Source organism: Hoyosella levis (assembly GCF_026008515.1).
Lineage (GTDB): Bacteria > Actinomycetota > Actinomycetes > Mycobacteriales > Mycobacteriaceae > Lolliginicoccus > Lolliginicoccus levis.
In genome coordinates this window covers 171,563-228,828 of sequence record NZ_BQYM01000006.1, presented here as the reverse complement: position 1 = coordinate 228,828, position 57,266 = coordinate 171,563, and the positions used below count along the sequence as shown (strand labels likewise).

Annotated in this window: 53 protein-coding genes and 1 riboswitch (2 of these 54 running past the window's edge); of the genes, 27 read left to right on the top strand and 26 right to left on the bottom strand. The window is 68.2% G+C overall.

Annotation, left to right across the window (positions count from 1 at the left end):
* From QC765_RS08725 to QC765_RS08715, 3 genes are all read left to right on the top strand, one after another.
* Window positions 1-734, top strand: part of the annotated coding region (locus tag QC765_RS08725; RefSeq protein ID WP_278314047.1) for an arabinosyltransferase C-terminal domain-containing protein (this coding region is incomplete at its 5' end). Its footprint begins 1,102 nt before the window's first position; 734 of its 1,836 annotated nt are in view.
* A gap of 221 nt (window positions 735-955) precedes the next feature.
* A complete protein-coding gene (locus tag QC765_RS08720; RefSeq protein ID WP_278314046.1) occupies window positions 956-1,321 on the top strand; it encodes a metalloregulator ArsR/SmtB family transcription factor in 366 nt (121 codons plus the stop codon).
* Window positions 1,318-1,821 carry an SRPBCC family protein gene (locus tag QC765_RS08715; protein WP_278314045.1) on the top strand — a complete coding sequence of 168 codons (504 nt, stop codon included), beginning with the start codon at window positions 1,318-1,320 and terminating at the stop codon, window positions 1,819-1,821. Before QC765_RS08720 ends, QC765_RS08715 begins: the two co-directional genes overlap by 4 nt.
* Window positions 1,822-2,041: 220 nt before the next feature.
* On the opposite strand, the gene QC765_RS08710 is transcribed toward QC765_RS08715, so the two are convergent.
* The 12 genes from QC765_RS08710 to glf all read right to left on the bottom strand — a co-directional run bounded on the left by QC765_RS08710 (window position 2,042) and on the right by glf (window position 22,662).
* A complete protein-coding gene (locus QC765_RS08710; RefSeq protein WP_278314044.1) occupies window positions 2,042-3,586 on the bottom strand; it encodes an acyl-CoA carboxylase subunit beta in 1,545 nt (514 codons plus the stop codon).
* A gap of 13 nt (window positions 3,587-3,599) precedes the next feature.
* A complete protein-coding gene (pks13, locus tag QC765_RS08705) occupies window positions 3,600-8,480 on the bottom strand; it encodes a polyketide synthase Pks13 (protein ID WP_278314064.1) in 4,881 nt (1,626 codons plus the stop codon).
* Between the two features lie 17 nt (window positions 8,481-8,497).
* The gene (fadD32, locus tag QC765_RS08700) at window positions 8,498-10,381 is read right to left on the bottom strand and encodes a long-chain-fatty-acid--AMP ligase FadD32 (RefSeq protein ID WP_278314043.1); all 1,884 of its coding nucleotides are present in this window, start codon (window positions 10,379-10,381) and stop codon (window positions 8,498-8,500) included.
* A 390-nt stretch (window positions 10,382-10,771) separates the two neighbouring features.
* Window positions 10,772-11,749 (bottom strand): cutinase family protein, encoded by a 978-nt coding sequence (locus QC765_RS08695; protein WP_278314063.1) that lies wholly within the window; start codon window positions 11,747-11,749, stop codon window positions 10,772-10,774.
* Between the two features lie 9 nt (window positions 11,750-11,758).
* Window positions 11,759-12,265 (bottom strand): hypothetical protein, encoded by a 507-nt coding sequence (locus QC765_RS08690; protein WP_278314042.1) that lies wholly within the window; start codon window positions 12,263-12,265, stop codon window positions 11,759-11,761.
* A 167-nt stretch (window positions 12,266-12,432) separates the two neighbouring features.
* Window positions 12,433-14,376, bottom strand: coding sequence for an alpha/beta hydrolase-fold protein (locus tag QC765_RS08685; protein WP_278314041.1), 1,944 nt, complete (start codon window positions 14,374-14,376; stop codon window positions 12,433-12,435).
* A 284-nt stretch (window positions 14,377-14,660) separates the two neighbouring features.
* Window positions 14,661-15,692 (bottom strand): alpha/beta hydrolase, encoded by a 1,032-nt coding sequence (locus QC765_RS08680; RefSeq protein ID WP_278314040.1) that lies wholly within the window; start codon window positions 15,690-15,692, stop codon window positions 14,661-14,663.
* A gap of 313 nt (window positions 15,693-16,005) precedes the next feature.
* Window positions 16,006-17,931 (bottom strand): arabinofuranosyltransferase AftB family protein, encoded by a 1,926-nt coding sequence (locus tag QC765_RS08675; RefSeq protein WP_373876710.1) that lies wholly within the window; start codon window positions 17,929-17,931, stop codon window positions 16,006-16,008.
* Entirely contained in the window at window positions 17,909-18,862 is a 954-nt protein-coding gene (locus QC765_RS08670; RefSeq protein ID WP_278314038.1) for a decaprenyl-phosphate phosphoribosyltransferase, read from the bottom strand. Before QC765_RS08670 ends, QC765_RS08675 begins: the two co-directional genes overlap by 23 nt.
* Window positions 18,863-18,923: 61 nt before the next feature.
* On the bottom strand, window positions 18,924-19,463 hold the full coding sequence (locus QC765_RS08665; protein WP_373876709.1) for a phosphatase PAP2 family protein: 540 nt from the start codon (window positions 19,461-19,463) through the stop codon (window positions 18,924-18,926).
* Between the two features lie 14 nt (window positions 19,464-19,477).
* Window positions 19,478-21,352 carry a glycosyltransferase gene (locus tag QC765_RS08660; protein WP_278314037.1) on the bottom strand — a complete coding sequence of 625 codons (1,875 nt, stop codon included), beginning with the start codon at window positions 21,350-21,352 and terminating at the stop codon, window positions 19,478-19,480.
* Between the two features lie 86 nt (window positions 21,353-21,438).
* Complete coding sequence (gene glf / locus QC765_RS08655) at window positions 21,439-22,662, bottom strand: UDP-galactopyranose mutase (protein ID WP_278314061.1); 1,224 nt, start codon at window positions 22,660-22,662, stop codon at window positions 21,439-21,441.
* Window positions 22,663-22,953: 291 nt separating this feature from the next.
* Between glf and QC765_RS08650 the strand changes: the two genes are divergently transcribed.
* The gene (locus QC765_RS08650; protein WP_278314036.1) at window positions 22,954-24,915 is read left to right on the top strand and encodes an N-acetylmuramoyl-L-alanine amidase; all 1,962 of its coding nucleotides are present in this window, start codon (window positions 22,954-22,956) and stop codon (window positions 24,913-24,915) included.
* Between the two features lie 85 nt (window positions 24,916-25,000).
* Here the strand turns inward: QC765_RS08650 and QC765_RS08645 are convergent, their stop codons facing one another.
* Genes QC765_RS08645 through QC765_RS08635 form a run of 3 tightly spaced genes read right to left on the bottom strand, consistent with a single transcriptional unit; the run spans window position 25,001 to window position 27,427 of the window.
* Window positions 25,001-25,840: an HAD family hydrolase gene (locus tag QC765_RS08645; protein WP_278314035.1), complete on the bottom strand. Its 840-nt coding sequence runs from the start codon at window positions 25,838-25,840 to the stop codon at window positions 25,001-25,003.
* 37 nt (window positions 25,841-25,877) lie between these two features.
* Window positions 25,878-26,666: a lysophospholipid acyltransferase family protein gene (locus tag QC765_RS08640; RefSeq protein WP_278314034.1), complete on the bottom strand. Its 789-nt coding sequence runs from the start codon at window positions 26,664-26,666 to the stop codon at window positions 25,878-25,880.
* Entirely contained in the window at window positions 26,663-27,427 is a 765-nt protein-coding gene (locus QC765_RS08635) for a lysophospholipid acyltransferase family protein (RefSeq protein WP_278314033.1), read from the bottom strand. Before QC765_RS08635 ends, QC765_RS08640 begins: the two co-directional genes overlap by 4 nt.
* Window positions 27,428-27,481: 54 nt before the next feature.
* Here QC765_RS08635 and QC765_RS08630 point away from each other — a divergent pair, with 54 nt between their 5' ends.
* Entirely contained in the window at window positions 27,482-27,988 is a 507-nt protein-coding gene (locus QC765_RS08630) for a PaaI family thioesterase (protein ID WP_278314032.1), read from the top strand.
* A gap of 29 nt (window positions 27,989-28,017) precedes the next feature.
* Here QC765_RS08630 and serS read toward each other — a convergent pair whose 3' ends face one another.
* Together serS and QC765_RS08620 are read right to left on the bottom strand one after the other, a co-directional pair.
* Window positions 28,018-29,277: a serine--tRNA ligase gene (gene serS, locus QC765_RS08625; protein WP_278314031.1), complete on the bottom strand. Its 1,260-nt coding sequence runs from the start codon at window positions 29,275-29,277 to the stop codon at window positions 28,018-28,020.
* A gap of 74 nt (window positions 29,278-29,351) precedes the next feature.
* Window positions 29,352-29,786, bottom strand: a complete 435-nt coding sequence (locus tag QC765_RS08620; protein ID WP_278314030.1) for an ankyrin repeat domain-containing protein — start codon at window positions 29,784-29,786, stop codon at window positions 29,352-29,354.
* 122 nt (window positions 29,787-29,908) lie between these two features.
* Here QC765_RS08620 and QC765_RS08615 point away from each other — a divergent pair, with 122 nt between their 5' ends.
* From QC765_RS08615 to QC765_RS08595, 5 genes are all read left to right on the top strand, one after another.
* Window positions 29,909-30,955 (top strand): septum formation family protein, encoded by a 1,047-nt coding sequence (locus QC765_RS08615; protein WP_278314029.1) that lies wholly within the window; start codon window positions 29,909-29,911, stop codon window positions 30,953-30,955.
* A 19-nt stretch (window positions 30,956-30,974) separates the two neighbouring features.
* Entirely contained in the window at window positions 30,975-31,325 is a 351-nt protein-coding gene (locus QC765_RS08610; RefSeq protein ID WP_278314028.1) for a metallopeptidase family protein, read from the top strand.
* A 160-nt stretch (window positions 31,326-31,485) separates the two neighbouring features.
* On the top strand, window positions 31,486-31,794 hold the full coding sequence (locus QC765_RS08605; RefSeq protein WP_278314027.1) for a PE domain-containing protein: 309 nt from the start codon (window positions 31,486-31,488) through the stop codon (window positions 31,792-31,794).
* Window positions 31,795-31,825: 31 nt separating this feature from the next.
* Window positions 31,826-33,109, top strand: coding sequence for a PPE domain-containing protein (locus QC765_RS08600; protein WP_278314026.1), 1,284 nt, complete (start codon window positions 31,826-31,828; stop codon window positions 33,107-33,109).
* 1 nt (window position 33,110) lies between these two features.
* Window positions 33,111-33,887, top strand: a complete 777-nt coding sequence (locus tag QC765_RS08595) for an ESX secretion-associated protein EspG (protein ID WP_278314025.1) — start codon at window positions 33,111-33,113, stop codon at window positions 33,885-33,887.
* On the opposite strand, the gene QC765_RS08590 is transcribed toward QC765_RS08595, so the two are convergent.
* Window positions 33,846-34,505 carry a histidine phosphatase family protein gene (locus QC765_RS08590; RefSeq protein WP_278314024.1) on the bottom strand — a complete coding sequence of 220 codons (660 nt, stop codon included), beginning with the start codon at window positions 34,503-34,505 and terminating at the stop codon, window positions 33,846-33,848. The genes QC765_RS08595 and QC765_RS08590 overlap by 42 nt on opposite strands.
* Window positions 34,502-35,416: a prephenate dehydratase gene (gene pheA, locus QC765_RS08585; protein WP_278314023.1), complete on the bottom strand. Its 915-nt coding sequence runs from the start codon at window positions 35,414-35,416 to the stop codon at window positions 34,502-34,504. The genes QC765_RS08590 and pheA overlap by 4 nt, the downstream gene beginning before the upstream one ends.
* Before the next feature lie 121 nt (window positions 35,417-35,537).
* On the opposite strand from pheA, the gene QC765_RS08580 reads away from it, so the two are divergent.
* The 6 genes from QC765_RS08580 (at window position 35,538) to QC765_RS08555 (ending at window position 39,924) form a co-directional block, all read left to right on the top strand.
* Complete coding sequence (locus QC765_RS08580) at window positions 35,538-36,323, top strand: DUF2470 domain-containing protein (RefSeq protein WP_278314022.1); 786 nt, start codon at window positions 35,538-35,540, stop codon at window positions 36,321-36,323.
* Between the two features lie 29 nt (window positions 36,324-36,352).
* Window positions 36,353-37,135 (top strand): CPBP family intramembrane glutamic endopeptidase, encoded by a 783-nt coding sequence (locus QC765_RS08575; RefSeq protein ID WP_278314021.1) that lies wholly within the window; start codon window positions 36,353-36,355, stop codon window positions 37,133-37,135.
* A 46-nt stretch (window positions 37,136-37,181) separates the two neighbouring features.
* Entirely contained in the window at window positions 37,182-37,469 is a 288-nt protein-coding gene (locus QC765_RS08570; protein WP_278314020.1) for an Rdx family protein, read from the top strand.
* On the top strand, window positions 37,466-38,203 hold the full coding sequence (locus QC765_RS08565) for a LysR family substrate-binding domain-containing protein (RefSeq protein WP_278314019.1): 738 nt from the start codon (window positions 37,466-37,468) through the stop codon (window positions 38,201-38,203). The genes QC765_RS08570 and QC765_RS08565 overlap by 4 nt, the downstream gene beginning before the upstream one ends.
* 45 nt (window positions 38,204-38,248) lie before the next feature.
* Window positions 38,249-39,265, top strand: a complete 1,017-nt coding sequence (locus QC765_RS08560; protein WP_278314018.1) for an LCP family protein — start codon at window positions 38,249-38,251, stop codon at window positions 39,263-39,265.
* A gap of 113 nt (window positions 39,266-39,378) precedes the next feature.
* The gene (locus QC765_RS08555) at window positions 39,379-39,924 is read left to right on the top strand and encodes a ferritin (protein ID WP_278314017.1); all 546 of its coding nucleotides are present in this window, start codon (window positions 39,379-39,381) and stop codon (window positions 39,922-39,924) included.
* A 128-nt stretch (window positions 39,925-40,052) separates the two neighbouring features.
* On the opposite strand, the gene QC765_RS08550 is transcribed toward QC765_RS08555, so the two are convergent.
* The 4 genes from QC765_RS08550 to QC765_RS08535 all read right to left on the bottom strand — a co-directional run bounded on the left by QC765_RS08550 (window position 40,053) and on the right by QC765_RS08535 (window position 43,263).
* Window positions 40,053-40,973 carry a DUF5926 family protein gene (locus tag QC765_RS08550; RefSeq protein ID WP_278314016.1) on the bottom strand — a complete coding sequence of 307 codons (921 nt, stop codon included), beginning with the start codon at window positions 40,971-40,973 and terminating at the stop codon, window positions 40,053-40,055.
* A 68-nt stretch (window positions 40,974-41,041) separates the two neighbouring features.
* Window positions 41,042-41,860, bottom strand: coding sequence for a glycerophosphodiester phosphodiesterase (locus tag QC765_RS08545; RefSeq protein ID WP_278314015.1), 819 nt, complete (start codon window positions 41,858-41,860; stop codon window positions 41,042-41,044).
* 130 nt (window positions 41,861-41,990) lie between these two features.
* On the bottom strand, window positions 41,991-42,866 hold the full coding sequence (locus tag QC765_RS08540; protein WP_278314014.1) for a DUF4328 domain-containing protein: 876 nt from the start codon (window positions 42,864-42,866) through the stop codon (window positions 41,991-41,993).
* A gap of 55 nt (window positions 42,867-42,921) precedes the next feature.
* A complete protein-coding gene (locus QC765_RS08535; protein WP_278314013.1) occupies window positions 42,922-43,263 on the bottom strand; it encodes a rhodanese-like domain-containing protein in 342 nt (113 codons plus the stop codon).
* Between the two features lie 367 nt (window positions 43,264-43,630).
* On the opposite strand from QC765_RS08535, the gene QC765_RS08530 reads away from it, so the two are divergent.
* Window positions 43,631-44,506, top strand: a complete 876-nt coding sequence (locus QC765_RS08530; protein ID WP_278314012.1) for a DUF4429 domain-containing protein — start codon at window positions 43,631-43,633, stop codon at window positions 44,504-44,506.
* Window positions 44,507-44,509: 3 nt separating this feature from the next.
* Here the strand turns inward: QC765_RS08530 and msrA are convergent, their stop codons facing one another.
* Window positions 44,510-45,172, bottom strand: coding sequence for a peptide-methionine (S)-S-oxide reductase MsrA (gene msrA, locus QC765_RS08525; RefSeq protein ID WP_278314011.1), 663 nt, complete (start codon window positions 45,170-45,172; stop codon window positions 44,510-44,512).
* Window positions 45,173-45,410: 238 nt separating this feature from the next.
* Here msrA and QC765_RS08520 point away from each other — a divergent pair, with 238 nt between their 5' ends.
* Window positions 45,411-46,034, top strand: coding sequence for a superoxide dismutase (locus QC765_RS08520; RefSeq protein ID WP_278314010.1), 624 nt, complete (start codon window positions 45,411-45,413; stop codon window positions 46,032-46,034).
* Between the two features lie 77 nt (window positions 46,035-46,111).
* Here QC765_RS08520 and mgtE read toward each other — a convergent pair whose 3' ends face one another.
* Window positions 46,112-47,479 carry a magnesium transporter gene (mgtE, locus tag QC765_RS08515; protein ID WP_278314009.1) on the bottom strand — a complete coding sequence of 456 codons (1,368 nt, stop codon included), beginning with the start codon at window positions 47,477-47,479 and terminating at the stop codon, window positions 46,112-46,114.
* A 265-nt stretch (window positions 47,480-47,744) separates the two neighbouring features.
* On the opposite strand from mgtE, the gene QC765_RS08510 reads away from it, so the two are divergent.
* The 6 genes from QC765_RS08510 (at window position 47,745) to QC765_RS08485 (ending at window position 53,121) form a co-directional block, all read left to right on the top strand.
* Window positions 47,745-48,248: a peptidase gene (locus tag QC765_RS08510; RefSeq protein ID WP_278314060.1), complete on the top strand. Its 504-nt coding sequence runs from the start codon at window positions 47,745-47,747 to the stop codon at window positions 48,246-48,248.
* Window positions 48,249-48,327: 79 nt separating this feature from the next.
* Entirely contained in the window at window positions 48,328-49,092 is a 765-nt protein-coding gene (locus QC765_RS08505; protein WP_278314008.1) for an SDR family NAD(P)-dependent oxidoreductase, read from the top strand.
* Between the two features lie 140 nt (window positions 49,093-49,232).
* Window positions 49,233-50,939, top strand: coding sequence for a dihydroxy-acid dehydratase (ilvD, locus tag QC765_RS08500; RefSeq protein ID WP_278314007.1), 1,707 nt, complete (start codon window positions 49,233-49,235; stop codon window positions 50,937-50,939).
* 30 nt (window positions 50,940-50,969) lie between these two features.
* Window positions 50,970-51,051, top strand: a riboswitch (cobalamin riboswitch).
* A 55-nt stretch (window positions 51,052-51,106) separates the two neighbouring features.
* Entirely contained in the window at window positions 51,107-51,301 is a 195-nt protein-coding gene (locus QC765_RS08495) for a CbtB domain-containing protein (protein WP_278314006.1), read from the top strand.
* The gene (locus tag QC765_RS08490) at window positions 51,292-52,077 is read left to right on the top strand and encodes a CbtA family protein (protein ID WP_278314005.1); all 786 of its coding nucleotides are present in this window, start codon (window positions 51,292-51,294) and stop codon (window positions 52,075-52,077) included. Before QC765_RS08495 ends, QC765_RS08490 begins: the two co-directional genes overlap by 10 nt.
* A gap of 234 nt (window positions 52,078-52,311) precedes the next feature.
* On the top strand, window positions 52,312-53,121 hold the full coding sequence (locus QC765_RS08485) for an alpha/beta fold hydrolase (protein WP_278314004.1): 810 nt from the start codon (window positions 52,312-52,314) through the stop codon (window positions 53,119-53,121).
* 199 nt (window positions 53,122-53,320) lie between these two features.
* Here the strand turns inward: QC765_RS08485 and QC765_RS08480 are convergent, their stop codons facing one another.
* Window positions 53,321-54,970 carry a TM0106 family RecB-like putative nuclease gene (locus tag QC765_RS08480; RefSeq protein ID WP_278314059.1) on the bottom strand — a complete coding sequence of 550 codons (1,650 nt, stop codon included), beginning with the start codon at window positions 54,968-54,970 and terminating at the stop codon, window positions 53,321-53,323.
* 130 nt (window positions 54,971-55,100) lie between these two features.
* Between QC765_RS08480 and QC765_RS08475 the strand changes: the two genes are divergently transcribed.
* From QC765_RS08475 to QC765_RS08465, 3 genes are all read left to right on the top strand, one after another.
* Entirely contained in the window at window positions 55,101-55,775 is a 675-nt protein-coding gene (locus tag QC765_RS08475) for a DUF6474 family protein (RefSeq protein WP_278314003.1), read from the top strand.
* A 143-nt stretch (window positions 55,776-55,918) separates the two neighbouring features.
* Window positions 55,919-56,545, top strand: coding sequence for a copper resistance protein CopC (locus QC765_RS08470; protein WP_278314002.1), 627 nt, complete (start codon window positions 55,919-55,921; stop codon window positions 56,543-56,545).
* A gap of 17 nt (window positions 56,546-56,562) precedes the next feature.
* Window positions 56,563-57,266, top strand: the 5' portion of a protein-coding gene (locus QC765_RS08465; protein WP_278314001.1) for a CopD family protein. The gene runs 289 nt beyond the window's last position; 704 of the gene's 993 nt are visible here — the first part of the coding sequence; it begins with the start codon at window positions 56,563-56,565; its stop codon lies beyond the right edge, outside the window.

The window sequence follows — 57,266 nt, the reverse complement described above, 5'->3', positions numbered from 1 at the left end:
CGCAGACCGAGGTCATCGAACTGCTCACCGGGTGGTACGAGCTGCCCGAGCGGTCACCCGACTCGCCCCTCCTCGTCGTCACGGCCGCCGGCCTGATCGACTCCACCGATGCTGATGGCATCCGGGACTATGGCCAGACGCTCGAGGTCGAGTACGGGCGACGTGATGGCGACTCCTTTGATCCGATGGGGCGCATCCAGCCGATCGACCCCGGCCCCTCCCCCATGTGGCGCAACCTGCGCGTGCCCATGAGCGAGATCCCGGCCGAGGCCGACGTGGTGCGCGTTGTCGCCCGTGACCAGGACTTCGAGCCACGCCAATGGCTCGCGCTGACACCGCCGCGCGTCCCCGAGGTCAATACGCTGCAGGAGGTCGTGGGCAGCGAGCAGCCAGTGCTGCTCGACTGGACCGTCGGCCTGCACTTCCCCTGCCAGCAGCCCTACCTGCACATCAATGGTGTCGCGCAGCCCGCCGAGTACCGCATCACCCCGGACCGAGGCGTCATCGCTGGCGCGAACTCCTGGGAGAGCCCCTTCGCCGGTGGCTCGCTCGGCCTGACCAACACCCTCAACGATGGCACCACCATGGCGACCTATCTCCGCGATGACTGGCGCCGCGACTGGGGCGAGCTCATCGACTACGACCGGTTCGTGCCCGAGGCCGTGCCCGCCGAGATCGAGCATGACACAGTGACACGCTCCGGGCTCTGGTCGCCTGGCCCGATCGTGCCGTAGCCCGCTGGTGGCTGGCGGCCGCCCGCTTGGGAGCCGACCGCGAGCCTGCCGCAACGCGCCAAACGCGATAGAAACCTCCGGGAATCCCAGGAGTTTTCTATCGCGTTTGGCAGTTTCCCGTGCTTTTGGTCGACAGACCCCACCAGGCGCCACCATCACCGACGGCGATGCCGGGCGGCCACCCATCGACATATGAGTAACCATGTGGTTACATTAATGGGGTGAAGGTAGCCCACGCGGTCGCGGACCCGGTTCGCCGGGAGATCCTGGAGATGCTCCGGGAGGCATCCCTGACAGCGGGCGAGATCGCCGACCAGTTTCCCATCAGCAGGCCCGCCGTCAGCCGGCATCTCCGCATCCTGCGCGAGTGCGGGCTTGTATCCGAAGCCCCCAGCACCAACGACGGCCGCTCCCGGGTCTACCACCTGGACGCTCGTCCGCTGCAGGAACTGGATCGCTGGCTCGCCGGCTTCCGGTTCAGCTGGTCACAGGCGCTGGATGCCCTGGGGACAGAGGTCTACCGGACCCAGCGTGACCGACGAAGCGCGAGGATCGACAACCATCAGGAGAAGAGGAGCTCAGCATGACGAAGACACCAACCGGGCGGGTGATCGCGACAGCACTCGGCCCTGACCTGGTTCTGACGCGCTCGTTCCGCGCGGACATCGACGATGTCTGGGCCAGCATCACTGAATCGGAACGGACAGGCCGTTGGTTCGGAACCTGGACAGGCGACGCAGCGCCGGGCAATACGATCTCCGTCACGATGACATTCGAGGACGAAGGCCCGCCGATCGGCATGCGGATCGACAAGTGCGAGCCACCGTACGTTCTCGCCGTATCCGCGGAGGACGAGTACGGGAGCTGGCGGCTCGAAGCTCGATTGTCGACCGAGACCGACGGAACGTTGCTGACCTTCACCCAGCATGTCGACGATCTCGACTCCGTCAGTGGAACCGGTCCTGGTTGGGAGTACTACCTCGACAACCTCGTCGCTGCCACTACGGGAGCCTCGGCGCCGAGCTTCGACGACTACTACCCCGCGCTCAAGGAGTACTACGCCCAAGCCGCGGATGCCTGCCGATAAGAGCTGATCGACAGAGCCTTCCGCTTGGCGTCCGCCCACCGCTGGGAGCTGGCCGCCAGCCACGAGCCCGCCCGCCCACCGCTGGGAGCTGGCCGCCCAACGCCAAACGCGATAGAAACCTCCGGAAATCCCAGGAGTTTTCTATCGCGTTTAGCAGTTTCCCGTGCTTTTGGCCCCGCTGACGTACCAACGCCAGCCAGCCAATCAGCCAGCCAACCAATCAGCCAGGGTGCAGGGTGTGCTTCTTCACCGGCCGCTGCACGGTCTTGTCCCGCAGCGCGCGCAGGGCGCGGCGCAGCTCGAGGCGGGTGTCGGACGGGGCTATCACAGCGTCGATGTAGCCACGCTCCGCCGCGATGTAGGGGGTGGCGACGAACTCGTTGTAGTAGTCGATGAACTTGCGCCGCACCTCGGGCGCGCGCTCCCCGGCCTCGGCGAGCTCCTTGCGCTTGAGCAGCACCACGGCTCCCTCGGCTCCCATGACGGCGATGCGCGCGGTGGGCCAGGCGAAGTTGAGGTCGGCCCCGAGGTTCTTGGAACCCATCACCGCGTATCCACCTCCGTATGCCTTGCGCACCACAACGGTCACCTTGGGCACATCCGCTTCGAGGTAGGCGTTGAGGATCTTCGCACCTCGCCGGATGATTCCGTTGCGCTCCTGCTCGAGCCCGGGCAGGAAGCCCGGCACGTCGACGACGCACACGATGGGGATCTCGAAGGCGTTGCAGAACCGGATGAACCGGGCGGCTTTCTCGGCGGCGTCGATGTCGAGGGCACCACTGAGGTGGAACGGCTGGTTGGCGAGCACTCCGACGGTGCGGCCGTCGATGCGGCTATAGCCGACGAGGAGGTTGCGGGCGAACTCCGGGGAGATCTCCGTGAACTCGCCATCGTCGAAGATGTAGCGGAGGATGTCATGCATGTCGTACGCCGAGTTGTCCGCGTCGGGCATGAACGAGTCGAGCGCGATGTCGGAGTCCGTCTTCTCCGGCTCGAGGTCGGGGTTGACGATGGGGCCGGGCTCGTTGCAGTTCGACGGCAGGTAGCCGAGGAGCCCGCGAACCCACGCGAAGGCATTCGCCTCGGTGCTGGCGACGTGATGGACGGTGCCGTACTCGGCCTGCTTGCGGGCGCCACCGAGCTCCTCCGCGGAGATGTGCTCGCCGGTGACGGCACGGATCACCTCGGGGCCGGTGATGAACATGTAGGACTGGTCCTCGACGGCCACGATGTAGTCGGTGATGGCCGGTCCGTACACCGCGCCGCCCGCGCACTTGCCAAGCATGACGGAGATCTGCGGCACGAGCCCGGAGAGCTGGATCTGGCGTCGCCCGATCTCGGCGTAGAAGGCGAGGGAGGTGACGGCTTCCTGCACGCGGGCGCCACCGGAGTCGTTGATGCCGATGACGGGGCAGCCGACCTTGAGGGCCATGTCGAGCGCGGCGCAGACCTTGCGGCCGAACATCTCGCCAAGGCTGCCGCCGAACACGGTCTGGTCGTGCGAGAACACGACGACTGGCCGACCGTCGATGAGTCCGTGCCCCACGACGACGCCGTCGCCATAGGGGTTGTCCGCGGAGCCGGGGGCCTTGACGAGCGCACCGATCTCCACGAATGTGCCGTGGTCAAGCAGCGCGTGGATGCGTTGCCGGGGCGAGGGCAGGCCCTTCTCGTCGCGCTTGGCGATCGCCCGGGGGTTGCCCGGATCCTGCGCCTTGTCGAGGCGTGCACGCAGGTCGGCAAGCTTCTCGGCTGTCGTGTTCACGCGCGGCAGCTCCTCACTCTGGGGAACGGTGGGCTTCGATCTCGTCAAGCTTGCCAGAGAGGTGCTCGGCGACACGGGCAATGACAGGCTCGTCGACCACACCGAGATGATCGCCGGTGAGCTGCACGACCTCGAGGTCTTGCGCCACTGGCCCCCATCCGCCGTCGGGGGCGATGTTGGCGAAGCGCGGCTCGAGCTGCACGGCACCGTCGTGCATGCGCTCGGCCTTGTACAGCACCACTGGCCCGTCGTATTCCTCGGGCTGGAGCTTCCAGGCCGCGCGATTGTCCAGGTAGGAGGCGCGCTGGTGCTCGATGATGCCGCCACTGATCGTGTGGTTGGTGCCCTTGAGCTGGTCGAGCATGATGCGGATCTGGCCGGCGTCGTCGGTCTGGACGAGCTTGTCGATGGGCAGCTCGGGCTCGAAGCCGTAGTTGACCTTGGCGAAGTCGGCGAACCGCTTCCACCGCAGCTCGATCTCCTCGGGCGTGTCGGGGATCGGCTCGGACGGGAAGACCGTGTCGAGCAGGCCGAGCAGTGCCACGTCCTCGCCCTCCGCGCGCAGTCGGTGGGCCATCGTGTAGGCGAGTGCGCCGCCGAATGACCATCCGGCGAGCACATACGGCCCGTGTGGCTGGATCTCCCGCAGCGCGGGAAGGTAGTGGTCGACGCGTTCCCCGAGGGGCCCGTCGATGCGCTCGAAGCCGTAGACGGGCACGTCGGCGGGGAGCCGCTTGGTCAACGGCTCGTAGACCACTGTCGATCCGCCGGCCGGGTGGAACACGAACACTGGAACGCGGGTGCTGCCGTCCTTGCGGGGCCGCAGGGTGCGCACGAGCCCCACATCGCCCTCGAGGTGATCGCGCACGAGGTCGGCGAGGCGCTCGATGCTGGGTGCCGCGCGGAGCTGCTCGACGGTGATGTCGCCGCCCGCGCGATCGGAGAGGCGTTGCGCGAGCCTCTCGGCGGTGGCGTCGTCAACGCTGGGCAGCGGGTTGAAGATGCCTCCGGCGGACTTGCCGGTGATGGTGGCCCACTGGGCGAACGCGAGCCGCTCGGCGGCGTCGCGAGGTGGCACGTCGAGCCCGGCTGCCTCGGTGACGCTGCGCTGGTCGGTCGCCTGGCTGGGCGATTCCGCGCTGGGATTCTCTGCGCCGATCGTGGTGGCCTCGGCCGGCGCAACAGCTGGCGCGGCAGGGGCTTCCTCGATGGTGGCCACGTCGACGGGGGCCGCGCCGCTTTGCTGCTCGGCGGCGAGCTCGGCGACCTTGTCGGGATTCTCGATCGCGTAGACGAGGTACTTCTCGACATCGTCGAGGCTCGCGTCGCGCAGCGCCTGGACCTGCAGCTGCGGGATGCTGAACTCGTGCTCGACGCGGTTCTTGATGCGCACGGCCATCAGTGAATCGAGTCCAAGCTCCACGAGGGAGATCTCGGCGGGCAGGTCCTCGGCCGCGTAGCCCATGGCTTCGGCGATGATGCGGGTGAGGCGCTCGCGCACGGGCTCGCCGCTGGCGGGGTCCCATTTCTCCGGGGCCTGGGCGAGGAGCTCCGCGGGCTCGGTGTCGGCGGCCCTCGCCACATGCTCGGTGCCGCCTGGCCGGGCAAAGGTCTCGGGGGCGCTGAGGGGGCCGCCCGCGGTGACGACTCCGTCGGCGAGCAGGACGAAGTCCTCGCCCTGCCTGCTGTATACGCGCAGCGAGGCGCCACCGGGGTGCGGATGCATCATGGTGGTGAGCGTTCCGCTGCTGGGCAGGCCAGCGTGGTAGATGACCGCGCCGAGCGTGACATCGCTCAGCACTTCGCGGGCGGCGGCCTGGATGAGCGCGTCGATGTCGTGGACGGCTTGGGACTGGACCTCCCAGACATGCTGCCCATCGGGCAGGGCGACGTGCGCGCCGGGCATGCGCTGGTCCCCGCCGCTGCTGGCGCGGGCGGCGGTCCAGTGCTCGCGCCGCAGCCAGGCGGTGCGGGGCGGGCTGGCGTAGGCGCCGGGCGCCACCATCCGGGACAGTGCCACGGGGTGCCCATGGACGTAGAGCTGCGCGACCGCTCCGGCGAGCGTGGCGGCGCTGTCTTCCTTGCGGTTCTGGGTGTAGATGAGCTGCGGCTCGACGAGGCCACTGGCGAACGCGGAGGCAGCGACGGACATCAGCGCCACCGGGTGCGGGGCGAGCTCGACGAAAGTGGTGTGGCCGGCCGAGACGGTGTTCTGGACTGCGTTGGTGAAGAACACGGTGTACCGCATGTTCTTCGTCCAGTAGTCCTCGCCGTGGATGGGAGCGTTCCCGCGCGGGAAGACGGTTCCCTCATGGACGGAGGACGCGACGGCGCACTCGAGCGGGCGGGCATCGATGCCCATGATCTCGGCCGTGAGCTCGCCGAGGATGGGATCCATCTGCGCGGTGTGGCCGGCACCCTTGGTGTCGAGGACGCGCCCGAGCTTCTGCTCAGCCTCGGCGCGTGCCACGATCGCCTGGACCTCGGCATCCGGGCCGCCGATGACGGTCTGGGTGGGGGCGGAGTAGACGCAGATCTCGACGCCGGGATACTCGTCGCGCATGGCGGCGAGCTCGTCGGCGGAGTACTCGACGAGGGCCATCCGGCGGATGTTGTCGTCGGTGACGGCGGCCTCGGTCTCGCCCATGAGGCGGGCACGGGCGGTGATGACCCGTGCGGCGTCCTCCACGCTGAGCCCGCCCGAGACGGCTGCGGCGGCGACCTCGCCGAGCGAGTGCCCGAGCACCGCTGCGGGACGCGCGCCGGCCTCGCGCAGGGTCGCGGCGAGTGCTACCTGGATCGCGAAGATGGCAAGCTGCGCGGTCTCGACCTGGTAGCGGAAATCCTCGTCGAAGAACATTTCCTTGACGCTGTGCCCGGCCTCATCGATGAGCAGCGCATCGATCTCGTCGATGCGGGCAGCGAACACGGGGCTGGCCTCGTAGAGAGCGCGGCCCATGCCCGCGTGCTGGGAGCCGAACCCGGAGAACACCCAGACGGGCCCGTCGGCCGCGGGCGCGTCGGAGGAGAACACGCCGGGGCGCGGCTTGCCCTCTGCTATCGCGCGCACTCCAGCGATCAGGTCATCGCGGTTGTCGGCGACCACGGCGGCGCGGGACCGTCCGTGGTTGCGCTTGGCGAGGCTGCGCGCGAGCGAGGCGAGGTCCACGTCGCGGCCGGGGCCGTCCTCGAGCCATTCGAGGAGCTTCTTCGCGGCCAGGCGGCGCCGCGATGGCAGGCCGCCGGAGATCGGGAAGATGTAGGGGCCGTCGGCGAGCACGGGGATGTCGCTGGGGCCGGGCTCGGGCCGGGCGTCGGGCACGTATTCCTGCACCACGAGGTGCGCGTTGGTGCCGCCGAAGCCGAAGCCGGACACGCCCGCGGTGGCCTTGCCGGAGTAGCGGGGCCACTCGCGGATCTCGTCGACGACCTCGAGCTTGGCATCGTCGAACGAGATGTAGGGGTTGGGCCCGGCGAAGTTGATGGTGGCCGGGATGAGGTCATGCTGCATGGAGAGAATGACCTTGATGAGCGCGGCCGCGCCGGCGGCGGACTCGAGGTGGCCGAAATTGGTCTTCGCGGAGCCGAGCAGGGTGGGCAGCATCTCGTCGCGCCCGCGCCCGAGGACCCGGCCGAGGGCATCGGCCTCGATGGGGTCGCCGAGCAGGGTGCCGGTGCCGTGCGCCTCGACGTAGTCGACCTGGTTCGGCGCGATGCCGGCGTCCCGGTACGCGGCGCGCAGCACTGCCACCTGCGACTCGGGGTTGGGCGCGGTGAGTCCATTGGAGCGGCCGTCGGAATTGACGGCCGAGCCCTTGATGACGCCGAGGATGGGGTCACCGGCGGTCTCGGCCTCGTCGAGGCGCTTGAGGACGACGAGCCCACCGCCCTCGCCGCGCACGATGCCGTTGGCGTCGGAGGAGAACGCCTTGATGCGGCCATCGGGGGCGAGCACGCCCTCGATCTGCCCGAACCCGAGCGTGGCGGCCGGAGTGAGCAGCATGTTCACGCCGCCCGCGACCGCCATATCGGACTCGCCGAGGCGCAGCGACTGCACGGCTTGGTGGATGGCAACGAGGGACGACGAGCAAGCGGTATCCACCGAGACCGAGGGGCCACGGAAGTCGAAGGTGTACGAGACCCGGTTCGGGATGATCGACGAGGCCGTGCCGGTGAGCGCGTAGTAGTGCGCGCTCGTGGGGTCGCTCGCGGTCAGGAGGCTGTAGTCGTTGGCGGAGCTGCCGATGAACACGCCGACCTGGCGGCCCTTGAGGTCGCTGGCCGGGATGCGGGCATTCTCGAGCGCTTCCCAGGTGAGCTCGAGGGCGATGCGCTGCTGCGGGTCGACGTTCTCCACCTCGAGGGGCGACATCGCCCAGAACTCGTGGTCGAAGCCCTTCACGTCATCGAGATAGCCGCCGAAGGTGGGGGTGGCAGCGAGCGCGGCCGCGATGACCGGGTCGCCCGAGTACTCGTCCCAGCGGCCCGGGGGCAGATCAGTGATGGCATCGCGGCCCTCGGCGAGCAGCGTCCACATCTCCTCAGGGGTGCTCGCGCCCCCAGGGAAGCGTGTCGCGACGCCCACGATCGCGATGTCCACGTGGCCGAGTGGCCGCGGCCGCTCGCCGATGACGTCCGCGTCGGTTTCCGTGCTCGGCGGCGGGCCCTCGATGATGCGCTTGGCGAGCGACCCGATCGTCGGGTTCTCGTACGCCACGGTGGCGCTGAGGGTCATGCCGAGCAGCTCCTCGACCTCGCCGCTGAGCGCCACCGCATCGCGCGAGGACAGCCCGAACTCCTCCATGGGGCGCTCGGCCGAGATCTGGTCGAACGGTTGACCCGTAGCGGTGGCCACCCACTGGCGGATCCAATCGACCAGCTGGGAAACGGACATCTGCTCTGAGGTCAACGTCACTCGCTCAAGGTGTCGGGGAACGCGGTCTGGGCGTGGCCCCCACGAAGGGTGCCATCGATGTATGCGGCCTTGCAGGCACGCCGGGCGATCTTGCCGCTGGACGTGCGGGGAATGGATCCGGCGGGCACGAGCAGCACATCACGGGCGGTCACGCCGTGCCGGGACGCGATGGCGGCGCGCACTTCCTCAGCGATGGGCACGGGATCAGCCTTGCCCGCGCCGGGGGCGCGCTCCCCCACGATGACAAGCTGCTCGGAAGTGTCCTCGGGATCAAGCTCGAGGCCGCTGAGCGGGTTGTCGAAAACGGCCTGGGGCAGCTGGTTCGCGGGCACAGCGAACGCGGCCACGAAGCCGGGGCGCAGCGAGTTGCTCGCTTCCTGCGCGGAGTTCTCGAGGTCCTGCGGGTAGTGGTTGCGGCCGTCCGCGATGACGAGGTCCTTCACGCGCCCAGTGATGAAGAGCTCGTTGTCGATGTAGACGCCGTAGTCGCCGGTGCGCATCCAGTGCGAGTCGAGGCTGGTTCCCTCGGTGTGGCTGCCCTCGGGGAGGCGGTCGGTGATCTTGTTGTGGAAGGTTTCCACGGTCTCGTTCTCCCGGGCCCAGTAGCCCCGGCCGATGTTGTCGCCGTGGAGCCAGATCTCCCCCACGCGCTCATCGGGGAGCTCCTTGCCGGTCTCCGGGTCGACGATCGCCGCCCACTGGCTGACCGATACGTGGCCGCACGAGACCTGCGGGACCGAGTTCGGCTCATCGGCCAGGACCCGCTTGACGCGCCCGGCGTTCAGCTCGTCCCGATCGACATAGATGACGTGCGCCTCGTCATCCTGGTTCGGGGTGGAGACGAACAGCGTGGCCTCGGCCATGCCGTAGGACGGCTTGATGGCGGTCTTTGGCAGCCCATAGGGGCCGAACGCGTCGTTGAACTTGCGCATCGATGCCGGGGTGACGGGCTCGCTGCCGTTGATCAGGCCGATGACGTGGCTGAGATCGAGGGTCTCGCCTTCCTTCGGCGTGCCCCGCAGCGCGGCATGCTCGAACGCGAAGTTCGGCGCGGCCGCGAACGTCCCAGCGCCGTCGCTCTCGGCGGCGAGCTCCTTGATCCAGCGGTACGGGCGCTGCACGAATGCCCGGGGCGACATGATGGTGATGTACTTGCCACCGAACGCCGGGAGGATCACGGTGAGCAGGCCCATGTCGTGGAAGAGCGGCAACCAGGTGACGCCGCGGGATTCCTCGGTCAGGCCGATCGAGGCGCACATCTGCAGCACGTTGGTGCTCACCGCGCGATGGGTGATCTCCACGCCCGCGGGAACCCGGGTGGATCCGGAGGTGTATTGCAGGTACGCGATGTCATCGAGCGAGGGATGGGGCAGCTGCCACGATTCCTCGAGCGAATCCGGGATGGCATCGACCGCGATGATGCGGGGGCGCTCGCTCGCGGGGCGGGAGCGGAAGAACTGGCGCACGCCTGCGGCCGACTTGGTGCCGGTGAGGATCGCCACGGGCTCGCAGTCGCCGAGGACCGCGTGCAGGCGATTGGTATGGCCGGGCTCGTCGGGGTCGAACAGCGGAACCGCGATGGTTCCGGCATGGATGGCCGCGAAGAACGCGACGACGTAATCAAGGCCCTGGGGCGCGAGGATCGCTACCCGGTCGCCCTTGTTCGAGACCTGCTGGAGCCGGCTGGCGATAGCGCGCACCCGCACGCCGAACCGCTCCCAGGTGAGCTCGTTGACCTCGCCGTCACGATCACGGGAGTAGTCGATGTAGCGGTACGCGAGGTCCTCCGCATTGCTGCGGGAGTGCTGCTCGACGCAGTTCACAAGAGTCGCCTCCAGCGTGAGTGCAACCTCACCGGCCTCGTTGTAGAACTCGTCCATGCCTCTCCCTCAGTGTGCAGGTGTGAACCAGCGATCCCAGCAGCGATCCGAGCACGCAGGAGCGCGCCGGGCATGACTGTTGCGTCGCTATGAACGTCACGGGCATATGCGAACCGCATCCGCCCCTTGGGCTGTCGTGCCTAGCATTTCGTATGTTACAGACGGTCGCAGTGTGTGTGACTCACTGCACCGAACAGTTATGCAGACCTCATGCTACTCATCCCGGACAGTGTTCAGAGGCATCATGGGGCGACCAGCACGCATTTTCGTGCTTGGCGGTAAGGCACATCACACCCTGGCCCCGGTCCAGGACTGGACCGTTGCGGCCCCGTCACCGATTTACCGCGGAATCGTTGCGCGGTAAATCGTGGGGACAGTAGTTCGCGCGCGCTACGGGTGCGGGTGGACCGGCGCGTCATCAATGATCCCGCGGGCCCACCCCGCCAGCCATGCCGTCGTCGTCGTGCCTTGCTCATCCACGACATGAGTGTCATAGAACGCATGCACCGGATTGTTCAGATAGTCCTTGACCAACCGATTGAACGCGAGCAGGAGATTATCGAGCCTCGGCGCGTCACAGATCGCATCGTTCGGGGCACAGATCTGCACGGTGCGGTCCGCCACCGCGCCGAAGCCGCCCTCGCGCTTGCCGCTCAACGTCGCGCCCGGGATCACCGGCAGGCCCGCGAGCGCGATCTCCAGGCCGACCCCCTGCACCGGTGGGCCGATGGTCCGCGCGGCAGCGGGATCGAATCGACCGTCCGCGACGAGCGCCACGCCGCTGACCTTCTCGGGCGGGACCGGCCCTTCGCCGCGACCGATCTGGGACGCGATATCACCGGCGATCACCGCGCCCTGGCTGAACCCCATCAGCACGAAGCTCGTCAGCGCGCATTCGCCATGACGCTGCGCCATCGCCTCGGTCAGCGCGGTTTTCCCGATGGCGCGGCTCTCGTCATAGGTCATCTCCGGGGGGCCACCGGGGCGCTGGAACTGCGCGGGGTAGGGCACGGTATAGATCTCGGCACGGTCCCTGGGGTACTGGGCCGCGAGCGGCTGGGTGACCTTGAGCAGCAACGAGGCGGGGTTCGCGGTCGGGTTGAACGGATCATCGTCTGCGGAGGACTCCCACGTCCCGGGCACGGAGTACAACTGCACGTCGGGGCACCACTCGGGCTGCTGGGCCTCCTCGGTGGGCGTGGTCGGCGGCTGCCCCGGCATGCCTGGAATCTGGATCCGGTCGAGCAGGGCAACGATCAGCGCGATGACGATCACGATGACCACGAGCAGGGCAAGGAGGATGAGCAGCACGCGTGGCAGGCGCGAGCGGCCCCGGCGCCGGGACCGTGCTTGTGATGCCCACGCCATAATGCTCACTCACCCATCGCAGTAGTGACGGCCAGCGGTATCCACGTACTCGTTCGCGATCCGTTCCGGATCCTCGTCCGAGCCGATTCGCTGCAGCTCCAGTCCCACCATAGCGGTGACATTGATGAGAATGCTCTCCCGAGGCAGCGCATCCGCGCTCGCGGCGCACACGTAGGCCCCGATGCCCCGGGCCGAGGATGCCTCGGGGCCGGCAGGAAGTCCGGCGGCATCGACAGCCGCGAGGTACTCATCAAGCGGATCCGCCGCGGGCTCGGCGACGCGCTCCTGCGACTCCGTTGGCTCCGGCTGCTGTGGCTCGGCTTGATCCTGGCCGGTCTCATCGGCGGCGTCCGGCGCGTCCTTGGTGGTGGAGGCCGCCGGGGCATCCGCGACCGTGGTGGCTGCCGGGGTCCCGAGCACCGGATCGCTCGCGACGATCGCCTCATCGCTGCAGGCGCCGAGCATCGCAATCGATGCTGCCGCGAGGCCCGTGGCCCACCATGTCCGTGCCGTCATCCCCCACGCCCTTTCACGCATGTCGCGCATAGCATTCCGAGCCACCGCCGGGCGAATCGTGCCGCTCGCCGAGCCCGGCAACAGGCTACCGAGCAAACGCGGGCTGTGACGGGCCCTATGGCTCACGTCACAGCCCGCGGTCAACGGCGTTACGGGGAAGTACGCCGTTAGCTCGTAACCACCTCGGCCACGCCATCCCTCACCAGGACGAATCCGCCCTGGAAGTCCTGGCGCACGCCTTCGGGGACCTCATGCTGGGCACCTACCGGATAGCCCAGCGGGCCTGCCTCGAAGCCCTCGGCCGTCCAGGCTTCCATGATCGGCCCGGCAAGGACCGCCCAAGCTCCGCTGCTCGGCGACCAGTACACGTTGCCCTTCTCGAACTCGGTGAAGCGACCGTCGCCGATCACATGCTCCGAGGACACCGGCCAGCCCAGCGCTCCGGTCTCCCGGCCCATCTCCTCGAAGCGGCGCCAGATCTCGCCCTCGACGGCAAGCACGGAACCACGGGGCTTCGCGAAGAGCGCGCCATTGGCGAAGCGCTGCAGGCGCCCCTGCCGGTCCTGCGAGTTCTCGACCGCGGCGACCGGGACGCCCATCGGACCGGACTCCCATCCGCGCGCCGCCCACTCGTCCCGGAACGCATCGATGACCATGACGGCACCATGGGCACGCGTCCAATAGATCGACCCGTTCTCGAAGTGGTTGAACGCCCCCTGCCCATCCGGCGTGGGGATCTCGCTGGTCGTCGGGAAGCCCAGGTCGCGCGCGTTGTCCTCGTAGAGCTCCTCGATATCGCCCTTCACCAGGTGCGCCCCGGTATCCGGCGACCAGTAGGCGGTGGCGTGCTCGAACTCCTGGTACTTGCCACCGGATGAGGTGCGCTCATCGGTGAGGCAGACGCCCACGTCACCGCGTCCCTGCACCAGCTCGCCGATCGCGCCTTCTACCTCGCAGGTCGGCTCCTCGAGCACGGATGGCTGGACTGGGCGATTGAGCCCCACCGAGTCCACGTTCAGCGCGGTGGCGATCTGCGGCCATGCCTCGTGCAGCTCGGACTGCCAGTACGGCCAGCTGTGGGTGCCCGTATTGCGGAAGCGCACCGTCGCGGGGATCCGCAGGTCCTTGAGCTTGGCGGAGAAGTTCTGCGTGGTCAGCCGCGCCAGCACCTCGAGCGCCATTCCCGCCGAGTTCTCCGGGATGCCCGGCATCATGCCAGGACGATCGTGCGCGCCCTGCGCCCCGGTGCCGGCCGACATGTACAGGCTCATGCCCTTGAGGTTGCGGGCGAGCAGGTACGGATCATGCTCCTCCCACAAGTCATTGTCCGCGGTGCCCCACATCGCGTCCGCGTCGTAGCCGCCCGCGTCGAAGACAGCAGCCTTGATGGCGCGCTGCATCCCGTACGACGTCGTGCTGAGGTAGCCCGACAGCGAGCCAGCGAACTGGAACATGCCACGGTTGCGGGCCGGCAGCAGCATCGCTGCGGTACCACCCATCGAGAGCCCGAGGACACCCATGCTGTCGTTGATCCGGTAGTCATTGCGCAGGATCGGGGGCAGCTCCTGCGTCAGGAACGTCTCCCACTTGTAGTTCTTGCCATTGTCTGGCTCGAGCCAATCGGTGTAGAAGCTCGATTCGCCACCCACTGGCATGACGACGTTGATGTTCTTGTCCTGGAAGAAGCTGATGACGTCGGTCTCGAGCGTCCAGCCGCTCTGGTCATCACGGGCACGCAGGCCGTCGAGCAGGTAGAGGCCGGGGAACGTCCATTGCGGCTGCGCGTGGAAGTCACGGGCGAGCAGCACCTGCACCTGGATCGTCGTATCCATGGCTGGCGAGTACACCCACAGCGCGAGGTGGCGGTCGCTGAACCGATCGACGCGCTCCACCCGCACACCGGGGACCGGCGTCATCGCAGGGGCCGCGGGATGCATTGCCAGTGCCTGGGCCGGCTGTGGCGCGGGCGATGCCGTGGCCGACGGCAGGGTGGTGGCCGTGAGCGCGATCGGAGCGAACACTGCCAGGGCACTGGCTGCTAGCTTGCGACGGCGCGCGCGGGACGGTCCGTTGATTGCTCGGTCGGCGTCGCGCTGCAGCAGTGGCCGCATGAGCGTTCCCCTTCGACGTGGTGGTGCTGGGACGCACGGTGCGTGCGTGCTTCCTTCATACCCGCTGTTCCTGGTGTTGCACGAGATGCGCCATGCCATGCGTGAGGGAATCGTTACTGGATGTGCGCAGGGCAGTTATGAAGGAGCGCGGTGGAGGGTCAGGACGGGTCCACTGGCCAGAACCGGCCGCCCCGGCCTCGCATGGTCGCCGGGCGCTGCCCCGCACAGCACTGTGCCCCCGCCCGGAGGGGGCGGGGGCACAGCGTGCTAGCTAGTCGGCTGGATCAGCCTCCGACGGCGGCGAGGATGCCGGGACGGGCCTTGCTGAGCTCGTCCTGCCAGTAGCCCCAGGCGTGCACGCCGGTGGGCGGGTAGCTGAAGGTCGCGTTGAGGCCGAGCGCGTTGGCGCGACCCTCGAAGGCGCGGGCGTTCAGCATCGCGACGACCTCGAGGCCCATGGCGTTGGCGGTGTTGAAGTAGTCAACGGGGGTCTCGAGGCGGGTGTAGGCACCGGGGACACCGTTGCCGGCCGAGATGTACAGCTGGATGCCAGCAAGCTCGTCGGCGAAGACGGTCGGGTCATGCTCGGCCCAGGCCGGATCCCACGGCGGGCCCCACATGTCATCGACGTTGTAGCCACCCTCATCGAGAAGGGCGAGGCGGATCAACGACGGCATGCCGGGAGCGGAGAGGTTCAGGTAGCCGGAGAACGAAGCGGCGTAGTTGAACATGGGCTTGTGGTCAGCGGCGATCTTGAGCGCTGCGCTGCCGGCCATCGAGAGGCCCGCGATGGCGTTGCCCGTGCTACGGATGCCAAGGCCACTGAGGTAGCCGGGGAGCTCCGAGGTGAGGAAGGTCTCCCACTTGTAGGTGTAGGGCTGTCCGTTCGTGCTGGACGGGCCGTACCAGTCAGCGTAGAAGCTGGAGCGTCCACCGACGGGGAGGACGACATTGACGTTCGAGTCGGCGAACATCTCGAGCGCGTTGGTCTCGATCTGCCAGCCGCTGGCGTCGTCGCGGGCACGCAGGCCGTCGAGCAGGTACAGCGCTCCGCTGCCTCCGCCCGCCGCGCGCAGCACGTCGACCTGGACGTTGATGCCCATCGACGGCGAGAACACCGAGTGGCGCTGGTACCGGTCGCCCCATGGGCTCGGGTTGATACGGACAAGCTCGGCCTGGGCGGCGGTGGCCGGCTGCGCGGCAGCGATGGCGCCACCGGTAAGCCCTGCGGCCATCGGCACGACCAGCGCGGCAGCGCTCACGGCGAGCACTCGCTGACGCCACTTCTGTGACACGCGCGGTTTAGCGAATCGCATGGAAAATCTCCCTCTTCTCGTGTGCATCACTGCTGGGCCCGGGCACATTCGTGCCGCTCGGCCTAGCAGGTCACCCTCCCGTAAGCAGCATCGCCGTCCGCGCATCGAGCGCAGCGATCCTGGTAAACCCCTGAGAGCTTGCTGTGTAGATCGGCTTGGACACGGTAACCGTTACACGCCGATCCGATCTCGTTCCAGATACCGATGGATCACGATTACCGTACCTCACCCCTAAATGGACCGCACATCGAACCCGAGATTTCGGGCATGGGTCATCCATGATTGTTTTACCTGGTTGAACTGCGCCGATGCGCTATCGGCCGAGGGTCGCGCAGCGCTCGATCTCGTCGAGCGGGGCACGCTCGATGCGGTAGCCGGATCTCGGGAAGGCATCGAGGATATTTCGGAGGAATACCCGGATGGTCAACTCGTCGCGGTAGCTCGCGAGGACCGCGCGAGTGGCCTCGCAGCTGAGAGCACGCTGTGCGTCCTGGACCCAATCGGGGTCGAGAAAGCCGATGAGGCCCGTCTCCCAGGTGTCGGCTGCCTGGTAGTCGGCGATGAGCCAGTCGGGATAGAGGTACTTGTCGTGGCCGATGCGGCCGCCCTCGATGCGCTCGGTGTGCGCGGCGAGCGGATAGGCCAGGCCGATGTGATCAAGGACACGGACGTCGAGCGGCATGACCATGGCCGCCATGCCGAGCTGCGCGTAGTAGACCGTAGCGCGCGCGTCATCCTCGGTGGCCGGCTCCTTGGGCGGCACATAGACCCACGAGCCCTCGTCCGCTGTCGGAAGGAGGACCGACCCGCGCGGTGCCGTGTCGAGGACAAGGAGCAGGGATCGCATCCGCGGGTACTGCAGGTAGTCCTCGGCACTGGTGGGATGCTCGATACCGGTCTTCTCCACGTAGAAGGCCCGCTCGTCGACGATGCCCTCGTCCGGGATCTCGGTGTACACCTTGGGCTCGGAGACGACCACGACCGTCACCGACCACGCGACGACAACGATCCAGGCCACCGATGCGACGACCGCGGCCACCGCCGCGCGCCCTGCCCGGGCAAGCCCCTGGCGGGCTGGCAGGGCGACGGGGATGACGGCGACCGGCAGCAGCAGGGTGAACAGCACCGGCAGCAACGTACGGCCGTGCATGAAGTCACCACCGACCCGCACCACGTAGATACCGAGCAGGATGCCGTTGGCGAGGAACAGCGCCACCACCGCGGCACGGCTCCTCGACCAGGAGGGACGCGGCGAGGACTGCTCGCTGCCGCGGACGGAGCGCATGAGCAGCCAGGCAGCGATCCCGCCGATGAGCATCGCCACGAGCGGCAGCCACAGCAGGTACGGCCCCACGAGGTCCTGGAGGTAGAGCCAGCCCTGCGACCAGCGCGAGCCACCGGCGTCCTTGGCCACGGCAGTATTGGGGAAGGGCAGGCCGTAGTAGCCCATGCGGAAGATCTGGTACGCCACGGGCAGCAGGCCGGCGGCGACGACGAGGAGCGCGCGGAACCGCCACCTCGCGCGAGCGCTGAGCAGGAGCAGGATAGCCAGGCCACCCAGCACGGCGAGCTCGGGGCGGACCAGCGGGCCCAGCCCCGCGACGAAAGCGATGAGGACCGTCGAGCGCGCCTCGGCCCGTGGCTGCCGCGCCCATCCGAGCATGAGCCACCACAGCAGCGCGATCCACGCGATGACGAGCCCGGACTCGAGCCCGGAGGTGGCGAAGTCGCGCGCGGGCGGTACCGCGATATAGGCGATCACGCCGGCGGGCACCAGCAGCGGAGCAGCGCTCGTCCCGCTAGCGGTTCCAGCGCCGCTACGCCCGGGGCCGGCGTACAGCCGCGCTCCCCCCATGACGGCGAGGATGATCGCGATGACGCTCAGGGCCAGGGCCAGGGCCAGCACGACGCCCTCCGGATCGGTGCCCGGTATCCACGTCCCCATGTACACCAGGTACGTCCACAAGGTCGAGGTGTTGGCCTCGACGCGCTCCCCGGCGTTGAACACGGGGCCGTTGCCGGCGATGAGGTTGCGGATGGTGCGCAGGACGATCAGGCCGTCATCGGAGATCCAGCGACGCTGCCATGCCCCGACCGCGAACAACCCAGCAACAACGACCGTGCTCGCGATGAGCACGATCCGCGGCGCTAGCTCGCGTGCCGACGCGCGCGATCGAGCCCTCCCCGGGGAGGCATCCCCGTGTAGTGGGGCACCATCAGGCGATGTAGACCGCGACACCGACGACTCCAATCCATGCAACCGCGAGGAGCTGGAGGACCCGGTCGCCCAGGGCGATCTCCTCCGGCTCTCCAGCTTGCGCCCCATCGATATCGACGGCATAGCGCAAGATGGCGATTGTAAACGGAATCATCGACATTACGAACAATCCGAGGTTCGATCCGTCCGCCCGGGGGCTTCCGGGACCGCCGCTGTCCTGCTCGAAGGCCCAGAGGCCGTAGAACACGATGACCGCCGTGGCGGACACGGTCCAGACAAAGCGAAGGTAGGTGGAGGTGTAGTTCTCCAGCGACTTGCGGATCTTCGCTCCGGTCTCCTCGGCGAGCCTCAGCTCGGCGTAGCGCTTGCCGGCCGCCATGAACAGCGACCCGGAGGCGGCGACGAGCAGGAACCACTGGGAGAGCGGGATGCCAGCGGCGACGCCACCAGCGACCGCGCGCAGCAGGAACCCGGAGGAGACGATGACGATATCGAGCACTGCCTGGTGCTTGAGGCCGAAGCAGTAGGCGAGCTGGATGATGATGTAGACGACTGTCACCACGGCGAGCGTGTTGTTCGCGAGCAGCGAGAGCAGCGTCGCGGAGACAAAGAGGACCACGGAGAGCACGTACGCCAGCGACACCGGGAGGACCCCGGCAGCAATCGGGCGGAACCGCTTGGTGGGATGGGCCCGATCGGCCTCAACGTCGCGCGCGTCGTTGACGAGGTACACGCCCGATGCGGCGAGCGAGAACACCACGAATGCCAGGGCGACCGCGGTGAGCACCGGTCCCTCGGTGATGGAGCCATCCGCGAGGGGCGCGGCGAGCACGAGCCCGTTCTTGATCCACTGCCGTGGCCGCATCGCCTTGATGATGCCCTCGGGAAGCGACGAAGGCGCCTTGCGCGTTCTGGCGCGAGTTGGATCCTCGGGCTCGACCAGATCGCTCATCATTTCCCCTCTCGACCATTGCTAGTCATGTTTGGCGGCGCCCAATTCGGACACCTGTAGCTTATGCCCACCCGAGCTTGCGCTCGGCAACCCCGACGAGCGTGGCGGACGCCGCGCCCACCGCTGCCCCCGTGAGCACATCCGTCGGATAGTGCACGCCGAGGACCAGCCGGGAGAGCAGCATGGGTGGGACCACGGCCGCCGCGATGGGCAGCCCGGTGAGCCTTCCCAGGAGAATCGCTGCCGCGGTGCTCGATGTTGCATGTGATGATGGAAAGCTCAACTGGCTCGGTGTGGCAACGTTGACCACAATATCGGGATGATGTGGCCTGCGACGCCGCACGACGCGCTTGATCGCGATGCTCGCGGCATGGGCGCCGACCGCGCCGATCGCCACCGCGCCCCATCGCTTGCGCCGGGCCGGGTCAGCGAGCGCACCGATGCCGGCGACCGCTACCCAGCCGAGGGCGTGCTCCCCGAAGTGCGACATCAGGCGGGTCGCGCCCAGCACACCGGGCTGGTCGGCGATCATGCGCTGCACCGTGACGAGGACCGCGGCCTCGCCCGTGGCAGGGCCGACCGGTTCGAGCGTGTGTGTCATGGCATTCCTCGGCTTCAGTCGTACTGGGCGAAGAAATCGCCCCAGCGCTCACGGCTGGTCAGCTCGGGGAAGGCCGACCGGTAGGCGTCCCGCAGCTCCGGAAAGCGCTTCTCGAGCTCGCGCCGCAGGCTCAGGGCCTCCTTGAACAGCTGGGCGGCGACCGCACGATCACGCTTGCGGTACACCACGCCACGACCATCGGCGGTGGTGACAGTCACGCCATCGACCTGCGACAACAGGAACCAGCGGGCATCGAGGGTGGCGACATTGAGCTGGGGGCGCTCGTGATGCGCGGGCTTGGCGGGGCGCAGGTTGTGCACGACAGCGCGGCCGAACCTCTTGAGCTTCGCCGGTGTCGACACGGGCAGGCCCACCTGCCCGATATCGCTGCCCGACGGGAGGGGCAGATCCGTCGCGGAGCCCGCGACGACAGCATCCGGGTACTCGGCACGGATCTTCTGCACCTTGGCCAGCGAGGTCGGCAGCTCGTCGAAGAGGATGCCGGGCCCCGCGAGGAAATCCTTGATCGCCTGGTTCTGCAGCGCCACCGTCGAGTACTCGAGGCACAGCAGATGCTTGAGCAGCGGCTTCATGGTGCTCTTGACCAGCGCCCGCGCGCCGCCGGGATTATGCAGCGCGGCGACGATCAATCGATTTCGCAGGTGGTAGTAGGCCTGCCAGTCGATGACATCGTCCTTGTCGGACCAGGCCATGTGCCAGATCGCGGTACCTGGGAGCGTGACCGTGGGGTAGCCGGCTGCCGCCGCCCGCAGACCGTACTCGGCATCATCCCACTTGATGAACAGGGGAAGGGGCTGCCCGAGCTGCTCGGCGACGCTCCGTGGGATCAGGCACATCCACCAGGCGTTGTAGGTGACATCGATGCGCCGGTGCAGCTCCGGTGATTCCGCGAGCGGTTCCCCAGCGAAGTCATGGTCGTACTCGGTGTGCGGGGCCGGCCCCCACACGAACTCGCCGAACCGGACGACCTCCCCCATCACGTGCAGGTGGGCGCGGTTCTGCAGGTTCAGCATCTGGCCACCGACAAGCAGGGGCTGGCGCGCGAACCGGGCGAACGCGATGGCGCGCAGGATGCAATCGGGCTCGATCTCGATGTCGTCATCCATGAACAGGATGTACGGGCTGTCGGTGGTGCGCAGAGCCTCGTACATGACGCGCGAGTAGCCGCCGGAACCACCGATGTTGCCCTGGTTGTGGATGCGCAGGCGATCACCGAGCACGGCGGCCGCCTCGGCGAACCCGGGCTCGTCGGCGGCCTTGCGGGTGCCCTGGTCCGGGATGATCACCGCGTCGATGACCTCGAGCACCCTGGGGTCGGAGCCAAGCGCGGTCAGTGCCTTGACGCAGTCATGCGGCCGGTTGAAGGTGGGGATGCCGATGGCGGCGCGCCCCTCCCCGGGGGCGTCGACCGGCGCGTACCAGCCGCCTGCGCGGATCTCGACGTCCTCCTCGGCGCTGAGGTCGAACCAGAGCCAGCCGCCATCCTCGAACGGGGAGAGATCAAGCGCGACCTCGAGCGTGCCGTCGTTTCCGCTGGCCTCGGCGCTCGCGACCTGGATGCGCGTGCCATCGGCCTTGGAGCGGTATACATCGGCCCGGCAGGCACCGCTGGTCTCGAGGCGCAGGACCACCTGCGCGAGGGTGCTCCAGCGCCGCCAGTAGCTCGCGGGGAACGCGTTGAAGTAGGTGCACAGCGAGATCTCGGACTCGGCCGCGATCGTCGCCGAGGTCCGCGAGGTCGCATGGACCCGCCGCGGGTTGGTCGGCGATTCCTCGAGGTAGAGGCGGCGCACATCGAGGGGCTCGCCGGGGCGCGGCAGCAGGATGCGCTGCAGGAGCGACCGGGCGGATGAGCTGGTGTTGGTCACTGCGCGTGGTGCCTTTCTTCGAGCGGGGCGCGGGAGAGGTGAGAGTGCCGACTTCGCTAGTCGCTGCTAGTCGCTGCTAGTCGCTGCTAGTCGCTGCTCGGGCGTGCTTGCAGCGGCGATCCCTCGGTGAAGTGAGGCGCGAGGATGTTGTCGAACATCGCGAGAGCGCTGGCGATCGCCATGTGCATGTCGAGGTACTGGTAGGTGCCGAGGCGCCCGCCGAACAGCACGTTGTCGCGCTCGGTCTCCGCGCGGGCACGCTCGCGGTACCGCGCGAGCCGCTCCCTGTCGTCCGAGGTATTGATCGGGTAGTAGGGCTCGTCGCCGCTCTCGGCAGACCGGGAGAACTCCCGCATGATCACGGTCTTGTCGCCCGGATAATCACGCTCGGGATGGAAGTGGCGGAACTCGTGGATGCGGGTGAAGGGCACTTCCGCGTCGGGATAGTTCATCACTGGAGTGCCCTGGAAGTCGCCGGTCGCCAGTACTTCCGTCTCGAAGTCGAGGGTGCGCCACCCGAGCTCGCCGTCGACGTAGTCGAAGTAGCGGTCGATCGGGCCGGTGTACACCACGGGAGCGCCGGGGGACGCCGCCCGGATCTCGTCGCGCACCTCGAAGTAGTCCGTGCCCAGGCGAACCTCGATGCGCTCGTCGGCGGCCATGTTCTCCAGCCATGCCGTGTAGCCATCGACGGGCAGGCCCTCGTAGGTGTCATTGAAGTAGCGATTATCGAAGGTGTAGCGGACGGGCAGCCGGGCGATGGTGCTCGCCGGGAGCTCCTTCGGGTCGGTCTGCCACTGCTTGGCCGTGTAGTCCCGCACGAATGCCTCGTAGAGGGGGCGGCCGATGAGCGAGATTGCCTTCTCCTCGAGGTTCGAGGCCTCCTTCGTGTCGATCTCGCTGGCCTGCTCGGCGATCAGCGCGCGCGCCTCCTCCGGCGAGTAGTAGCGGCCAAAGAACTGCGACACCAGGCCGAGCCCCATCGGGAACTGGTACACCTGGCCCTTGTGCAGCGTGAACACGCGATGCTGGTAGCCGGTGAACGACGTGAACTGGTTGACGTACTCCCAGACGCGCTCGTTGGAGGTGTGGAACAGGTGCGCGCCGTACTTGTGGACCTCGATGCCCGTCTCCGGCTCGGGCTCGGAGTACGCGTTGCCGCCGATGTGGGGCCGCCGGTCAAGGACCAGCACGCGCTTGCCTAGCTGGGTAGCGGCACGCTCGGCGATGGTGAGCCCGAAGAACCCCGATCCGACGATGATGAGGTCGAAGGCGTCACGCTCTGGCGCGCCTGTCGTTCGAGTCTCGATAGGCACCGGGCATCCCTCTGCTTTCCTTGCGGCTGGCCTGCGACTGGGCTTGCTTCTGGACTACGGCTTCAGCGTAACGGACTGCCCCGCCCGGCCCGTGACCTTCGGTCCCGCCGGTGTCGTCGCGCGCGCGCCAGTTGCGTGCCGCGCCTCGTAATAGCAAGTCCCTCAATAGATCACGTACACGGTTAGGTAACAGCCATGTTGCTCAATTCTTGACCACATAGTGACGCCACGGTGCACGAAATATGAGCCTTCCTTGCCTATGGTCAAGGCAATGACGAATTAGTCATGCCGCACGAAGCCGGTCTAGCTCTCACGCGCCGCGCCCAATCGCAGAACAAGGGAGTCACTGCGTTGCAGAACCAACAACCACGACGAATCCTGACGCTTGGCGTCACCGTCGGGCTCACCGCAGCCGGAACGCTCTTTGGGCTCGGCGCGACCGCCGGTAACGTCGACATCGTCCCTGTCAATGACAGCACCGACCACGTCCCTACATCGATCAATGAGGTCAGCCTCGAGCCCAGCCCTGGCGAGGTCACCGACATCTCCGACCACGGCGATCCCATCGTCCGGGAGATCACCCAGGACACCTCGTTCAACATGTTCGGCCTCACCTGGGAGGGCGACGGCGACCCCGAGGCATTCGTCCGAGCCAAGCTCGAGGACGACACCTGGACGGAATGGTTCGACCTCGAGCCCATTGATGGCGGCAGCGATATCGGCGAGGAGTCCCGCGAGGCCAGCGAAGTCGTCTTTACTGGCGACACGAACACCGTTCAGATCAGCATCGGCGGCAAGGTGGAGCCGGTCCTCGAGGGCGACACCGAGCCCGAGGAGCCGCTCGCGCCCGAAGAAGCAGCGCCCACCGATGCGGCGGCAGGCGAGCCCGCTGACATCTCGCGCCCGCTGATCAGCCAGCCACCCGCGCCGGAGCGCTCCGGGGAGGCCGAGAACCTCACCGCGATCATCATCCGGCCCTCCAAGGCGCCCGTCGCCGATGCCCCGAGCGACATCGCTGGAGACGTGACCGATATCGCGGGCGTCCCCGCGCGGCCCAACGTCATCTCCCGGGCGCAGTGGGGTGCCAACGAGAGCATCCGGTGCCGCGCGCCCCAGGAAAACGGCGGCCTCGGCGCCGTGGTGGTGCACCACACCGCGGGCAACAACAACTACACGCAGGCCCAGTCCGCACAGATCGTGCGCGGCATCTACGCCTACCACGCGCAGACCCTCGGCTGGTGCGACGTGGGCTACCACGCTCTCGTCGACAAGTATGGCCAGATCTTCGAGGGCCGCTTCGGTGGCATGGACAAGGACCTGCAGGGCGCCCACTCGGGCGGCTTCAATGTCAACACCGCCGGCTACTCGATGATCGGCCACTACCAGAACACAGCGCCGCCCCGGGCCCAGGTAGAGTCTCTGGCCAAGCTCGCCGGCTGGCGCCTCGCCCGCGAGGAGCTGCGCCCGACGGGTTCCTCGACGCACTACTCCGAGGGCACGCAATACACCTGGCTCGCCCAGGGCCAGCCGATCACGTTGCCGAATATCTTCGCGCACCGGGATGTGAACTACACCGACTGCCCTGGCAATCTCGGCTATGCCCAGATGGACCTGATCCGCGACATCGCGACCGCGTACCAGAATTCTGCTCCCGCGCCGGCTGATCCGGGCAACGAGGACGACGGCAACGAGACTCCGGCCGAGCCCGACAACGGCGAGAACCCGGCGGGGCAGCCCACCGAGGAGCCGCAGCCGCAGCCGCAGCCCGAGCCCCAGCCCGATCAGTCGCCCGCTCCTCGCGCGTCCTGGAGCTCCAGCGAGCTGCGCGCCACCGGGGAGAACATGCAGCGCCTGCTCGCCTCGCTCCGCTCGCCCGCGGTGGAGACCACCCAGGCTGGCGACGAGGAGATCGCGCGGCGCTGGTACACGCTCGGCGGCGTCGAGGGCGCGCTCGGCGACGCGGTGAGCAAGATCGAGGCAGCGGCCGAGGGAATCAGCTTCGCCCGGTTCGCCAACGGCACGATCTACTGGTCGGACAACACCGGCGCGCGCGCCGTGTGGGGAGTCATCGCCGAGCAGTGGGAGGCGCTCGGTGCCCAGGACAGCCTCCTCGGCCTGCCCGTGGAAGAGGAGTTCAGCACTCCCGAAGGCATCCGTGTGAACTTCGAGCATGGCCACATGATGTTCGACCTCGCCTCCGGAGAGGTGAGCGTGCACATCAACGAAGCGGTGCCTGCCGCCGGATAGCCCGGAACGACCGAAGCCCGTGATGACCAAGGGCCGCGCTCCTCGCGAGCGCGGCCCTTCGCGTTGCCACGGGCCAGCTTTGTTGTCAGGACCACCAGCGCTCGAGCACCAGGGCCACGCCATGATCGTTGTTCGTCGACGTCACCTCCCGGGCGGCCGCCCGGGTCTCGGGGTGCGAGTTGCCCATCGCGACGCCGTGGCCAACCCACTCGAGCATGGCGATGTCATTGGGCATGTCACCGAACGCGACGGCCTGTTCCGCGTCGATGCCCAGCCGCTGCGCCACCCACTCGAACCCCGTTGCCTTGGTCACTCCGGGCGCGGAGAGCTCGACGAGCCCCTTGTCGGTGGAGAAGGTGATGGCAGCCCGCTCCCCCACCAGCGGCCCGAGCACATCGCGCATCGCGGTGCTCGTCATGCCCGCGTGCCGGACGAGCAGCTTGATCGCGGGCGCGGCGATCACATCGGCCGCGGAGAGCTCGATGTGGTCGGGATTGAGCCAGGCATGCTCGTACCCGGGAGCACAGACGAACTGCGGCGAGGCGGCATCGTGCGCGCTGCGGCCCACGCGCTCGGCGGCGAGCCCGCTCCCGGGCAAGGCGGTACTGATGCGATCGGAGAGCCAGCCGAGGGTGTCGGTGGAGAGTTCCTCGGCGTGCATGATCCGATCACGCTCCGCGTCGTAGATGACCGCGCCATTGGCACAGACGGATAGCGGCGCGAACCCGATCTGCTCGATGATCGGGGCCAGCCAGCGGGGCGGTCGGCCAGTGGCGAGGATGAAGTGCGTTCCCGCCCCAGCGAGCTCGTTGAGGACCGCTCGTGTCCGCGGACTGATCCGATCATGGTCATCGATCAAGGTGCCATCGACGTCCGAACCAACGAGTAGCGGCGAGGGAAGGTCACTGAGGAGTTCCGGATTCACTCCTCCATCGTGCCCCGGATGCCCGCTCGTGGCACATCTACTCCAGCTCGGGGCCGGCCCGGCGGGCCCATTCGTGATCGCGGGCGTCCATCGCATTGGCCTCGGCCAGCGTCGGCGCGGTGCCGCCAAGCCGGGATGGCACCCAGGGCTTGCCCTTCGGGTGGGGCCCGTAGGCGTCCTGCGCGGCATGGAGGAGAACGTCCATGTCGCGGTGGAGCCGGTCCAGGAGCTCCTGCGGAGGCATGCCTGGCTCGATGGGTTCCCCGACGTGCGCCTGGATCTGCCGGTTCCACCCCAGGATCTTGAAGGGGTGCCCCTTGGTGGCGATGCGCTGGGTGCCCCACAGCACGATCGGCACGACAGGCACGCCCGCTTCCACGGCCATGCGGGCCGCGCCCGACTTGAACTCCTTGAGCTCGAAGCTCCGGCTGATCGTGGCTTCCGGGAAGATGCCGACGAAGTCCCCCTCGCGCAACGCCTGCACCGCCGCCTCGTAGGCCGAGGTACCAGCGGCCCGGTCCACGGGTATGCCGCGCGAGGTGATCGCGAGGAAGCGAGTGGCCGGATGATCCCAGAGCTCCTTCTTGCCCAGGTATCGCATACGGCGACGGACCATCAGCGGAACGAGGGCAAGGTACATCGGATCCATGTAGCCGATGTGGTTGCAGGCGAGCACGGCCCCGCCATGGCGGGGCATGTTCTCCAGCCCGGTGACCTTCAGCCGCGCGCCCTGGAGAAATCGGATGATGTAGGCGATGAGGACGAGCTTGGCGTAGACCAGCCGGAACACCGCGCCGGCTACGGCCGAGGTCACCGCTGAGATCATTGCTCTCTCGCTTCCTCCCGCGCGCGCCGCGCCGCGATCCGGGCATCGGCGTCGCGGCGATCCAGGATCGTTGCCTCTTCCAGGGAGGGAGCGCTTCCCCCGAGCCGCTTGGGCACCCAGTGCTCGCCGTGGGGGTGCGGGCCGTAGTCGTCCTGCGTCTTCAGCAATAGCTCCTGCATGTCGGACTTGAGCCTCGCGGTGAGATCAGCGGCCGGCCCGAAGGGCTCGATGGGTGCGCCGACCGCTACCGAGATGGGGATGCCGGTGCGCCCGAGCTGCTTGGGGAAGCCCTTCGTCCATACGCGCTGGGCGCCCCAGACGATGATCGGGATGATCGGTACCCCGGCCTCGATGGCCATGCGGGCGGCACCGGACTTGAACTCTTTCAGCTCGAAGCTGCGGCTGATCGTGGCCTCGGGGTACACCCCGACGAGCTCGCCGTCCTTGAGCGCGCGCACCGCGGCCTTGTAGGCGTCCCCGCCGGATACCCGGTCGACGGGGATGTGCTTGCAGCCGCGCATGAGAGGTCCGCTGACCTTGTGCTCGAACACTTCATGCTTGGCCATGAAGCGGATGAAGCGCTTGACCGGCAGCACGGCCTTGCCCGCGTAGGCGAAGTCGAGATAGCCGGTGTGGTTGACGGCGATGACCGCGCCGCCCACGCGTGGTATTTGCTCGGTTCCGGTGACCGTGAACTTCAATCCCTGGGCGGTGAAGAGCGCGCGAGCGAACGTCACGATAGAGCCATAGACAGGTTCCACGGCGCATAGCCTAATGGGGAAGCCTGACGCTGTCGCTGATGAAATGGAGTATTCATGCCTGGCACCGAGCGGGAACGCGCCTACACCTGGTCAGATCCATCAAACACAGCGGGACAGCATGTCTCACTAAGTGGACTGGAGTTCATCCGGGGGCTCGCCGAGGGCACCATCGAGCACTCCCCATCCGCGCGCACGCTGGGCTTCGAGGTCGTCCGCGCCGAGCACGGGACGACCACGATCAGGCTCGTTCCTGCCGAGCATCACTACAACGCCGTGGGCACCGTGCATGGCGGGATACTCACGGCCATCCTCGACTCCGCGATGGGGTTCGCCGTCAGCACGACCTTGCCCGAGCAGACCGGCTACACCACGCTCGATCTCAACACCCAGTTCCTGCGACCCGTCAGCATCGACACCGGCCCCATCGAGGCGACCGGCATCGTCGTGCACACCGGTCGAGCCACCGCTACCGCGCGCGGCGAGATCCGCACCAGCCAGGGAAAGCTCTGCGTGACCGCGACAACCCGCTGCATGCTGTTCCGCCCCGGGAGCTCGCCCTAGAGGTGTTCCCGAAGCGGCCAAGCGGGACGCTAGCGAACGGGCTCGAGCACCTCGCGCCCGACGAAGGGGACCAGCGCGGCCGGCACCCGCACGCTGCCATCGGGCTGCTGATGGTTCTCGAGCACCGCCACCAGCCACCGCGTCGTGGCAAGCGTGCCATTCAGCGTCGCCGCGATCTGCGGCTTGCCGTTCTCGTCGCGATACCGGATCGCCAGCCGCCGAGCCTGGAACGTCGTGCAATTGGACGTCGAGGTCAGCTCCCGGTACGTCTGCTGGGTGGGCACCCAGGCCTCGCAGTCGAACTTGCGGGCCGCCGAGGAACCGAGGTCGCCGGATGCCACATCGATCACCCGGTACGGGACCTCGATCGCGGCCAGCATGTCCTTCTCCCACTGCAGGAGCCGCTGGTGCTCCGCCGCGGCCTGGTCCGGACGGCAGTAGGTGAACATCTCGACCTTGTCGAACTGATGCACCCGGATGATGCCACGGGTGTCCTTGCCATAGCTGCCGGCCTCGCGCCGGAAGCATGATGACCACCCGGCATAGCGCACGGGATCGCCGGACAGGTCGATGATCTCGCTCGAGTGATAGCCCGCCAGCGGCACCTCGGACGTTCCCACGAGGTACAGGTCATCGTCCGCGAGGTGGTAGACCTCGGCGGAGTGCGCGCCGAGGAAGCCGGTGCCGCCCATGATCTCCGGGCGCACCAGCACCGGCGGGATCATCGGGGTGAACCCCGCGGCCACCGCCTTCTGGATCGCGAGCTGCAGCAGGCCGAGCTGCAGCAGCGCCCCGTTGCCGGTGAGGAAATAGAACCGCGAGCCCGAGACCTTCGCGCCCCGCTCCATGTCGATCAGGCCCAGGCGCTCGCCGAGCTCGAGGTGATCGCGCGGCGATTCGATCGCCGGCGGCTCCCCCACTGTCTCGATGACCGCGAAGTCTTCCTCGCCACCTACGGGCACGTCCGGGTGCACGAGGTTCGAGATCGCTCGATGAGCCTCGACGAGGCGCTCGTTGGCCGCGGACTCCGCGGCACCGGCGTCCTTGACCTTCTGCGCGAGCTCGGAGGCGCCGGCAAGGAGGGCATCCCGGTCCTCAGGGGCCGCCCTGCCCACCTTCTTGCCCAGCGCCTTCTGCTCGGCGCGCAGCGAGTCCGCCGCGGCGACGGCGGCGCGGCGCTGCGCATCGGCGTCGAGGAGCGCATCAACGAGGCCAGGGTCCTCCCCGCGCGCTCGCTGCGAAACCCGCACGGCTTCAGGATCATCACGAAGCATCTTGAGGTCGATCACGCCTAACACCCTACTGCGCCCCGAGTGCTTCCTCCCCATCGGAACGGGCTGGCGCCACGCGCGCAGAGCGTGGGCTAGCGCTCGTCGTGGCCGCCAGCAGCCCCCAGCAGGTCCAGGTAATCCTCGCGACCGAACATGCGCGCGGCCGCGATCGCGGGCGGGGTTCCCGCCGCTGGATCCGCGCCTGCTTCCACCAGGAGGCGGACCACCTCGTCCTCGCCCTTGAACACCGCGCCCGCGAGAGGTGACTGCCCTCGATCGTTGAGGCGGTCGGCGTCCGCGCCCCGGCCCAGCAACGCCGCCACCGTCGCGGGATGGCCGTGGTACGCGGCAAGCATGAGGAAGGTGTCTCCCGTCCCATTGGCGAGATCGACCGGCACCCCGGCATCGAGGTAGGCGATGAGCTCTGCTGACCGGCCGCGGCGCGCATGGTCGAAAAGCCTGCTAGCGAGCTCGGACAGCGCTTCCTCGTCAGGTCCATCCGAGCCGTTCTCGAAGTCTTTGCCCATGCCCATGAATGTAGCTTCCGGGCCGGCGCTCGTCCCCGCGCCGCCCCCTCCGATCCTTCCAGGTACGGAAAATCCGGCCACGCGGTCGAAACCCCACCCGGATAGGTGCATGATAGATGCCGATGACCACGCACTCCTCGCCCCGATCAACGCCCCCGCCGGATCGCGATAGCCGTCCGCGCTGGCGCATTGCCGCGCTCATTGCCCTGCTGGTGCTCGTCGCTGGCAGCGTCGCCACGCTCATCGTCATGCAAGCGACGAGCGATCCCGAGGACGAGGAGCAGTGGGAGACGATCGCCGCGCCCACTACCGAGGCCGTGGCGGGCGACGCGTTCGGCTCCTCGGCCGCAGGCGATTGCTTGTCCTGGTCGGCTCCCGACGCGGCCGATCTCGCGACGGTCGACTGCTCGGAGGAGCATCGCTTCGAGGTCACCGCCGCGATCGACCTGAGCACGTTCCCCGGATCCGAGTTTGGCCCGGGCGCCGGGTTCCCCACCGAGCTGCGGTTCTCCGAGCTCCGCCAGCAACTCTGCGAGCCGGCCACCGAGGACTATCTCGGATCGCGCTTCGACCCCCGCGGCCGCTACAGCATCAACCTGATCAACCCGGGCGAGGATGGCTGGCTGGCCGGCGAGCGCACCATTCGCTGCGGGCTGCAGAACGTGGGCGCGAGCGGGCAGGTCTTCCCGATGTTCGGCCGGGCCGCCGAGCAGAACTTGTCGATGGTGTGGGAGCCCGGCTTCTGCATCGGCATCAACCTGGACATCCCCACGGACCCCGTGCCATGCGAGGAACCCCACGCCTATGAGGTCGCCGGCATCGTGGACCTCGGCGAGCAGTTCGGCGACAGCCATCCCCCCGTCTCCGAGCAGGACCGCTTCCTCGACGAGCGGTGCAGGCAGATCGCCGCGGAATACCTGGGCGGCCCCGAGCGGCTGGAGCAGCAGCGCCTCACCGTGTTCTGGGACACGCGCGCGCTGTCGAGCTGGCTGGCCGGGAACCGGTCGGTGAATTGCTCGCTGGGCGCCCAGCTCGACGCCGGCTCCGCGCTCGCCACTCTCGTGGGACCGGCGCGCGGCGAGATCACGATCAATGGGCAGCGCCCCGACCAGATCGCCAGCCCCGAGCCACCAGCGGCCCCTGCTGCTGGCCTCGCACCGGGCAACTAGCAGATGGGCAACTAGCAAGATGAGCGTCAGCATGAGCGAGGATCGCTTCGACGAGCTCGTTTCCGATGCCCTCGACCTGATCCCGGGGCCGCTCGCGCGAGCGATCGACAATGTCGTGGTGCTCGTGGAGCCAAGCAACGAGGACGAGCCCGGGATCCTGGGCCTGTACCAGGGTGTTGCCCTGACCGAGCGCGACTCGTTCTACGCGGGCTCGCTGCCGGACACCATCAGCATCTACCGGGAGCCATTGCTCGAGATGTGTGCGTCCGAGGCCGAGGTGGTCGAGGAGGTCGCGATCACCGTGATCCATGAGATCGCGCATCACTTCGGCATCGACGACGAGCGCCTCCACGAGCTCGGCTGGGGCTAGCGGCTCGGGGCCGCGAGAGTCAACGAACGCCAGCGGGCAGGACGCTCCACGAACTGCTCGAGAAAATCCTCCCCGTTGGGGAACCAACGGGCCTGCTGCTGCGTCCTACCTTGTCGACGGGCACTGCCTTGCCTGTCCGAGCACAAGGAGGATGACCCGCGTGGCACAAGAACTGAGCGTTGACCCCGAGGCTTTGCGAGCGGCCGCAGCCGAGCTCGATGCCGCTGCTACCCGGATCGACAGCGAGCTCGCTGTCGCTCGCGGCTCGGCAGCACCCCCACCGGGCGCCGCCGACGAGGTGACCGTGAAGAGCGCCGCATGGGTCTCCGACGCGTTCGTGCGCACCGAGCCCAACCTCATGGCCGCGATGCGGGAGCTGCGCGAGGCGGCGCGGACGCTGCGGCACCAGGCAGCCACCTATGCCGAGCAGGATGGCGCCACGGGCCTGTCCATCGCCTCGCACGCCTGAGCCGGGCATTCACTAGACAGGGGGAACAGCAATGACTTTGACATCGATCATGTGGGAGCTGCGCAAGGCGATGGATCTCAGCCCACCGATGCACTTCGGGGTGGGCGGGGAACCCATGCACCGGGCTGGTGGCGCGTGGACCGGTCTCGCCGGTGCCACGAGCGAATCGGCCCGGCATGTGGACGCCGCGGTGCGCCTGCTGGATTCCGGCTGGCGGGGCGGCACATCCGACAAGGCGCGCGCGGCACTACTCACGATGTCGGCCTGGCTTGACAGCCACAGCATCACTGCGATGAGGGTGGGCCAGACCGCCCAGGTGACGGCGCTGGCGTGTGACACTTCCCGCGTCGCGATGCCGACCGCGGCCGAGATCGCCGCCGTCCAGGCGGCCAAGGCGGCCAGCGTCGTGGGCGCCACCACGGGAGCCCTCGCTGCCACCGAGGCAGCAGAACGCCTCCTGGACCTGCGCGCGATCGCCGCGATGCGGACCTATGACCTCGCTAGCCACGGCTGCGCCATTGGTGTCGGGTCGACCGCGCCGCCGCGTTTGACCACGGGCATGGCCGACCACCAGGCCAGCGACCGCGGGGCCGCCTCCGAGCAGCTCGCATCATCGGATGGGGATTCGTTCACCTCCACCGGCATGCTGACGAATCCGGTGGGAACCATGCTGGGAACCGCGCCCGCGGGGGTCTCGGTGCCGGGGATCGCTGGGCTTCCCGCGTCGCCGCTCGGTGTTGCTCCTGCTAGCGCGGTAGCGTCGCCCGGCCTGGTCCCGGCCGCCGCTACGGTCGTCGGCCGGGTCGCGCTGCTCGGTGCTGATGCTGCCCGCGCGGCAATGACACCGGGCTCGCCGCTTGGTGCGCCACCGCTCGCTGGCTCCCCGCTCGCGCCGTCGAGCGAGCAGCCCCGCGAGGGCCGGGGCGCGGGGGCGGCGCGCTCCCAGTCGATCGCCCCGGCGAGCATGCGCGCGCCCGGAGCTCCCGGCGCGGCGGGTCTCTCGGCCAGCTCGTTCGCGGGCACGGCGGAGGCTATCGGCCGGCAGTCAGCGATGAGCTCGCCAGCGCCCCTGGCAGCGGGCCCGGGCACCGCAGGACCGGAGGCGACGAGCTCCACGGCGCCACGATCAGCAAGCACGATGGCGATGGGGGCCGATGGCCGGTCCGGCATTCCCATGCTGCCGCCTACCGCGATGGCCCGCGCCGAGGAGGAGCCGGCCCCGCAGCGCGCGCGGCGGCAGCGACCGCGGGATCGATTCGATGTGGCGCCCTCGGGCCAGCTGGTGTGCCCGGCTGTCATTGGCGGGGGCCGCTGACATGGCTTCGATCACTGTCTCCGTGGCCGAGCTCGCCCAGTTGCAGGTGGCGGCGGGTCTCGATGAGTTGCCCGTGGCCCTGCAGGTACCCCTGGGCAGCGATGATGCGGGAGCGCGTGCCGCGCTGCTCGAGCGGGGCCTGCTCACCGAGCGGGGCCCGAGCTCCAGCGTGCTCCCGCTGCTGCGTGTCCTGGCGGCACCAGAGGCAAGCACCAGCGCGCGTGCCAGCCTGATGGGTGCTGATGCCGGAACGGTGATGCACCGGGGGGTGGTAGCGCGTCGTGGCGGGCAGATCGTGGGAGCAACGCGCATCGCGGATTCCGTGCGGCTGCGGGTGATCGATGGGTCGGTCGCTGGTTTCCTCCTCGAGATCGTGGGCCCGGCCCCGGTCGGCCGCGAGCTGATCGCGCGGGACGCTGTGGTTCGCCACGATGCGTTCGCGAGCGCGGTGGAGGGGGCCCGGGACGCGAACGCGGTGATCCTGGGCCTGCGCCAGGCTGGCGTGGCTGCCGACGATGCGTTCCAGTACGGGCAGGCGCTGCACCACGCGAGCCGGGTCGTGGAGGTCACCTCTCCGGGGCGGGCCCCGCTCGCGGTGATCGATGCGAAGCAGGGCCGGGTGCTCGTGTGCCCCCTCGGCGAGCCTGATGCCGTGCCGCGGCGGGTGACGGTGCGCGCCGGGTCGGATCATCGCCTGCGCCGGGCGCTGGACCAGGTTTGGCGGCCTGGGGCCCGGTCAACCCATCGCATCGCCGATCGTGGTGGCGTCCGCGCCTAGCGATTCGATCAGGGTGCCCCATCGGGATAGCTCCCAGGAGCCCCGCCCCGTGGTGACGAGCTCCACTCCGCCGGTGTTCTCGAGGCGATTGCGCAGCGCGAATACCGGATCCGTGCGGGTGAGGCGCGCGGCGATGGCCCGGATCGCCGCGCCGTGGCTGACGATGATGATGCGCCGCGCCGAGTTCAGGTATTCGGTGTGCACGGTCTCGATGACGGGGAGGTAGCGCTCCATCAGATCGTGACCGTTCTCGCCGCCAGGGATGCGCGGCGCGTCATCGCCGTGGAGCCACTGGCTGCAGGTGGTGGCGTAGATGTGGTGGGCCTCGTGGTCATCCCGGTTCTCGAGGTCCCCGGCCTGGATCTCGTGGATGCCCTCGACCGCCTGCGGGTCGCGACCGAGCGCCTCGAACAGCGGCGTCGCGGTCTGCTGGGCGCGCGTGGCGATCGAGGAAAGGATGATGTCGTCCTCGGTGAGGGCGAGTCCTTCCGCGAGGCGGCGCGCCTGGGCGATCCCATTGTCGGTCAGCGCGGCGCCCGGGGGCCGGGTATCGAGCTTGCGCAGCACGTTGGATTCTGATTCGGCATGGCGAACGAGGAGCAGGCGTGTCCTGGTCATGAGCGCTCGCCCCGGCGGAGTCGCTCGAGCCATTGGCATTCGGCGGTGTCGTCGGGCGGGGATTGTGCATCGCTGGTAGCGGTGGGCCACGAGCCGAGGTAGCGCACATCGGCGCCGCTGCGGTGCAGCGCCTTGAGCGCCTCGCCGACCGCGGTGTCATCAATGTGCCCGCGGCAGTCGATGTAGAAGCGATAGGTGCCCATTCCGGTGCGCGTGGGCCGTGATTGGATCCGGGTGAGGTCGATGTCGCGCAGGGCGAACTCGTTCATCGCGCGGGCGAGGGATCCCGGGAGGTTGGGCAAGCCAAGGACGATAGAGGTGCGGTCGCTGCCAGTGCGGGGCGGCGGCGGGCCGGGAGGCGCGACGAGCACGAAGCTCGTGGTGGCTCCCTCGACGTCCGCAACGCCCTCGGCGAGGGTCTCGAGCCCGCGCTGCTGCGCGGCGAGGGCAGTGGTGACGGCGGCGTCCGCCCGGTCCTGGGCGACGTCGTCCGCGGCGGCGGCGTTGGATCCCGCGGCCACGGTGCTCGCCCCCGGGAGGTTGTCGCTCAGCCATTGCTGGACCTGGGCCGCCGCTACCGGATAGGCAGCGACCGTGCGGATGCTGGTGGCTGCCGTGCCAGGCCGGGTGGCGATGGCGAAGGCGATGGGCAGGGTTGTCTCGGCGATCACCTGGAGGGGTGTTCCCGTGGCGAGCGCGTCGAGCGTGGGCACGACAGGGCCGTCCACGGAGCTCTCGATGGGCACGCAGGCGAGGTCGGCGGTTCCGGCGCGCACTGCGGCGAGTGCGGCGGGCGGACTCTTGGCGGGCTCGCGGTGGACGGGCGAGGCGATGGTGCCATTGCGCTCCATCGTCGCGAGCGCTGCTTCGGTGAAGGTTCCCGCGGGTCCGAAGTAGGCGATGGTGAGCACAGCTATGAGGGTACGTGCCAGTGTGGGCCGACGCTCGTGGTGGAGCGGATTGCAGGAAGGCTTCCCTGAATCCAAGAACTTGGTTAGCCTTACCTTAGTCCTAGCGAGAGATGAGGAAACCATGCCGCAGCCTTCCCCCGCGTGCCTCCTGCCCAGCACCGCTGAGCTCGTCCGGTCCGCGCTCCATCGCGCCAGCCCCCGCGCCGCGCTCCTCGCGATCGACGGCACTAGTCCCATCGCCGCGACCGTCCACCACATCGAGGAGCGCGGTACGGTTCTCGCCTCCATCGACGACGACAGCCCGGCCCACGCCCTCGCTTGGCAATCAGGCCTGCTCGGCGCGCCCGCGGTCCTCGAGCTCGCCGACACCGCGCCCCTCGACCTCCGCGAGCCAGTCCGCGGCCTCATCTGGCTCCGTGGCCAGCTCACCGCTCTCGACCCCGACCTCGTCCACGAGATCGCCACTCGGCTCCTCGAGACCCGGCCCGACGAATCACTCCTTGACCTTGGCCACACCACTGCCCTTGTCCGGATCGAGCTGCACTCCGTCGTCGTCGCCGACTCATCGGGGGCGGAATCCGTGCCCGTGGAGGAACTCGCCGCTGCCGAGCCGGACCCGTTCTCCGAGCAGGAAGCCTGGTGGCTGCACCACCTCGAGCACCATCACCCCGACATGCTCGAGATGATCGTCCGCAAGCTGCCCGCCTCGGTCCTCCGCGACGGCCGCGCCCGGCCGCTCGGCCTCGACCGGTATGGCCTCCGCCTGCGCATCGAGCGGCCCGACCACGACAAGGATGTCCGCATCGCCTTCCCCACGCCCGTCACCTCCCCCCGGGAGCTCGACCGGGCGCTGCGCGTCCTCATGGGCTGCCCGTTCCTCAATGGACTGCGCGCCCGGCAGCGCTGAGCCACGACCCGCTGCTAGCGTCGTCGGCCGTGAGCATCAGCGGTTGGCGTGCACCATCCCTCCACAGGTTTCCTCGCCGGGCGAGCAGCCCAGCGGAGGCCCGCGCGCTGCGCATCGAGATCGTCATCGTGCTCGCCGTGACCCTCGGCCTGCAAGGCTTCTACAGCGCGATCAGCTTCACCGAGGCGCTGCTCGCGCCCGCCGCGCTCGCCGAGCAATCCGTGGCGCTCAACGCGAGCCGCTCCCCGACCGGGCTGATCGACTTCCTCCGCCAGCTCGCCGGCGCGCTCCGCCTGCTCGCGTGGGCCGCGCTCGGCGGCTACCTGCTGTGGCGCGGCGGCGCCCTGGACCGCGCCCGGCAATACCTGAGACCGCGCGCCCCCGACCTGCTCCCCGGCGTCGTGCTCGCTGCGCTGATCGGCCTGCCCGGGCTCGCGCTCTACTTCGGCGGGCGCGCCCTCGGCATCACCATCGAGGTTGTTCCCGCGGACTTGCCCGAGGCCTGGTGGTCGCTGCCCATGCTGGTCCTCGCGGCGATCGCGAACTCGGCGGCGGAGGAGATCCTCGTGGTGGCCTACCTGCTGCTCCGGCTGCACCAGCTCGGCGTTCGGCCCTGGGCCGCGGTCGCCGTGTCCGCGGCGCTCCGTGGCCTATACCACCTCTACCAGGGCATCGGCTCCTTCGGCGGCAACATCATCATGGGCATCATCTTCGCCCGCTACTTCCAGGCGACCTCCCGCATCTGGCCACTTGTCGTCGCCCACGCGCTCATCGACGTCGTCGCCTTCGTTGGCTACGCGACGCTCTGGTGATGCCCGCGGCACCACCGTCGCGGCGCCGGACCGGGATACTGGAGCCATGAGCCAGGACCATCGAGTGATCATTAGCTACTGCGCGCGCTGCGGCTGGCTGCTCCGCGCGACCTGGATGGCGCAGGAACTCCTGACGACGTTCGCCGCCGATCTCGCGGAGGTGTCGCTGCGGCCCGGCCCGAGCGGCTCCTACCGCATCGAGGTCGATGCCAGCACAGTGTGGGACCGGTCGGTCAACGGGGGCTTCCCTGATATCGCGGACCTCAAGCGACGCGTGCGTGATGTCATCGCGCCCGGCAAGCCGCTTGGCCACACCGAGGGGGCTACCCGATGAGCGCGTTCCGGCTGGGCTACGTACCGGGCGTGATGCCCTCGAAGTGGGCACGGCGCTGGGCGGAGCGACTGCCTGGCACCCGGCTCGACCTTGTTCCCCTCCCCCTCGCCGGGCAGCGCGCCGCGATCCTTGACGGCGAGGTCGATGCGGCCCTGGTTCGTGTCACCGAGGACCCCGCGCAGCCCTGGGACGGGTTCAGCGTCATCCCTCTCTACCGCGAGGAGCCAGTGGTGGTATGCGGCCGCGATCACTACCTCGCCGCGGCCGACCGGCTCGCGCTATCCGATCTCGAGGGCGAGATCGCCTGGCAGCCACTGGACGATCCGCTCGACTGGGCAGCCGGTAGCGCGCCAGGGCAGCGACCGGACCAGCGACCGCCCAGCGCGGCGGAGGCCATCGAGATGGTGGCGACCGGCATCGGGTTCGTGATCGTGCCCCTGTCCCTCGGGCGGCTGCATCATCGCAAGGACATCGTGTCGATCCCGCTGATCGACGGACCCGAGCAACAGGTCGGCATCGCCTGGCCCAGCGACCGCTCCACCAACGACGACCCACTGCTCGAGGAGATGGTGGGGATCGTTCGCGGCCGCACCGCGCGCTCCAGCCGGGGCGTCGCCGCCGAGCCAGCGAGCACGACGCAGGCCGCGCCGAAGGTGCCTCGCCAGGGCCGGGCCAGCAAGACCGGGAGCAAGAAGGCTCCAGCGCCGCGGAAGCGGGCGCCGCGCCGGAGGTAGCGGCTTCCAGCCCTTCCTTCCCCGGCGGATGCGTAGAGTCAGGCCATGCATGGTGATCGAATGGGCAGGCGGGAAGATTATCCCGGATCAGCCCGGCCAGTCCGCGTCCCCCCGCGCAAGCGCCGCCGCCCGCGGATCCTGCGCACGCTCGTGCTGCTGCTCGTCCTCCTGTTCATCGCCACGGTCATCGGACTAGTCGTCGCGGACCAGAAGCTCGATCGGGTCGATGCCCTCGGCAGCTACCCGGGACGGATCGCCGATACGCCCGGCACCAACTTCCTGCTCGTCGGTACCGATAGCCGGGCGGGGCTGAGCGCCGAGCAGCAAGCAGACCTGACCACCGGCGGCGACACGGGCCCCACCCGCACCGATACGATCATGCTGCTGCACGCCTCGACCCGCGGGAACTCCGTGCTCGTGAGCATCCCGCGTGATTCCTACGTCACGATTCCCCGATGGGGCGAGGACAAGGTCAACGCCGCGTACTCCGTCGGTGGCCCCTCCTTGCTCGCCGAGACGATCGAGCAGGAAACGGGTGTCCGCATCGATCACTACGCGGAGATCGGTTTCGGCGGCTTCGCTGATATCGCGAGCGCGGTCGGCGGCATAGAGGTCTGCCTCGACGCGCCCCTCGTGGATCCGCTCGCCGGAATCGAGCTTCCCGCCGGATGCCAGGTCCTTTCCGGAAGCGACGCTCTCGGGTATGTGCGAAGCAGGTCTACTCCCCTTGCCGACATTGACCGAATGAACAAGCAGCAGGATTTCCTGGCTCGACTGGCACGGAAAGCGGCAAGCCCGGGCGTGGCCCTGAATCCTTTTCGCTCGATACCGGTTGGCCTCGCGCTCCTGCGCTCGCTCTCGGTCGACGAGGACGATCGGATCTGGGACCTAGGTAGGATCGCTTGGTCTCTACGTGGCGATATCCCGACCGTGAGCGTGCCGTATGCCGGATTCATGAACGTCGCGGGCAGTGGCAACGTGATGCTGTGGGATGAGCAGGGAGCGGCGGCGCTGTGGGATTCGATCGCCCGCGATGCACCGATTCCCGATGGCCTCGAATAGCTATTCGTACGATTTTCATTCTAGAAGGATTGGTATGCCTTAGTTAGGCCGCGCTACATTCACTGAGGCTATGCTTCGATGACAGGAATTCGCATTTTTACTACCATTTGGGCATGAGCAGCGATACGAGCAATGACACAAAATTCCTGGCCTTGCTCCGCGAGCAGGTTCGCAACGAGTTCACTGCCTCGCAGCAGTACATCGCCCTAGCGGTCTACTTCGATGGCGAGGATCTCCCCCAGCTCGCCGGCCACTTCTACCAGCAGGCCAACGAGGAGCGGAACCACGCGATGATGCTCGTCCAGTACTTCCTCGACCGGGACAAGCGCGTGGACATCCCCGGCACGGGAGAGGTCCAGAACAACTTCTCCTCGGTGCGCGAAGCGATCGCGACCGCGGTCAAGCAGGAGAAGGAAGTCACTGACGAGATCGTGCATCTCGCGCGCGCTGCCCGCGATGACGGCGACTACGTCGGCGAGCAGTTCATGCAGTGGTTCCTCAAGGAGCAGGTGGAGGAGGTTGCCACGATGAGCACCCTGCTGACCGTTGCCGAGCGTGCCGGCGACAACCTGTTCGACCTCGAGACCTTCGTCGCGCGCGAGATGAGCGCAGGCGGCAGGGACAGCACCGCCCCCGCCGCAGCCGGTGGCGCGATCTAGCACGCGCTGCACAGCAATAGCCAGGATGGCCCCGGACCACGTTGTGGTCCGGGGCCATCCTCTTGCTCAGGGGCCGTGCCGCCGCCCGGGCTCAAGGCTCGCGCAAGCGGCAGCAGGGCTCGGCAGGACTAGCGGAGAGTGACCTGGCGCCCAATGATGCCGTCGCGGGCCCGGCGCTCCTCCAGGTTGAGCGGCGCATCGGAGGCAAGCGCCTCGGCCATCCTGCCCTGCAGCTCCACCGCCGGTGCCACCCATTCATCGGGATGCATCTCCGGATCGAGGTCGAAGACGGGCACGAGCAGGCCATGGGTGCGGAACGAGCCCGCGAACCGGGACTCGGGCCCGAGGGTCAGCTGTCCCGCCGCGTGCAACCGGGCCATCGCCATCATCAGGGCGTCCTCGTCCTCGGGACGCACCCAGCGCAAGTGCGCCTTCTCGCCGGCATCCACCCACCAGGCAGCGACGAGCTCGTCCGCGTCGAGCCGCGCGGACGGCATGATCATCTCGTTGGCGCGCTGCACCGCCACGCCGGTCTCCCCGGATGCCTCGACCCCCTCGGGAATCCACCAGTTGAAGTCATTGTGGACGCTGATCCGCAGCAGCTCATCCGTTGGCAGGGAGTCAGCGAGCTTCGCGCTCGACGAAGCCGTATCGGCCTGCTGCAGCGAGGTGCCTGGCTCCGCCGTCGCCACCCATCGCAAGGATTCCGCGAGATCGCGCGCCGGATTGCCGGATTGCATCGCCACCTGGAGCCCAGCGAGCGCCTCGCCCGGCGCGTCGGCGCTGTCCTGGCGGACGAGCGCGGCCACCGCCCCCGGCAGGACGGTCGCGATCCCTACCGGCCTCCCCGCTTGCTCGGTGGCTCCAGGCAGGTGCGCGGTGGCCGAGGGGACGAATTCCCGCATGGCCACGAGGTCGCATTCCGCGGCGAAGCCCTCGAACGGGCGGCGAACGGGCTGATCGGCGAGCCGCGCTTGCCGCTGCGCGATCTTCTCGGCACGACGGCTGCCATCGCGTGGACCTGTGTTTCTCTTGCTCTTCTTACCCACGCTGCCAACCTACCGCCTCGGGCCGCCGGGAGAGCGCAGCGGCACTCGCCCGATACCTCCTCGGCCGGCTAGCCCCCGAGGAGCTTCTTGGTGCGCTCGGGATAGTTCGTGGCGATCCAGCGGACGCCGAGGTCCCGGCAGAGCTGGACATCAGCGGGCTCGTCGACGGTCCACACGTAGGTGGATCGTCCGGCGGAGCGTGCGCGCTCGACCACCCGTGGGTGTTCCCGCAGCATCTCGATAGAGGGTCCGATCGCGGCTGGCACGCCATTGGTCGTGGGCCGGTAGCCGAGGTAGCGGGAGTTCTCGCCGAGCAGCACCGTGGGCAGCGCCGGGGCCGACCGGCGGATCCGGAACACGGCCGAGGGCGCGAAGGACATCATCACGACTGGTGGCCTGCTGCCGGCAGGCTTGCTGGCGAGCCCGAACCGTCGCAGCTCCGCGATGAGCTTTGCCTCCACGAGCGCCCCGTACCGGACCGGATGCTTCGTCTCGATGAACAATGTCTTGGGCGTCCCCCAGTCGAGCACGAGCGTGAGCAACTCGCTGAGAGTGAGCACCGAGAGCGGCTCGGAGTACCGGTCGACCGCGGCATCCGCGATCTCGGGATCGCCGAGAGCCACCGCGGAGCGCTGCCGGCCCTGCATCTGCGCGTGCCACCGGCCATAATCGTGAGCTCGCAGATCATCCAGCGTCATCGAGCTGACCACGCCACGTCCACTCGATGTGCGATCGATCTTCCTGTCGTGCATGCAGATCAGCGTTCCGTCGCGGGTCAGCCGGACATCGCACTCGAGCGCGTCGGCACCTTGCTGCAATGCGAGCTCGTAGGCAGCAAGGGTGTGCTCGGGCCGCTCGCCCGATGCCCCTCGGTGCGCGGCCACCATTGGTGGAATGCCAGGATGACCTGGTTGTCTGCGGGTCACACCCCCATGTTTTCGTACCAAGGATACGAAGGCAAGAGCATGAGGTTAAGACAACACTGACGCTGCCCACCGGTTGGGTGAACGCTCGCGGCTACGCAGAGACCGACGCGATCCACCGCTTCGGCGATCGCGCGCGTGCCACCTCCGCGGATCCACCATGCATTGCTTCGCGATGCTGGATAAGCAGCAGTGCCGCGATCGCGCAGCCCGCCGCGAGCACGTTGGCCAACGCGGCAAAGAGGATGCCATTGGCCTGCGCCTGGATGGTGTCGGCGATCCGCCAGGCCGCGCTGGCGATGGCGCAGCCCCATGTCACAACCCACAGCGTCCACCAGGCCTTGAGGAGCGCGCCCGAGACGGTGGCCTCATGATCGTCGCCATCCCGCGCCTGTTCCTCGTGGATGATTTCACCGAGCAGGGTTCCCGGGTAGAACAGCGTGAACGGCGGAAGGAAGCTGGCGACGAACTGGACACGGGGCCGCCTCGGATCCACGAGCCCCTCCCGCGCGAACCACTGCCGGCGATGCTCGACGAGCCAGGCGGCGGACGCGATGACGGTTCCGATCGCGAAGAGCAGCGCCGTGATGGCGAGGGTGACGACGAGGAAATCCGAGCCGTGCGCGATCAGCGGCGAGAGCAAGCGATCGCGATTCGCCAGGACGATCCCGTACCGGATGAGCTCCGCCATGGCCGATGCGAGGTACAGGACCGCGGTGAACCTCAGGAGGAGCGGCGCGTAGCCAGCAAGGGACTGGAGCCTCGATCGCGGGGCAGGCACTGGCCGGGAAGGCTCCTGGTGCAGGCCCCAGGCCGGGACCCGCGTGTAGCGGGGGGTGCTCGCGGGAGCGCGCTTGGGCCGGACGGTGCGGGCGGGATTCTCGCCCGGGGGCGGGCTGGCGGTCCACCGATGGTCCAGCGGGCGCTGCAGGACGGGATGGAGCGGGCGCGGCGACCGAGGAGTCGTCATGGTCGCTGCCCCTTCCCGATGCGCGGCAGTCCACGAACCGTTGCCGCGACTGGTGCTAGTAGATGTATCCGGCCCCGCCATCAGCGGATTCGATCTGGCGTCCGGCCTTCTGCCAGGCGACCATGCCGCCGGACACGTTGGTGGCATCGTATCCGACCGATTGCAGCCATAGGGTCACCTGGAAGCTTCGCCCACCGTTGCGGCAGACGATGTAGATGTCGTCGTCGGGGTCGATCTCGCCGTAGCGCGCTGGCATGTCGACCATCGGGATGTGCAGCGCGCCCGGCGCATGCCCCTGGTCCCACTCGTCCTGCTCGCGCACGTCAACGAGAGTGACGCCACCATCCCCCGCATCGGGGATCTCGGCGGCGGGCTCGGAGGGAATCGTCTCGCTCATCCTTCGATAGTGGCACGGCTGGGCGAGATCGTTCCACTGCTCCGGCGCTGCGCGCGGTTTCGTGGCGCCGTGACGGAACTGGCCGCGCTAGCACCCACCGGCAGGCTTTATCCACAGGTTAATCCACAGTTTCGGTGGATAACCGAGCAATTGTGGCGCTTCTGGCCTGCATCTATGGCGGGTTATCCACAGGCGGTTCAGTGTGGTGAACCAGGATGTCACCATCTCGTTGACGTTTTGTTGCGTCACGTATTCCTTGCCGACACCCTGGCAGCCCGTAGCGGATCAACCGGTGCATGCATGTTCCACGTGGAACATGGCAGCGACACATGGCAGCGGCACCCGGCACGCCCTACGATCGGTGAGCATGTACGAGCTGCGCGGGCGGAATGCTGTCTGGACGATCGATACCGACACGGTGACCATCGAGTTCGACTCGGGACGACGCTCCGATCCCTTCTATCGCGGGCTCGGGCGGCTCGTGGTGCCCGTCTCGTTCATCGAGGCCGTGGACGTGCAGCCGGGGCAGCGCCGCGAGCCATGGGTCGCGCGCCTCCGCCTGGCGGCCGGACTGGACCCGTTCGCCTCGGCCGGGGCATCCCTCTCTGCCGACCGCCAGCCTTTCGCCCTGGTCGGCGAGAATGGCACGGACGAGCTGGTCGCGCGCTTCCATGCGGATGCGATCATGCAGGCGGCCGAGTTCGCTCGCGACTCGGCCCCCGGACCGATCAGCGAGAATGCCATCACGAGCCTCGTGCCTCCGGTGCCGTTCCACATCCAGACCTGGGAGGGCACCGCGTCCTGCGACGCCCGGTCAGTGACCCTGACCTGGCCCGGTGCACGGATTCCCTCGCCGAAGAAGCTGCATCAGCGCCAGGAGATCGCGCTGGCCGGCATCGCCCGCGCGGAATGGGTGCCCCAGGACGGGGATGCCGACGCCATCCTCCGGCTCGTGCCGAGGGAGCCTGGCCGCGAAGCGCTCAGCCCGCGCAACGATCTGCACTGCCTGCTGGGACGCGCGGGCGAGGAGGAAGCGCGGCTGCTGCTGATGGCCGCGACGATCACCGCGCACGCGCGCGCGGCCGAGCCGACGAAGCGCGAAGCCGCCGCCGCGACCACCGCCAGCGTGGAGCCCAGCGAGATCTACGACAGGATCCGCGAGCTCGGAAAGCTGCACGGCGACGGGATCCTGACGGATGCGGAGTTTACCGCGAAGAAAAAGGAACTGCTTGATCGCTTGTGATGATCAAGCGCCCAGCCCGACCGGGCAGCTCACGCCCGTGCCGCCCAGCCCGCAGTAGCCGTTCGGATTCTTGTGCAAGTACTGCTGGTGGTACTCCTCGGCGTAGTAGAAGGTGCCGAGCGGCGCGATCTCGGTGGTGATCGTTCCGTGCCCCGCGGCATCGAGGGCCTTCTGGTAGCGGCTCGCGGATGCCGTGGCAGCGTCATGCTGGCGCTCGCCGATCGTGTAGATGGCCGACCGGTACTGCGTGCCGACATCGTTGCCCTGTCGCATTCCCTGGGTGGGATCGTGGGACTCCCAGAACCCGGCGAGCAGGTCCTCGAGGTCCAGGACCGCGGGATCGAAGACCACGAGCACCGCCTCGGTGTGCCCTGTCATCCCGGTGCACACCTCCTCGTAGGTGGGATTCCGGGTGTAGCCGCCCGCGTAGCCCACGGCCGTGGAGTACACGCCGGGGGTTTGCCAGAACCCACGCTCGGCGCCCCAGAAGCAGCCCTCCCCCACCACCAGGGTGTCCATGCCAGAAGGGAAGGGAGGCGTCATGCGGTGCTTGTTCACCGCGTGGATCCCGGAGATCCTGATCGGGGTGTCACGCCCGGGCAGGGCCTGCTCGGGCGTGATCATGGTGGTCCTGCGTCGGCCAGTGAGCTCGTCGAACCATGTCATGGTGAAAATGCTACGCGCCCCAGGAATCCCCGGCATCCAAGCGCACGACCCCGGAATTCGGTGCCATTGAACTATTTCTTCGGCGAGTCGAATTAGGTAGCCCGGGAATTCGCCGAGCGCGAAGTTGTTGCGGAATGTGTCCCGATGCACAAGAGTTGGGGCTGTAGTGAGAACAAAATCCGCAGCCGGGCCGGAGGCACCCACAGGCGCTCCCGCGCTCGCTCAGGAAAGGATGCTCGTGGCTGTATATACACTTCCCGATCTGCCCTACGATTACTCCGCTCTCGAGCCCCACATCTCGGGCCAGATCATGGAGCTGCACCACTCCAAGCACCATCAGACATACGTGACCGGCGCCAACACCGCGCTCGACAAGCTCGCCGAGGCTCGCGACAACGACACCATCGCCGCCGTGGTCAACCTCCATGAGAAGAACCTCGCGTTCCACCTCGGTGGCCACACCAACCACTCGGTGTTCTGGAACAACCTCTCCCCCAACGGTGGCGACAAGCCGACCGGTGACCTCGCCGCCGCCATCGACGAGCACTTCGGCTCGTTCGACAAGTTCCGCGCGCACTTCAACGCCAATGCGAACGCCATCCAGGGCTCGGGCTGGTCCATCCTCGCCTGGGACTCCATCGGCGCTCGCCCGGTCATCGTGCAGCTCTATGACCAGCAGGGCAACATCCCGATCGGGCTCACCCCGCTGCTCATGCTTGATATGTGGGAGCACGCCTTCTACCTGCAGTACAAGAACGTCAAGGGCGATTACGTCAACGCCTTCTGGAACGTCGTCAACTGGGACGACGTCGCTGCCCGCTTCGACCGCGCGCGCACCCAGACCAGCGGGCTGATCGTCTAGCAACAGCTCCGCAGCAACAGAAAGCACCCCTGCCCCAGGTCTCCCTGCGGCAGGGGTGCTTTCATTGGTGCTTTCCGCTAGAGCCCAAGCACGAGCTTCGCGATCACGAAGTACAGGATCAGGCCCGTCGCATCGACGAACGTCGAGATGAACGGCGTGGACATCACCGCCGGGTCGATCTTCACTGCCTTGGCGAACAACGGGATCACCCCGCCCACCGAGGCGGCGAGCGTGCAGATAGCCAGCATCGACAGGGCCACCACCAGCCCGATATCCAGGTTGTAGCCCTCGAAGAACAACGCGACCAGGGCGATCGCCACGAAAGCCAGCGTTCCCAGCAGAGCACCGAGGGCGGCACCCGTGCGGATCTCGCGCAGCAGCACGATGCCCACATCGCGCGGCCGCACATCGCCCACCGCCACGGCGCGCGTGATCGTCACCGCCGCCTGCGAGCCAGTGTTGCCGCCCGTACCGATGATGAGCGGGATGAAGACGGCCAGGGTCACTGCCTGGGAGAGATCGCCCTCGAAATGGTCGAGGACACCCACCGTCGCCACTGCCGAGACGGCGAGCAGGAGCAGCCACACGACCCGGGACCGCACGAGGGTCCGCACGGGCGTCGAGAGGTAGGGGCGGCCAAGCGGCTCTGCCGCGCCCGCGCGCGCCGCATCCTCCTCCTCGGCCTGGGAGATGATCTGCACCGCGTCATCCACGGTGAGGATGCCCACGATGCGATCCTCCTTGTCGACCACCGGCAGGGCAAGGACCTGCGCATCGAGGCAACGGCGGGCCGCGGTCTCGGCATCCTCCGAGGCAGCCACGCTGATCGGCTCGTTCATGATCTGCCCCACCGCGCGGCCCGAGTCGGCGAGCATCAGCTCGCGCAGGCTCACCACGCCCACGAGCTGCTTCGTCGAGTCCGTGACCGGAACCGTGTAGATGGTCTCGGCGTCGCGCCCGCGGTGGCGGATCTGCGTCAGCGCCTCGAGCACGGTCTGGGTATCGAGGACGCGCACGTACTCGGTGCTCATCCAGCGGCCGATCGAGCCCCGGTCATAGCCAAGGATCGGCGCGGTCAGCTCGCGCTCGTGCTTGGACAACCCCTGCATCAGCTTGCGCGCGACATTCGCTGGCAGCTCGTCGATCAAGCGCACGCGATCATCGGGATCGAGATCCCCGAACAACGTGATCACCTGGTCATCACGGAGGCTGGTGAACAACTCGGCGCGCAGGCCCTCGTCGAATCGCTCGAACGCCTCGTGCGCGAGCCCCTTGGGCAGCAGCCGGAACACGATCGCCCTGTCCTGCACGCGCAACCGCTCGAGCACCCACACGAGGTCGGGCAGCGGCAGCTCTGACGCCTCGCGCCCCACCGTAGCGAGCTGGCCCTCGCGCAGCCGATCAGGCCACTCATTGATGGCCGTGTCGAGATCCTCAGCGATCACACGACTCCCCTCTCCACGGTTCCAGGACTGGATGGCTTCCGGGTCCAGCGCCCCAGACGATTATTCACACTGTCGCACCAGCACGTGTCCACCGCATGTACTGGCGACGAACTCGGACGAACTCAGCCGAACTCACTGGCACTCGACCAATCTTGTGTGCCAGCGGGATAATTGCTCATAGTCCTAGCACAGGGCGCGCGCCAACCACGGTTCCGCGCTACTGGCGCAGGCAGGAGGTGGAGCCGTGTTCCCAGGATCGGTCGAGATGTCTCCGTTCGAGCAGAATGGCACGCTGCGCGGATTCCTGCTGAGCGGCCGCTGGCCCGAGAGCACCAAGGAGTGGTCCCAGTTGCTCATCCACGCCGTGCGCATCGCGTCACTACCCGGGCTGCTGCCCACGACCATGGTATTCGGAGCGCGGGAAGATCGCCCGGAGAGCCTGGTCCCCAACGCCGTGGGACTACTGATCGCGGTGGGACCGGTGCTGGGCGAGCATGCCGTTCGCCCCGGCGCCTTCGCCGCCGAGCAACCCCCCGCGCTGCTCATGCTGCACCCACCCTCCGAGACCCGCCCGAGCTTGCCGGAGTGCGCGGCCGCCGCGTCCGGATGCCTGCTCCTGCCAGGAATCCCGGACCTCGGGCTCGACCATCGCGCGTCGTGGGTCGAGGCAGACATGGAGGGAACAGTGACGAGCATGATCAACAAGATCGGGATCGACCTCAATGCCGACCCTGACACCGCAGTGCTCGCGATGCTGCTCGCGGCCTAGGACCAGCCGCGCGCTACGCTTTTCCAGAGACAGCGTGTCACGCAATCGTGGCTGCTCCCCTGCCAGGAAGGACCTCCTCGTGAACATCTCCGGAAGCGCCGCCATCGTCACTGGCGCGGCATCAGGCCTCGGCGCCGCCACCGCGGCCGCCCTCGTCGAATCGGGCGCCACGGTCTACGGCCTCGATCTCGCGAGCTCGATCGATCGCGCCGGCCCCGCCCCCGCGGGCATCACGCTCATCGCGACCGATGTCACCAGCGATGCCGAGGTCAAGGCTGCGATCGAGCAGGTCGAGGCGGGCAGCGAGCCGCTGCGCATCGCGGTCAACTGCGCCGGCGTCGGCTGGGCCGGGCGCATCCTGTCCAAGCATGGACCGCACGATCTCGAGCTGTTCCGCACCGTGATCACCGTGAACCTGCTCGGCACCTTCAACGTGATGCGCCTCGCGGCCGAGGCGATCGCGAAGACCGAGCCGGTGGACGAGCACGGGCAGCGTGGAGCCATCATCAACACCGCCTCGGTCGCGGCATTCGAGGGTCAGGTCGGCCAGATCGCCTACAGCGCCTCGAAGGGCGGCGTGCATGGCATGACCGTGCCGGCCGCGCGCGACCTCGCCCAGTTCGGCATCCGGGTCAACACCATCGCTCCGGGCATCGTCGATACCCCCATGCTCGCCGGGGTCACCGAGGAGTACCGGCTCGGCCTCAGCGAGGGCGTGCCATTCCCCAAGCGGCTCGCCCAGCCCGCCGAGTTCGCCCAGCTCGCGCGGATGATCATCGAGCACGACTACCTCAACGGCGAGACCATCCGCATGGATGGCGCGCTGCGCATGGCACCGCGCTAGCCGTAGACCCAACACCGGTCCAGCACTGGACTACTGCCGCTCCGACCCACGGATGTGGCCCCTGTTGCATGTGCCACATCCGTGGGGAGAACAATGGGCAGCGGATAGTGACCCCGCACGAGCACCGCCGAGGAGTACCGATGACGACGAACAACGACGAGGTCGACATCAAGCCGCGCAGCCGCGACGTGACCGACGGGCTGGAGCGTTCCGCCGCGCGCGGCATGCTCCGCGCCATCGGCATGTCCGACGAGGACTTCACCAAGCCGCAGATCGGCGTGGCCTCGTCATGGAACGAGATCACCCCCTGCAACCTCTCCCTCGACCGGCTCGCCAAGGCCTCCAAGGACGGGGTGTATGCCGCGGGCGGCTACCCGATGGAGTTCGGCACGATCTCCGTCTCCGACGGCATTTCCATGGGCCACGAGGGAATGCACTTCTCGCTGGTCTCGCGCGAGATCATCGCCGATAGCGTCGAGACCGTGATGAGCGCGGAACGCCTCGATGGCTCGGTGCTGCTCGCGGGGTGCGATAAGTCGCTGCCGGGCATGCTGATGGCTGCTGCCCGCCTCGAGCTCGCCTCGGTGTTCCTCTATGCCGGGTCGATCCTGCCAGGCTGGGTGAAGCTCTCCGACGGCACGGAGAAGGAAGTCACGATCATCGACGCCTTCGAGGCCGTCGGCGCCTGCTCGCGCGGCCTGATGAGCCGCGAGGACGTCGACGCCATCGAGCGGGCCATCTGCCCCGGCGAGGGCGCCTGCGGCGGCATGTACACCGCCAACACCATGGCCAGCGCCGCCGAGGCGATGGGCATGTCACTGCCTGGCAGCGCCGCGCCGCCAGCGACCGATCGGCGCCGGGATGGCTTCGCCCGCAAGTCAGGCGAGGCGGTGGTGAACATGCTGCGCCGCGGCATCACCACCAAGGACATCCTCACCAAGGAAGCGCTCGAGAACTCCATCGCCGTGGTCATGGCGCTCGGTGGCTCCACCAACGCCGTGCTGCACTTGCTCGCCATCGCCAACGAGGCCCAGGTGGAGCTCACCCTCGACGACTTCGCGCGCATCGGGCGCAAGGTCCCCCACCTCGCCGACGTGAAGCCCTTCGGCCAGTACGTCATGACTGATATCGACAAGATCGGCGGCGTGCCCGTCGTGATGAAGGCCCTGCTCGACGCGGGCCTGCTGCACGGGGATTGCCTCACCGTCACCGGCGAGACCGTGGCGGAGAACCTCGCTGGGATCCGTCCGCCAGACCCGGATGGCAAGGTGCTCCGCGCTCTCGGCAAGCCCATCCATCCCACCGGTGGCATCACCATCCTCCACGGCTCCCTCGCGCCGGGCGGCGCTGTCGTCAAGTCCGCCGGGTTCGATACCGACGTCTTCGTCGGGACAGCGCGCGTGTTCGAGCGCGAGCGTGCCGCCCTCGACGCGCTCGAGGACGGCACGATCACCGCCGGCGATGTCGTCGTGATCCGCTACGAGGGACCCAAGGGCGGGCCCGGCATGCGGGAGATGCTCGCGATCACCGGTGCCATCAAGGGCGCCGGGCTCGGCAAGGATGTCCTGCTCATTACCGATGGCCGGTTCTCCGGGGGCACCACCGGGCTCTGCGTGGGCCACATCGCCCCCGAGTCCGTGGATGCTGGCCCGATCGCGTTCGTGCAGGACGGTGACGAGATCCGCCTCGACGTGGCCAACGGTCACCTCGACCTGATGGTCGACGAGGCCGAGCTCGCCCGGCGGCAGGAAGGCTGGGCGCCGCTGCCGCCGCGCTACGAGCGTGGCGTGCTCGCCAAGTACGCCAAGCTGGTGGGCCCGGCATCCAACGGGGCGGTGTGCGGCTAGTATTCGAGCTGCACACCTATCGACATTGCCGGGAACCCGGTGCAAATCCGGGGCGGTCGCGCCACTGTGACCTCGCTGCCAGCCACGCTGGTCATGCGAGGGAGCCCAGACCTCGGCAATGGCGGTCACCATCCGCAATTGGGACGCGACGATCCCAGGAGGAACACATGACCATCCAGTCCGCACCCCGCGCCAGCGCCCATTCGGTGCGCGCCGCGCTGCTCGCCCTCGCCATCATGGCTGGCGCCGCCCTCGTGCTCTACATCGTTGCCTTCGAGCAAGGTGCCCTCACCGGCACCGGGATGCTCATGCACGAGCTGATGCACGATGGCCGCCACCTGATGGGCGTGCCATGCCACTGACCGGCCAAACGACCGTCCAGGGTGCTGCTCCAGCGAGTCGCCCGCTCGAGGGAACGCTCGGCTCCCTCGTCCTCCGCGGGCTGGCTGCTGGCGTGATCGCTGGGATCGCTGCGGGCGCGGTGGGGTTCCTCCTCGGCGAGCCGCTGATCGATGCGGCCATCGCCATCGAGGAGGCCGCTGCTCACGGGGACGGCCATACCCACGATCATGGCGACGATGCCCTGATCAGCCGCGCTGGGCAGAAGCTCGGCCTGTTCCTCACCACCACGCTGGTCGGCATGGCGCTTGGTGCCATCGTCGCCGTGATCGCCCACCATGCCCGTCGCCGCGTCACCCTGAGCGGCCCGGCGCTCGTGCTCGCCATCGCGGGATGCGGCTGGCTCGCGCTCGAGGCAGTGCCGTTCTTCAAGTACCCCGCCAACCCTCCTGCCGTGGGTGACCCAGCGACGATCACCGAGCGGACGCTGCTGTGGTGCGGGATCGTCCTCGTGGGGCTTGTTGCCATCGGCGCGGGAATCCTCGCCCGCTCCTGGGTACCAGCGCGGACCGGGAGCGAGCTGCGCGCCCTGGCATCGATCGCGGCGTTCCTCACCGTGGTGGCCACTGGTTATCTCGTGCTGCCCGGCGTCGACGAGGTGGGCGCCGACTTCCCCGCGAGCCTGCTGTGGGATTTCCGGATGGCCTCCCTGCTCGTCCAGGGGACATTGTGGCTGGCTCTCGGTGCAGCGTTCGCGCTGCTCAGCGAGCGGGCCGCGCGTCGAATGGCACTGGGCTAGTTCTGCGGGCGCGCGGTGTGGCTCGTGGCGCGGGCGCGCTCCTGCGCCAGCGTGCGGCAAAAGCACCGGAAACCGTCAAACGCGATAGAAGCTGACCTGGGATTTCCGCCGCTTCTATCGCGTTTGCGGTGGCGGGGACAGGGCGTCCACGGCGCAAGCGATTGGATGCGCGGCCGCACCACCCCCGGTACTGTGAACCATGTCACAGCATTCTCGAGGATGGGGAGCACCCCGATGATCGCACGCCGCGCCACGAGCCTCCTGATCGCGTTCCTCGCCGCCATCGCGACCCTCGCGGGCGTCCCCGCCATCAGTTCCGCGCAAGCACCACCGACCGTGGTGCTCGTCCACGGAGCTTTCTCCGACAAGACCAGCTGGGCGGCCGTGGAGGATGCACTACGCGATTCCGGCTACCGCACGGTCGCGGTCAACAATCCCCTGCGAGGCCCGGCGCATGACACTGCCGCGCTCAATGCGGTCCTCGACACCATCGACGGTCCCGTCGTGCTCGCCGGGCACTCCTACGGCGGAGTTGTCATCACCAACACCACCCATCCCAGCGTCGAGGCACTCGTCTACGTGGCGGGCATCGCGCCGGCGCCCGGGGAGCCCGCGCAGCTCACGATCGATCCGCTCCGATACCCCGAGGGCAAGCTCCTGCCTCCCGTCGTGCAGCCCCGCGTCGTTTCCGACGACACCAACCTGCTCGGCGCCAACATCGATCTCGTCATCGACCCGGACCGGTTCCGCGAGGCATTTGCCGCCGACCTGCCCGAGCAGCAAGCACGCGAGCTCGCCGAGAACCAGCGATCATTCGCGCTCACCGCGAACCTCGAGCCCGTCACCCACGCTGCCTGGCAGACGACGCCCAGCTGGTATGTGATCCCCAGGCAGGACATGGCAGTGCCCACCCGCGCCCAGCGCGTCATGGCCGAGCGGGCAGGCGCTACGGTCACGGAGGTCGATGGCGCGCACGCGATACACATCTCCCGCCCCGACGTTGTCGCCGGGACGATCATGGATGCGGTCCGCAGCACCCGCTGACCGCTCCTCGCGGCAGCGAGCTGGTAGCGCCCGGGACTCCCGGCCGGCTCGTGTCTCCTCGGCGGCTTGAGTCTCCTCGGCGGCGGTGCGCGGCAAAAGCACCGGAAACCGTCAAACGCGATAGAAGCTGACCTGGGATTTTCGCCGCTTCTATCGCGTTTGCGGTGGCGGGGACGCGGCACCGCCTGGTCCGCGGCACCTATCCGGACTGATCCCGCACGTCGTCGTCGCCGAGCTCGGCGCGGTACCGCTCGTTGAGCTCTTCCTGCGTGGGTACCTCCAGCACGCGGGGCGAGTCCATCCACTCCCGCAGCACGCGCGTGGCCCAGACATCGTCCTCGTTGTAGCGCAGGATTCGTTGCTGCTGGGAAAGCTCCGGAGAGCCGCCCTCGAAGGCAACGGCATCGCGGTACCAGCTCATCGATGCCTCGCCGCTGGCCTCCGCGTCGTGCCAGGTGAATCCCGCGACGGGGGCAACCTTCTTCAGGCCTCGGCCGTGCGGGCACAGGAATTGCTCCTGCACGGCGTCGAGCATGTCGACCCATTCGTCGGACTCGATGAAGCGGGTGACCTCCGCGACCGAGGGCATGCCGTTCATGCCGCGGAAGCGCTGCGCGGATTCCAGCAGCCAGCGGTTCTCGGCGTTCTTGGAGTAGCAGTAGGCCGCGAACGTCAGGCCTCGCTGCGCGGCATCGCGCCGGATGCCGGTCAGCCAGTCCCAGAACTCCGCGAAGATGCGGCCCTCATCGCGGGTGGGCAGCGGCTCCCAGGTGACGAATGGCCGGTAGCGTGGTTCGCTCCCCTGCTCGGTGAGCAACGTTCCCCAGAGGTAGGCACCGTGGTCCTGGTAGCTCTCCATGTCGATATCTACCTCGATGTCCGCGCGCTGGACCTGTGGCCGCTCGACCATCCTGATCAGCGGGACCTCATGAAGCCAGGCCCGGGCGAATACCTGGACATGCTCGAACGGCACTCCATGCCATGCCACGGGCGTGCTCGCGCGCGTGCTAGCGAGCTCATCGACGGTGCGGATGCCCCCCTCGCGCAGGATCGTGGCCTGAGCGCCGTTGACCACGAGTGAGACGTCGTGGTGCTCCTCGAGCTCGGTCTTGCAGTGCGGCCACCACTCGCACATCTTGCATTCCCCCACGCGGTCCGGGGAGGTGGGGGCCTGTCCGGTGACGATTTCGCGGCGATCGGCGAGCCGCAGGTCGTACTCGGCCAGCACGCTGCGGCCGTATCCGGGGGACTCGCGGGCGAGATCGTGGACGAGGATGCAGTCCGCCTCGTAGCCGATGACTCCACCGACCGCGCGTGGCGCGGCGAGCCCGAGTGATTCGAGGATGCGGTACAGGTGCGCGAGCCGGAACGGGTCGCGAGGCTGGCTGCGGATCCTGCGGCGGGGGTCAGGTCGCGGATCGAACCCGGTAACCGGTGAGGTCATCGCGCCACGACCAGGGTCGGTGACCTTGTGGTTGACGACGATGATGGGGATGTATCCCGTGCCGCTGTCATCCCTGACCAGCAGTTCGGCCGCGCCACGGCGACCATTCTCGTCGACGGGCAGCACGGCGCCCCAGATCCAGTGGAAGCCTGCCTCGCATGCGGCGAGGGTGTCGCTGGCGCGATCGCGCATCGATTGATCAGGATCGATGGTGGTCCAGCCCTGGTGATGATGGGCAGCCATCATCTCGCGAACGGCTCGCCGGTGCAGCGCGGCGGCCTCCCGCCGCTGAACGGCCCCTGCTGGCACCGGGCGCCGAGCGAATTCGTTCATTCCCGCACGAGCAGCGGTGGCGTCAAGGTGTACTCGGTGGCGGCATCGGGAAACAACACTCGCATCAAGCAGGACGCGGACACCAGACTGCGGGTTCACGATGACGAACCCTATTCCCTGTCCTAGGGTAGAAGCGAATATGGTCACTGATCGTCCACCGGCGAGCACCACGGATCACGCCGCCATGAGGGAGGAAACTCGAATGGGTTTGTTCAGCAAGAAACCCAGTCGCGCAACACGCAAGGCGGAGGCCAAGGCTCTCAAGGCCAAGGCCAAGACCGAGGCACGGCTGGCCGCGCGCAATGATTCCCGCAACTCCGCACGGGCCATGAAGCTCGAGCGCAAGCTGGCCAAGCAGGATGACAAGGCGCGCAAGCGCGCCGAAAAGGCCCAGATGAAGGTTTCCGAGAATGATCTCAAGATCGCCGAGCAGAATGCCAGGGCTGCTGCGGAAGGGAAGCTGACGGTGAACCGTGCCAAGCGGATGGTGGGCGTGACCAGGATCCTCGCTCCCGTCCTCGTTCCCGTGGTGTATCGCGGCGTGACCACGGCCCGCGGCTATCTCGACACCCGTCGTGCTCGCAACTACGGGGTTCCGGTGGAGGAGCTCGGCAAGTTCACCGGCTACGGCGCGAAGCTTGGCGCCCGGATCTCTGGCGCCGAAGCCTCTACGCGGGAAGTCCATGAGCGTGATCCCAAGAACGCTGAGGTCAAGCAGTTCACCGGGGCCATCAAGACGCGGCTCGATGAGCTGAATACCGCCGTGCGGGCCGCCGAGCGGATGGCTCCTGCCCGCCGTCGAGCAGCTCACCAGGCCATCGCTACCGAGCTCGACGGTATCGAGGCGGACCTGCTTGCCCGGCTAGGCGTCCGGTAGTACTTCCCGCGCGTTGCCACCTTCTCCAGGGCTGTGACGTGGCGCGCCACCCTGCGGCGTGGTAACCAGGATTGAGCTTGCGCCTTGCTTGCCTGGCCCCGCCGCGGGGCACGGTGCCACATGGTTCTCCAGGGAAGGATCCGATGCATTCCACCCGTTCCGCTCTCTCGCTGCGCGCCGTCGGCGCGATGCTCGCTGCGCTGCTGTGCTTAGGCGTGGTCATGCCGGCGGCCGCCTCCGCCCATGCCGCGCTGGTCGAGTCCGATCCTGCTTCCGGCGCGAGCCTTGATGCCTCGCCCGAGCAAGTGCGGGTGACGTTCAATGAGCCGCTTCAGGAGGCGTTCGCCGCGGTCACGGTCACGGGCCCGGAAGGAGCGCGGTGGTCGCTCGATGATGTGCGGGTCGAGGGATCCTCGGCATTCGTCTCCGTGCGCGATCTCGGGCCTTCCGGCACCTACACGATCGCCTACCGCGTCATTTCCGCCGATAGCCACCCTGTGAGCGGCACTGTCGAGTTCACGTTCACCGGCAACGGCTCCGGCAACAGCTCTGGCGACAGTTCTGGCGACAGCGACAGCACCGGCGACGGCACCGGGGCAGGATCCTCGGAGCCGGCGCAGGACAGCGATGCCTCGAGCGGATTGCCCGACAGTGGCGACCCCGATGCTGATGATTCCTCCATGCCCGTCTGGCCATTCCTGATCGGGGCGATCATCGTGCTGCTCATCGGAGTCGGGGTCACGGTGGTCTCGATGACACGGCGGCGCTGACCCCCCATGACGCTTCGGTGACACCCGCTCCCGCGCGGGCAGCGCCACTGCTCGCGGGGCTCGCCGCGGCCACCGTATCGGGTGCCTGCCTGGCCCTGCTGCTCGCTCCGGCCGATCCCGCCGTGCTGGCGGTCGGTACCCGCGCCGCCGCGCTCGGAGCCGGGGTGGCCACGCTCGGCCTGGCCGCCGTGGGTTTCCTGCATCGCTCGAGCGGCGGGCCGGGTCGCGGCAAGGCACGCGCGGCCAGCCTGCACGAGAGGCAGTGGCGCATGCTTCTCGTGGTCGCGCTGGCCTGGATGGTCCTCGCTGCCGCGCAAGCCGTGGCGAGCGCGGCGGACCTGCTCGGGGTGCCGGTGCTCGGATTGAGCCTGGCACAGCTTGGCGAGTATGCAGTGGGCATCTCGGCGGGCCAGGTCTCCCTCGTAGTGCTCGCCTGCACGCTGTTGATCGCCGGGATGGCAATCCTCGCTCAGCGGGGCACCGCCGGTTCCTGGGATGCTCCCGCGTGCGCGATCGCGGCTCTCGCGCTGGTGTGCGGCCCCCTTTCAGGACATGCCATGCACAGCTCAGCAAGCGGGCTTCTCGTGGCGGTGCATGTCCTGGCGGCGGGCTCGTGGTGCGGCGGGCTAGTGGCGATCGCTCTGACCGCGCGCTCCCGATCCGAATGGTCCCATGCGCTCCCCGCATTCTCGCGGCTGGCTTGGTGGTGCGTTCTCGCTCT

Excerpts from the sequence above, each read along its gene's own strand:
- QC765_RS08715 (WP_278314045.1), top strand. The coding sequence starts at position 1,318 with ATGACGAAGACACCAACCGGGCGGGTGATCGCGACAGCACTCGGCCCT.
- pks13 (WP_278314064.1), bottom strand. The coding sequence starts at position 8,480 with ATGTCCGTTTCCCAGCTGGTCGATTGGATCCGCCAGTGGGTGGCCACC.
- fadD32 (WP_278314043.1), bottom strand. The coding sequence starts at position 10,381 with ATGGACGAGTTCTACAACGAGGCCGGTGAGGTTGCACTCACGCTGGAG.
- QC765_RS08695 (WP_278314063.1), bottom strand. The coding sequence starts at position 11,749 with ATGGCGTGGGCATCACAAGCACGGTCCCGGCGCCGGGGCCGCTCGCGC.
- QC765_RS08690 (WP_278314042.1), bottom strand. The coding sequence starts at position 12,265 with ATGACGGCACGGACATGGTGGGCCACGGGCCTCGCGGCAGCATCGATT.
- QC765_RS08685 (WP_278314041.1), bottom strand. The coding sequence starts at position 14,376 with ATGCGGCCACTGCTGCAGCGCGACGCCGACCGAGCAATCAACGGACCG.
- QC765_RS08680 (WP_278314040.1), bottom strand. The coding sequence starts at position 15,692 with ATGCGATTCGCTAAACCGCGCGTGTCACAGAAGTGGCGTCAGCGAGTG.
- QC765_RS08670 (WP_278314038.1), bottom strand. The coding sequence starts at position 18,862 with ATGAGCGATCTGGTCGAGCCCGAGGATCCAACTCGCGCCAGAACGCGC.
- QC765_RS08665 (WP_373876709.1), bottom strand. The coding sequence starts at position 19,463 with ATGACACACACGCTCGAACCGGTCGGCCCTGCCACGGGCGAGGCCGCG.
- QC765_RS08650 (WP_278314036.1), top strand. The coding sequence starts at position 22,954 with ATGCCGCACGAAGCCGGTCTAGCTCTCACGCGCCGCGCCCAATCGCAG.
- QC765_RS08640 (WP_278314034.1), bottom strand. The coding sequence starts at position 26,666 with ATGATCTCAGCGGTGACCTCGGCCGTAGCCGGCGCGGTGTTCCGGCTG.
- QC765_RS08630 (WP_278314032.1), top strand. The coding sequence starts at position 27,482 with ATGCCTGGCACCGAGCGGGAACGCGCCTACACCTGGTCAGATCCATCA.
- QC765_RS08620 (WP_278314030.1), bottom strand. The coding sequence starts at position 29,786 with ATGGGCAAAGACTTCGAGAACGGCTCGGATGGACCTGACGAGGAAGCG.
- QC765_RS08615 (WP_278314029.1), top strand. The coding sequence starts at position 29,909 with ATGACCACGCACTCCTCGCCCCGATCAACGCCCCCGCCGGATCGCGAT.
- QC765_RS08610 (WP_278314028.1), top strand. The coding sequence starts at position 30,975 with ATGAGCGTCAGCATGAGCGAGGATCGCTTCGACGAGCTCGTTTCCGAT.
- QC765_RS08600 (WP_278314026.1), top strand. The coding sequence starts at position 31,826 with ATGACTTTGACATCGATCATGTGGGAGCTGCGCAAGGCGATGGATCTC.
- QC765_RS08595 (WP_278314025.1), top strand. The coding sequence starts at position 33,111 with ATGGCTTCGATCACTGTCTCCGTGGCCGAGCTCGCCCAGTTGCAGGTG.
- QC765_RS08590 (WP_278314024.1), bottom strand. The coding sequence starts at position 34,505 with ATGACCAGGACACGCCTGCTCCTCGTTCGCCATGCCGAATCAGAATCC.
- QC765_RS08580 (WP_278314022.1), top strand. The coding sequence starts at position 35,538 with ATGCCGCAGCCTTCCCCCGCGTGCCTCCTGCCCAGCACCGCTGAGCTC.
- QC765_RS08570 (WP_278314020.1), top strand. The coding sequence starts at position 37,182 with ATGAGCCAGGACCATCGAGTGATCATTAGCTACTGCGCGCGCTGCGGC.
- QC765_RS08565 (WP_278314019.1), top strand. The coding sequence starts at position 37,466 with ATGAGCGCGTTCCGGCTGGGCTACGTACCGGGCGTGATGCCCTCGAAG.
- QC765_RS08560 (WP_278314018.1), top strand. The coding sequence starts at position 38,249 with ATGCATGGTGATCGAATGGGCAGGCGGGAAGATTATCCCGGATCAGCC.
- QC765_RS08555 (WP_278314017.1), top strand. The coding sequence starts at position 39,379 with ATGAGCAGCGATACGAGCAATGACACAAAATTCCTGGCCTTGCTCCGC.
- QC765_RS08545 (WP_278314015.1), bottom strand. The coding sequence starts at position 41,860 with ATGGTGGCCGCGCACCGAGGGGCATCGGGCGAGCGGCCCGAGCACACC.
- QC765_RS08540 (WP_278314014.1), bottom strand. The coding sequence starts at position 42,866 with ATGACGACTCCTCGGTCGCCGCGCCCGCTCCATCCCGTCCTGCAGCGC.
- QC765_RS08535 (WP_278314013.1), bottom strand. The coding sequence starts at position 43,263 with ATGAGCGAGACGATTCCCTCCGAGCCCGCCGCCGAGATCCCCGATGCG.
- QC765_RS08530 (WP_278314012.1), top strand. The coding sequence starts at position 43,631 with ATGTACGAGCTGCGCGGGCGGAATGCTGTCTGGACGATCGATACCGAC.
- msrA (WP_278314011.1), bottom strand. The coding sequence starts at position 45,172 with ATGACATGGTTCGACGAGCTCACTGGCCGACGCAGGACCACCATGATC.
- QC765_RS08510 (WP_278314060.1), top strand. The coding sequence starts at position 47,745 with ATGTCTCCGTTCGAGCAGAATGGCACGCTGCGCGGATTCCTGCTGAGC.
- ilvD (WP_278314007.1), top strand. The coding sequence starts at position 49,233 with ATGACGACGAACAACGACGAGGTCGACATCAAGCCGCGCAGCCGCGAC.
- QC765_RS08495 (WP_278314006.1), top strand. The coding sequence starts at position 51,107 with ATGACCATCCAGTCCGCACCCCGCGCCAGCGCCCATTCGGTGCGCGCC.
- QC765_RS08490 (WP_278314005.1), top strand. The coding sequence starts at position 51,292 with ATGCCACTGACCGGCCAAACGACCGTCCAGGGTGCTGCTCCAGCGAGT.
- QC765_RS08485 (WP_278314004.1), top strand. The coding sequence starts at position 52,312 with ATGATCGCACGCCGCGCCACGAGCCTCCTGATCGCGTTCCTCGCCGCC.
- QC765_RS08475 (WP_278314003.1), top strand. The coding sequence starts at position 55,101 with ATGGGTTTGTTCAGCAAGAAACCCAGTCGCGCAACACGCAAGGCGGAG.
- QC765_RS08470 (WP_278314002.1), top strand. The coding sequence starts at position 55,919 with ATGCATTCCACCCGTTCCGCTCTCTCGCTGCGCGCCGTCGGCGCGATG.